The following is a 57,671-nucleotide window of genomic DNA, read 5'->3' as shown; positions in this document are numbered from 1 at the left end:
AGGGGCTGGTGCGCGGCTTGAACGCTCCGCCGCGCAGCATGGTGGCGCCCGCCTTCTTGACCGCGTGCGCGGTGGAGACGATCTGCTCGTGCGACTCCACCGAACAGGGGCCCGCGATGACGTGGATGCCCGCGCCGCCGATGTTCAGGTTGCCCACGCGCACGATGCTGTCGTCGGGCTTCACCTCGCGGCTGACCAGCTTGAACGGCTGGGAGATGACGACCGCGTCCGCGACGCCGGGCAGCACGCGGAAGGGCTCCGGTTCCACCGCGCCCGGGTTGCCCGTGATGCCGATGGCCGTGCGGGAGCCTCCTGCGATCGCGTGCGGATGCCAGCCACGGCGGCGGATCTCATCGTTCACACGCTCGATGTCCTGGGCCGTTGCGTCTGGACGCATCACGATCAACATGGGGTGCTCCTGCTCTTTCTTCTCCGGAGGCCACACCGGCCCATGCCGGTGCGGGTGTGCTTGGGGAATCGGGCACGCGGGGAACGTTTGCAATAACTGTCGGATGCCCGCAACCGGCCTGGAGTCTCGCTTGCACGTCCTCGTGTTTACAAGCCAGGGTCCGGACGCTCGCTGGATTGGAGGAAGACCGTGGCGAAGCCAGGGGTCATCGTCGTGGGCGCGGGACTCGCGGGGCTGGCATGCGCGAAGGCCCTGCGCGAGTCGCGGGTGGATGTCCACGTGCTCGAAGCAGGGGATGCGCCGGGCGGTCGGGTGCGCACCGACGCGCACGAGGGCTTCCTGCTGGACCGGGGCTTCCAGGTGTTCCTCACCGCCTATCCGGAAGCCCAGCGCGTGCTCGACCTGAAGGCCTTGTCGCTCCGCCGTTTCATTCCAGGCGCGAAGGTATGGCGGGGTGGGCGACTGCACACGCTGGCGGACCCGCTGCGGCACCCGGTGGAAGCGGTGTCGCATCTGTTCACGCCCGTCGGAGGACTGCTGGACAAGCTGCGCGTGCTGGAGCTGCGTCAGCACGCGACGTCGGGAGAATTGGGAGACCTGTGGCAGCGGCCGCAGCAGGACTCGCTGCGCTTCCTGCGCGACCTGGGCTTCTCCGAGGAGATGATCGACGCGTTCCTGCGCCCGTTCTTCGGCGGCATCTTCCTGGAGCGTGAGCTGACGACGTCCAGCCGGATGCTGGAGTTCGTGTTCCGGATGTTCTCCCAGGGGCACACGGTGGTGCCGGAGCGGGGCATGGGCGCCATCCCGGAGCAGCTCGCGGCGAAGCTGCCGTCAGGGGCGCTGCGGATGAAGGTGCGCGTGGCCGAGGTCTGGGGCCACCGCGTGCGGCTGGCGGACGGTGAGATGGTGCACGCGGACGCGGTGGTGGTGGCGACCGACCCTGGCACGGCGGCGTCGTTGCTGGTGGGCATGCCGGCGCCGAGGATGAACCGGGTGACGTGCCTCTACTTCGCCGCGCCGGAGCCGCCGGTGGAGGGGCCGTGGCTCCTGCTCGACGGCGAGGGCCGGGGGCCCGTGAACAACGTGGCGGTGATGAGCGAGGTGTCCCCCGCGTACGCACCGAAGGGACAGGCGCTGGTGTCCGTGTCGGTGGTGGACGACGGGGGTGACGGGGAAGGGCTGGAGGCGCGCGTGCGCGAGCAGCTCACGGAGTGGTTCGGCGCGGCGGTGTCCGCGTGGCGCCACCTGCGCACGTATGTGCTTCCGGACGCGCTGCCCGTGCAGACCCCCTCCGCGCTGGTGGAGCCGCACCGGCCCGTGCGGCTGGCCGCGGGGCTCTACGTGTGCGGTGACCACCGCGAGAACGCCTCCATCGACGGGGCGCTCACGTCGGGACGCCGCGCGGCGGAGGCGGTGTTGCTGGACCTGGGACGTTAGGGCCCGTTCTTCCCCCGGGCGCCGGGTTCCATGCCCCGGAATGAGCAGCCGGGCAGGCGAATGGCGGCTGGACGCACTGCCCGCAGGGGACCTAGGGTCGGACACACACTCCTAGTCCAAGGACCCGTTCATGTTCCGCCGTCTTGCCCTGATGGGGATGCTAGGTCTCGTGGCCTGTAATGGCACCGATGACGATGACGACGTCGATGCCACGAAGGGAACTGTCGAAGGGACCCTGCAGCCGTTCCAGGCAGGCTCCTCCGCGGTGGGCAGCCGGTCGTCGCTGGATGCGTTCTTCTCCCTGCCCAACGCGAAGAACCTCTCCACGATGGTCTCCCGTGCGCTCGCCGCGAAGGGCGTGTGGCGCACGGGCATCCCGTCGAAGCCGATGACGCATGAGTCGTCCCTGCTGCCGGGACAGCTCATCGTCCGCTTCGACACGCCCGGCCTGTCCGCGGAAGAAGCCGTCGCGCAGGCGCGGGTGGAGGGCTATCACGTCGAGCATCAGGCCTACCTGAGCGACACCCTGCACCTCTTGCGCTTCGAGGTCCGCCAGCCGCAGGCGATGGCCAGTGGCGCCTCCAACGTGCGCGCCCTCACCGAGGCCGAGCACGTGCGCGTGCTGAACAAGGTCCAGTCCGTGCCGGGCGTGAAGTATGCGGAGAGCAACGTGCGGGTGCGGGCCCTCGCCGTTCCCAACGACCCGCTCTATTCGCGGCAGTGGCATTACTCGAAGATGAACCTGCCCGCCGCGTGGGACCTGACCAAGGGCAGCGCGTCCATCTTCGTCGCCGTGCTGGACACCGGCATCACGGACCACCCGGACCTGAACTCGCGGATGCTCCCGGGCATCGACCTCATCTCCGAAATCCCCAACGCGGGGGATGGCAACGGCGTGGATTCCAACCCGAAGGACGAGGGCAAGGACCTGCCCAACGGGGGCTCGTCGTTCCATGGCACGCACGTGGCCGGCACCATTGGCGCATCGTCCAACAACGGCGTGGGCGCGGCGGGTGTCACCTGGGAGGGCCGGAACATCATCCCGGTGCGTGTGCTGGGCACGAAGGGCGGCTCGCTGGCGGACATCGTCGCGGGCATGAACTGGGCGAGCGGTGGCGGCGTCCCCGGCGTGACGCCCAACGCCAACCGGGCGCGGGTCATCAACATGAGCCTGGGCGGCAACGGCGCCCCGTCGCAGGCGCTGCAGGACACGGTGAACCTCGCGGTGAGCCGCGGCTCCATCTTCGTGGTCGCCGCCGGCAACGAGAACACGAGCACCGCCAACAGCTTCCCCTGCAACCTGCAGAACGTCATCTGCGTGGGCGCGGTGCGCTTCAACGGCAAGCGTGCCAGCTACTCCAACTACGGCCCCCAGGTGGACGTGATGGCCGCTGGCGGCCAGACGAGCGAGGACCGCAACGGCGACGGCTTCCCGGACGGCGTGCTGTCCACCCTGCCCGACAGCACCGGCAAGGCTTCGTACGACTGGTACCAGGGCACCAGCATGGCCACCCCGCATGTCGCGGGCATCGTCGCGCTGATGCTGGCGGTGGCTCCAACCCTCAAGGCCCAGGAGGTGGAAGCCATCCTGAAGGACACGGCGGACGCGACGAGCAAGTGCGCCGAAGGCTGCGGCGCGGGGCTCGTGGATGCCTACGCGGCGGTCCTGCGCGCGTCGGGCGGTGGTGACACCTCCCTGCCCCCGAAGCTGGCCATCAGCAGCACTCAGCTCTCCCTCACCGGGGCGGAATCGCAGAGCCTGTCGGTGCGCAACAACGGCGGTGGCACGCTGCAGGTGAGCGTCGCCGTCTCCGGGGCCAACGCCTCCGCGGTGTCCGTCTCCGCTTCCACGCTGTCCATCGCCGCCTACCGGTCCGCGGAGCTGAACGTGACCGTCAACCCGGGCTCGCTGGCGGCGGGCAGCTACGTGGCGCAGATCGACCTGACCGGTGCTTCGGGCGCGGGCTCCGCGCAGGTGCTGGTGAAGTTCCGCGTGGGCGCCACCAGCGGCAAGGACGCGGTCATCGCCTTCGCCTACCTGGATGCCGCGGGTGAGGTGCAGATCGACGACGACGGCATCGGCACGGTGTCCGGGTCGGGTGGCTATGAGTACACCACGAAGCTCACCCCCCACGAGTACCTGGTGCTGGCGTCCATCGACGACACCGGCGAAGGCGAATACTTCGACGACGGCGACCGCGTGGGCTTCTGGCGCGACACCACCCAGGTGGAGACGGTGGAGGTCCTCAAGGGGAAGAAGAACACGGACATCAGCTTCACCCTGGTGCCCTACCAGTCGGAAGAGGACGACCAGCCCAACACGACCATCGGGCAGCCCTGCACCAGCAGCAGCCAGTGTGGCACCAGCGGCCTGTGCGCCAACGGCAGCTCCTTTCCGGAGGGCTACTGCACCCAGGACTGCATCTCGTTGAGCTGCCCGTCGGGTTCGGCCTGCTATTCGAGCACCGATGGCGCCAGCGCCTTCTGCTTCGTCTCGTGCACGCCGTCGGGCTCCGGGACCAGCCAGGGGTCGTGCCGCACCGGCTACGTGTGCTCCAACGACGGCTCGGGCCGCGGCGCGTGCGTTCCTCCCTGAGGTGGGCACCGGTCTCGTGTCGGCGGGGCACGCGCCCGCCGACGTGAGGCCTGCGGGTGACGCATCGCTCCGGGGTACGCTGCCGGAGCGATGACGGCTCCTCCCGCTGTTTCCCCGCTGCCCGGTGACGCGTCCCCGCTTTTCTGGCGGGCCGCGGCCACGGGCGGGGTGCTGGCCTGGACGGCGCTGGTGCACGCGCACCCGCCGTCCTTCTTCGCCGTCGCCTCCGCCTTCTGCGCCGGCTGGCTCGCGGTGACGTGGCGGGCGATGGGGCCCTGGCGAAGGTCTCCGCCCGGCCTGTCGCTTCCGGATGCCGCGTGGAGCGTGGTCCAGGCGGTGGTGCTGTACGTCGGCGCGCGCGCGTTCCTGTGGGCCTTCTGTGGCGGCTTCACCGACGCGCTCCGCGAACCCCTGCAAGCGGTCTACGCCACGTTCGGCACGGGCTCCTGGAGCACGGCGCTGGCGCTGGTGCTGGTGCTCGTGCCCGCGGAGGAGTTGTTCTGGCGCGGGCTGGTGCAGGGCGCGCTGCGTCCGCGCCTGGGGCGGTGGGGCGCGGTGGCCGGGTCGGCGGTGCTGTCCAGCCTCGTGCTGCTCGTCTTCGGGGAGCCGCTGCTGGCCCTGGCCGCGCTGCCCACGTCGCTCGCCTGGGGCGCCCTGGCCGAGTGGCGCCGCACGCCCGTGGCGTCATGGTTGAGCCATGCACTGTGGGACGTGCTCATCGTCGTGCTGTTGCCCGCGACGTGAGCCCGCGTGACAGACTTCGTGCCCATGGCCTCGTCCCCTGAAATCTGCGTCTTCGGCGCGGGCAGCATCGGCTGCTACGTCGGTGGTCGGCTCGCGTCGCATGGAGCTCCGGTGCGCTTCATCGGTCGCGAGCGCGTGGTGGCGGAGGTCCGCGCCCACGGCCTGCACCTGACGGACTGGCGCGGCGCCGACCTGAAGGTGCCCGCGTCGCAGGTGCGCATCGACACGGGGCAGGAGGCGCTGGGCACGGCGGACCTGGTGCTCGTCACGGTGAAGTCCGCGGCGACGGAGGAGGCGGGGCGCGCGCTCGCGTCACGGCTCAAGGCCGGCGCCAGTGTCATCAGCTTCCAGAACGGTCTGCACAATGCACAGGTGCTGCGCGGCCTGCTGCCCGGTCGCACGGTGCTCACCGGCATGGTTCCGTTCAACGTCGCGGCGCAGGGGAAGGGGGCCTTCCACGCGGGCTCCGAGGGCACGCTGGAGGTGGAACAGCACGCGCTGCTCGCGCCGTACCTGGACGCCTTCGCCCGTGCGGGGCTGCCGCTGAAACAGCACGCGGACATCGGCGCGGTGCAGTGGGCGAAGCTCCTGCTCAACCTCAACAACGCCATCAACGCCCTGGCCAACCTGCCGTTGAAGGAGGAGTTGTCCCAGCGCGCTTGGCGGCGCTGCGTGGCGCTCGCGCAGCGCGAGGCGCTGGCCGTGCTGGACGTGGCCCGGGTGAAGCCGGCGAAGCTCACGCCGCTGCCGCCGCACTGGATTCCTGGCCTGCTGGGGATGCCGGACGCGGTGTTCGCCGTGCTCGCGAAGAAGATGCTGGCCATTGATCCGAAGGCGCGCTCGTCCATGTGGGACGACCTGCACGCGGGCCGCAAGACGGAGGTGGACTACCTCAACGGCGAGGTCGTCCGACTGGCCCATCAGCACCGTGTGGCCGCTCCGGTGAACTCACGCCTCGTGGAGCTCGTCCATGAGGCGGAGGCCGGGCCCCGCCGCGCGTGGACTGGCGATGCCCTGCTCGCGGAGCTGAAGCAGGTGGGACTCTCTAACGGGTCCTGACTGTCATGCCGCACGGGCCACCGCCGGGAGGGTGTCTCCCGGCGATGACCTCGACCTGCGACGGCCTCAGCTCGACTGCGTCGTCGCGGCGGTGGTGGCGGCGGGAGGCGGCACCTGCGACGCGTCCGGGATGCCGTTGCCCGCGCCGGACGTGGCCAACTGCGTGAGCAGCGCCGTCATCCGCCGGGCGAAGCGGTTCGGATCGCTCAGCGGGCTGCCTTCGGTGAGCAGCGCCTGGTCGTGCAGCAGCTCAATCCACTCGCTCACCTGCGGCAGCGACGGATCCCTGGCGATGAGGCCGCGCAGGTGCTCGATGACCGGGTGCTTGGGGTTGATCTCCAGGATGCGCTTGACGCGCGGCATCCCCTTGCCGCGCTCCTTCAGCAGGCGCTCCAGGTAGGCCGGCGAGCCGCCCTCGGACACCACCAGGCACACCGGTGAGTCCGTGAGGCGGTCCGACACGCGCACCTCGCGCACGTCCTCGCGCAGCACGTCCTTCATCCGGTCCGTGAGGCCCTTGAGCCCTTCGGAGTGCTGCTCCTTCTCCTTCTTCTCCTCCTCCGTGGACTGGAGCTTCAGGTCCGCGTTGAGCGCGGAGACCAGCGGCTTGCCCTGGAAGTCGCGCAGGCCCTGCGCGGCCCACTCGTCCACCGGGTCCGTCATGAAGAGCACCTCGTAGCCGCGCTTCTTCAGCGACTCCAGGTGGGGGCTGTCCGCCACCGCCCGCCGGCTCTCGCCGTAGACGTAGTAGATGGCCTCCTGGCCCTCCTTCATGCGCGTGACGTAGTCCGCCAGCGACGTGAGGCCCTCTTCGCGGGAGGACTCGTAGCGCACGAGCGCGCCCAGCTTCTCGCGGTACTCCGTCTCCAGCGTCAGGCCTTCCTTCACCACCGTGCCGAAGGACTCCCAGAACGTGCGGTAGTCGTCCGGCTTGTCCTTGGCCATCTTCTCCAGCAGGTCCAGGGACTTCTTCACCACGTGCTTGCGGATGGAGCGCACCACCGCCGAGTCCTGCAACATCTCACGCGACACGTTGAGCGGCAGGTCATCCGAGTCGATGACGCCGCGCACGAAGCGCAGCCACTGCGGCACCAGGTCCTCGCAGCGGTCCATGATGAACACGCGCTTGACGAACAGCCGCACGCCGCGCTGCTGCTGCGAGTTCAGGTCGAATGGCGGGTGCTTGGGGACAAAGAGCAGGCCGGTGAACTGCTGCGTGCCGTCCGCCTTGAAGTGCGTCCACGCCAGGGGCTGGTCGTAGTCGTGCGTCAGGTGCTTGTAGAACTCCTGGTACTGCTCGTCGGTGATCTCCGACTTCGCGCGCTGCCAGAGGGCGCTCGCCTTGTTCACCACCTCCAGCGCGGTCTCCGTGGCCTGGGTCTCCCCGCTGCCCACCTGCTTGGTCACCTGGAGCTTGATGGGGTGGCCGACGTAGTCCGAGTACTGGGTGATGAGCTGGCGCAGCTTCCACTCGTCCAGGAACTCCTTCTGGTCCGCCTTCAGGTGCAGCGTGATGGCGGTGCCGCGCGTGGCCTTCTCCGCGGGCTCCACGGTGAACGTGCCGTGCGCCTCCGACGCCCAACGCCACGCGGTGCTCTCACCCGCGGCGCGGCTCACCACGTCCACGCGGTCCGCGACCAGGTACGCGCTGTAGAAGCCCACGCCAAACTGGCCGATGAGCTGCATGTCCTTCTGGCCCTTCTGCGCCAGGGCCTGGAGGAACTCGCGCGAACCGGAGTGCGCGATGGTGCCCAGGTTCTTCACCAGCTCGTCGTGCGTCATGCCGATGCCGGTGTCCTCGATGGTGAGGGTGCCCTTGTCGGCGTCCGGGGTGATGCGCAGCTCCAGCGCCGGCTCGTCCTTGAGCAGCTCCGGCTCCGTGATGGAGCGGAAGCGCAGCTTGTCCAGCGCGTCGGACGCGTTGGAGACCAGCTCGCGCAGGAAGATCTCCTGGTGGCTGTAGAGCGAATTGATGACCAGGCTCAGCAACTGCTGGATCTCCGCCTGGAACGAATGGGTTTCCCGCTGGGGGTGGGTCTCTGCGGACATGAAGGCCTCCGGGCGCTGACGAACCGCGCCAATACCCTTCCCCATAACCATGCCCACCGGCTTGTCGAGAAGAGGGAATCCGCCCACACCCTTCACTGGGAGGCGCGGCCGGGTTGGGGTAGGGAGGAGGAATGGCCAAGTCCAAGTCCCGCACCCTCCTGCCGCTGCTCGGCGCCATGCTCCTGTCGAGCGCCGCCCCCGCCGCGGAAGCGCCCGCCCGCCTGCCCGACGCCCCGACGCTGAAGCGCATGACGGCGCGCTTCGCCCCGGTGGACCTGAAGGTGGACGTCTCCAAGCTCCCGGATGCGGAGAAGCGCGCCCTGGCCAAGGTGGTCCAGGCCGCGAAGCTGATGGACCCCCTCTTCCTGCGTCAGGTCTGGGCGGGCAACGAGGCGCTGCTGCTGGACCTGGTGAAGGACACCACGCCCCTGGGCAAGGAGCGGCTGCACGCGTTCCTGCTCAACAAGGGCCCCTGGTCGCGCCTGGACGAGTCGAAGCCGTTCCTGCCCGGCGTGCCGGCGAAGCCGGACGAGGGGAACTTCTACCCCGCGGGCGCCACCAAGGCGGAGGTGGAGGCCTGGGTGAAGGGCCTGCCGGAGGCGCAGCAGCACGCGGCCACGGGCTTCTTCACCACGCTGCGCAAGGGCCCGGACGGCAAGTTCGTGAGCGTGCCCTACAGCGTCGAATACCAGGGCGAGCTGGCCATGGCCGCGCAGCTCTTGCGCGAGGCGGCGGCGCTCACCCAGCAGCCCACGCTGAAGAGCTTCCTGGAGAAGCGCGCGGCGGCGTTCCTGTCCAACGACTACTACGCGAGCGAGGTCGCGTGGATGGAGCTGGACGCGAGCGTGGAGCCCACCATCGGGCCCTATGAGGTCTACGAGGACGGCTGGTTCAACTACAAGGCCGCGTTCGAGGCGTTCATCGGCGTGCGCGACGACGTGGAGACGCAGAAGCTCTCCAAGTTCAGCTCGGAGCTCCAGGAGCTGGAGAACAACCTTCCCATCGAGCCGGGCCTGCGCAATCCGAAGATTGGCGCGCTGGCCCCCATCCGCGTCATCAACAGCCTGTACTCCTCTGGCGACGGCAACCGGGGCGTGCAGACCGCGGCCTTCAACCTGCCCAACGACGAGCGCGTGGCGGCGGAGAGGGGCACCAAGCGCGTGATGCTCAAGAACGTGCAGGAGGCCAAGTTCCAGCGCGTGCTGCTGCCCATCGCGAAGGTGGCGCTGCCCGCGAAGGACCGCAAGGACGTGGCCTTCGATGCCTTCTTCACGCACATCCTGATGCACGAGCTGATGCACGGCCTGGGGCCCCACAACGTCACCGTGGCCGGGAAGCAGACGACGGTGCGGCAGGCGCTGCAGGCGTCCTCCAGCGCGATTGAAGAGGCCAAGGCGGACATCTCCGGCCTGTGGGCGCTCCAGCGGCTGGTGGACAAGGGCACCCTGGACAAGTCCCTGCAGAAGACCATGTACACGACGTTCCTCGCGTCCGCGTTCCGCTCCATCCGCTTCGGCATCGACGAGGCGCACGGCAAGGGCGTCGCGCTGCAGCTCAACCACTTCCTGGACACCGGCGCGGTGAAGGTGAACGCGGACGGCACGTTCGAGGTGGTGCCCGACAAGATGCAGTCCTCCGTCACGTCGCTGACGAACCAGCTCATGGCCCTGCAGGCCCGGGGCGACCGCGCGGAGGCGGAGGCCCTGCTCGCGAAGCAGGGCGTGGTGCGGCCCTCGGTGCAGAAGGTGCTGGAGCGCCTGAAGAACGTGCCGGTGGACATCGAGCCGCGCTACGTCACCGCCGACTCGCTGGTGCGCGACTTCGGCGCGCCCGCGGCGGCTCCCGCCACCGGGACGAAGTAGCCGCTCCCCATTCCCCGTCCCGCCGCGTTTTCCCGTGCGCGGCGGGCGGGGCGTGGCCAGTAAGGCAATCAGATGGCGTCCGTGTCCTCCCCCCAGCCCGTGCCACCCGACCCGTGGGGCGCCATGCTCGCGCTCACGGTGCTGGGCGCGTGGGGAGGGCACCTGGTGTGGCTCTTGGCCGGCCCCGAGCGGCCGTGGGATTCACCGCTCACCTGGCTGCACGTCCTCTTCCAGATGTGGCTGTCCACCGGCCTCTTCATCACCGGCCATGACGCCATGCACGGCACCGTGTCCCTCGACCGCCGGGTGAACGCGGCGGTGGGCTCGGTGGCCTGTTTCCTCTTCGCGGGCCTGTCCTACCGACGGCTGGTGGTGAACCACCGAGCGCACCACGCGGACCCCACCGGGGAGCACGACCCGGACTTCGCCACCCGCACGCAGTCGTTCTGGCCGTGGTTCGCCACCTTCATGGTGCGCTACACGACGTGGCCGCAGATTCTGGTAATGGCGCTGAAGTTCAACGCGCTGATGTACCTGGGCGTGCCCCAGGCGCGCATCCTGGCCTTCTGGGTGCTGCCGTCGGTGCTGGCCACCGTGCAGCTCTTCTATTTCGGCACCTACCGGCCGCACCGGCGCCCGGACACGGCGGACATGGCGCCCCACCATGCGCGCACCCTGCCGCGCAACCACCTGTGGGCCCTGCTGTCGTGCTTCTTCTTCGGGTACCACTGGGAGCACCACGCGTCCCCCGGCACGCCCTGGTGGCGGCTGTGGCGCGTGAAGGACGCCCGGCGGTAACCGACCGGGGGCCTGGAGCGTTATAGAAGGGCCATGCGCGACAAGCTCCCTCCCGAGCCTCCCGGTTCCGAAGTGACGCCCGAGAAGCTCTACCTGCGCCGCCGCGAGCTCATCAAGAACGCGGGCCTGTTCGCGGGCACCGCCGCCGTGGTGGGGGGCGGGTTGTACCTGTTGGGGACGAAGCGCACCCGGCCCATGGACGGCTTCGTCCCGGACGCGGGTGCGGTCGCGCAGCCGGTGGCGCCCGCCGCGGGGGCCTTCGACACCGACGAGCCGCGCACGCCCTACGAGGACATCACCACCTACAACAACTTCTACGAGTTCGGCCTGGACAAGAACGACCCGGCCCGCCGCGCCCACACCCTCAAGCCCCGGCCGTGGACCGTCGTCATCGACGGTGAGGTGCACAAGCCGCAGACGGTGGACGTGGATCAGCTCATCTCCGGCTTCCCCCTGGAGGAGCGCGTCTACCGGATGCGCTGCGTGGAGGCCTGGTCCATGGTGATTCCGTGGCTGGGCATCCCGCTGGGCAAGCTGCTGGAGCGCGTGCAGCCCACGTCCTTCGCGAAGTACGTGGCCTTCACCACGCTGGAGGACCAGGAGCAGATGCCCGGCCAGAAGAGCCCGGTGCTGGACTGGCCCTACGTGGAGGGCCTGCGTCTGGATGAGGCGCAGCACCCGCTGACGCTGCTGGCCACGGGCCTGTACGGCAAGCAGTTGCCCGCGCAGAACGGCGCGCCGCTGCGGCTGGTGGTGCCGTGGAAGTACGGCTTCAAGGGCATCAAATCCATCGTCCGCATCTCGCTCACGCGGGAGCAGCCACGCACGACGTGGAGCCTGGCCAACGGGCGTGAGTACGGCTTCTACGCCAACGTGAATCCGGCGGTGGACCACCCCCGCTGGAGCCAGGCCAGCGAGCGGCGCATCGGCGACACCGGCCGGCGCCCGACGCTGCCCTTCAACGGCTACGCGGAGCAGGTGGCCGACCTCTACCGTGGCATGGACCTGAAGCGGGACTTCTAGCGCATGGCCTCCAAGCAACCCTGGCTCAACCCCGCCGTCGCACTCGGGGGACTGTCCCCTTTGGCCCTGCTCGCGGTGCAGGGCGCCCAGGGACAACTCGGGGCCAACGGCATCGAGTTCGCCCTCAACCAGACGGGCCTCTTCGCGCTGGCGGTGCTGATTGCGTCGCTGGCGTGCACGCCGCTGCGGCTCATCACCGGCTGGACATGGCCCGCGCGCATCCGCCGAACGCTGGGCCTGCTGGCCTTCACGTACGCCAGCGCGCACTTCCTCACGTACTCCGTGTTGGATCAGGGGCTGGACGTGCGTGCCATGGCGGAGGACGTGCTGACGCGGCCCTTCATCACCGTGGGCTTCACCGCGTTCGTGATGCTGGTACCGCTGGCCGTCACGTCCACGAACCAGTCGGTGCGGCGACTGGGCTTTCCGAAGTGGCAGCGCCTGCACCGGCTGGCCTACGTGGCCGCGATGCTGGGGGTGGTGCACTTCGTGTGGCGGGTGAAGAAGGATGTGACGGAGCCGGTGCTCTACGGCGCCGTGCTGGCCCTGCTGCTGGCGGTGCGGGTGGGAGAGGCCCTGCGAAAGAAGCGGGCCCTGGCGGCGCAGCGCACGGCGTGACGGAACGCGCTGCTACTTGGCGGCGCGGGGCAGCGGCAGGATGGTGTCCACCAGCGTCATCAACTGCGCGCAGCTCACGGGCTTGCGCACGAAGGCGCTGATGCCGGCCTTCTGACCCAGGGCGCGCACTTCCGCCACGTTCGGGTCGCCGGTCATCATCAGGATGGGGACCTTGGACAGCCTGGTATTGGTGCTGGCGCGGATCTGCCCGGCGAAGTCCGCGCCGTTCATCCCATCCATGTGGAAGTCGGTGAGGATGAGATCCACCGGCTCCGCTTCGGCGACCTTGAGGCCTTCCTCGGCGGACTCGGCCTCCAAGAATTCGAAGCTGCGGGCCATCAGGTAGATTTTCAGCAGCGTCCGGATGGAGCGGCTGTCATCCACCAGCAGGACGCGCTGCGGCCCCGTTCCCGAGGCCGGACGGACCGTGGGCGTACTTCCCGTGGGACGGGAGGGCGCGGGTTCGGGGGCGGAGAGGGGGCCGGCCTTCATCGGAATCAAAACCTCGGGAGGGGAAGCGCCTCCGGCAGCACGACCCCATGGTCGCGGATGGGCCCTGCGAAGTCAAAGCAACGCAGGGCCCCTCACCGAGATTTCAGGCGCCCCCTGAAAGCTTCAGCGAACGTCCAACACGAAGGCCTGGGACGGCACGCTTGGCAGCCCTACGGCCTCCGCGAGGGTCGGATCCAACTCATTGGGCACACGCCACGTCTGTCCCGTGGACTGCACCAGGGTGACGCTGTAGCGACCCGCCGGCACGTTCGAAAGCAGGGCAGGCGCGGCGGGGTCGCGCGCGTCCAGGGCGCGGTTCTGGATGGCCACGCGGAGCTGGGGAACGAACACGGGCTGCGGGCGGGGGTTGCCCTGCTCGTCCCTCAGGGCAGCGAGGAGGGGGTCAGCCACCAGGCCGGCCGCAAGCACCGCCACGTCCGGCCTGCCGTCCTTGCCGCCGGAGACGCGCGCGTAGTCCACGCCCTCGTCGTCCACCACGCCGTTGCGGTCCAGGTCGTTCTCATCCACGACACCGGGCACATCCGCCAGCTTGCGCACCACCACGCGCGGCCAGAAGTCGGGGACGCCGTCGCTGTTGGCGTCGTCGGGGATGCCGTCGCGGTTGGCGTCCACGAACTGCACCCAGAAGCCCGGCGGCCGCTGGTCCACCGCGCCGGTGAACTGCTGCGGCGTGAGGGTGAGGACCTTCACGGAGGTCGACGCGGTGTCGAACTCGCGGCCTTCGGCGACCTGGAAGGCGGGCCGGTCGAAGGGCACCGTGGCCGAGTCTGCGAAGGACACGCTGACGCCAGTGAGCGGCACGGGCCAGCCGTCCGCGTCCGTCGTCACCTCCAGGATGCGCGTGGCGCCGGTGGTGGGATCCACGCCGCCGCCGCCCACGTCGCCCGCGTTGGGTTCGGAGGTGACGCCGTACCAGGGATTGAAGTCGGACACGTGGCAGGGCTGCGGCACGAAGCGGCAGGTGTCCGCGTCGATGAAGCCTCGCAGCACGTAGCTGCCCGGCTGCACGAGGCTCAGCGCGAACGGCGCGGTGAACGGACCCGGGGAGTTGTCGCCCAGGGCCGTGCCGAACAGCTCCGAGGCCGGGATGACGGTGAAGGCCAGGGGACGGCCAGAGCCCTGCGGCGGGGGCGGGCTGTCCGCGCGGTAGAGGAACACCACCGCGTTGCCCCGGGCGCGCGACTGGACGACGAGGCTGCCCTCGATGCGCGCGGCGCGCGTGTTCTGCCTGCCGTCCGCGGTGGGCTTCACCTCCGGGCCCTCACAGCCCAGGGCGAGGAGCGACGTCAGGGCGACCGCGAAGAGTCCGCGGGTGAAGGGGGAAGAAGGGGCGCGCTTCATGGGGTCACCGTGAGGTTGGCGAACACGCGCCGCTCGATGCGGTTGCCGAAGGGGTGCTCCGCGTGCGTGCCGCCCAACTGGCTGCCCATGAGCGACACGGAGGCGAAGTCCTTCACCACCTCGTAGCCCACGCGGGCGTTGACCACGGCGTACGCGGGCAGGTTGTTGGACAAGAGCTCCACGCGCGTCGGGTCGGACGCGGCGGGCTCGCGCTCCACCCAGGTGGAGGAGGACGTGAAGGCCGCGTCGATGCTGAACTCCAGGTCCGCGCGGGTGCGGTACGTGATGCCGCCAAACACCTTGAAGCCCGGCGCCTGGCTGCACGGGCCGCACTGGCCCTCCTCCGGAAGGTCGGAGGTGACGCTCTGGAGCGCGGCGCTCGCCTTGATGCCCAGACCGTCGATGGGGGAGAGGCTCAGGCCCGCCTCCGCGCCGCGCGCGGTGTAGATGGCGTTCTCGTTGGTGAACATCGAACGGCCCACCAGGTAGCTGCCGCTGCCGCTGTCGTAGGACTCGCCCGCGGGCAGCCGCTGCACGGAGGACAGGCCGATGAGGTCCTTCACCGTGTTCTGGTAGAGCGCCACGTCCCAGTCCAGGCCCAGCCGGGGGGACTCACCGCGCCAGCCCAGCTCCAGTGCGTTGAGGCGCTCGGGCCGCAGTTGCCGGTTGCCGGTGGTCAGCACGCTGACGCCGTTGACGCCCGGCACGGGCACGGGCAGCCGCGTGTAGCTCTCCAGGAACGTGGGCTCGCGGAAGGCGGTGGCCACCGACGCGCGGAAGGCGTGGCCTTCAATGGGCTGGAAGACAGCGGACAGGCGCGGCGACTGCGCGATGCCCGGGTTGCCCTTGTTGAGCAGCGGGTGGCGGTCCACGCGGTAGCTGACGACGAGGCGCAGGGGCTGCACGATGCGCCATTCATCCTGGATGAAGGCCGCCGCGTGGAACTCCTCGCGCAGGCCATCCAGGTAGCCGAAGGCCACGCGCTTCAGGCGGCCCTCCACGCCGATGTTCACCTGGTGCTCGCCCGCGAGCTCGAAGCCCCGGGCGTACAGCGCTTCGCCGTTGAAGACGTTGGAGGCGACGTTGGTGACCAGCGACCGCTGGCCGATGGCCTCGTACTGCGGCCCGGCGTCACCGGACAGGTGGTTCCAGAAGGCCTTGAGCTTCACCGAGCCCAGCTCCACATCCGCCTTGGCGTACGCGCCCAGGGCGTCGATGTAGTAGTTGCGCAAGAGGCCCAGCGGATAGGCCTCCGTGGTGTAGCGGTGCACGCCGCCGGACAGGCCGATCGCGCGCCCCTCATCGAAGGAGTAGACCGTGGAGAGGTTGCCGCGCGCGCCGCGCAGGCCCACCTCCGGGTCCGGCCCGGTGAGGGCGAAGTCAGGACGGCCGCTGCCGTAGTCCAGCGTCCACTTGTCCTCCTGACGGTAGGCGGCGGACGCGCGGTAGCGCAGGGCGCCGTTCTGACCGTGGCTGACGAAGGAGCCCTGCACGGTGTTGCCGCCACCCGCCAGGGCGCTGAAGCGCGCGCGCCGACCGGTGCCGGGGGCCTGGGTGATGATGTTGATGACGCCCAGCATCGCGTTGGCGCCGTACAGCGCGCTGCCCGGACCGCGGATGACCTCGATGCGGTCGATTTCTTCCAGACCCACGGGCAGGCCCGCCCACAGCGTGAGGCCGAGGAAGTCCTGGTACTCCGTGCGGCCGTCCACCAGCACCAGCACCTTGTTGGCCAGGCGCTGGTTGAAGCCGCGCAGGCTGACGTTGGAGCTGCCCACGCCCATGGCCATCACGTCCGCGCCAGGCACGCGGCGCAAGAGCTCCGGCAGCGTGGTTGCGCCGGACAGGCGGATGTCCTCCGCCGTGATGACGGTGGTGGCGTTGGGCGCTTCCAGCGAGGACTGCGCGCGGCGGCTGGCCGTCACGACGCGCTCCTCGTACGGCACGAGGCCCTGGTCGGACGTGTCACCCGACTCGGCGCCGCCGCTGGGGGCCTTGGGGCCGGACGCGGTGACGGAGGACTGCGGCTGCTGGGGCTGGCCGGACGCGAGCGACTCCGCGCGGTTGACGGCCTTCTCCAGCCGCTCCATGAGCGTGGCCAGTTGCTGCTGGGCCTGGATGCTCGTGGGGGGCGGCGGGGGCATGGGCAGGCTCGAGTCCTGCGAGCCGGGCGTGCTGCCAGGGGCGGGGGCTGCCGCGGAGGCGGCCTGCTGCGTGGCCTCCAGCCGCGTCACCTGCGCCTGCACGTTGGCGGCGTCCGGCGGATTCGAGGCGAGGTAGCGCTTGAAGGCGTCCAGCGCCTCCTCCAGCCGTCCCGCGTCCTGGTAGGCGCGCGCGATGTTGTAGAGGACGCTGGCGTGCGGCTTGATCTTGTAGGCCTCTTCCAGCTCGGAGATGCCTTCATCGAACTGCTTCTGCTCGATGAGGTTCATGCCGTTGCGGAAGTGGCGGCGCGCTTCCAGGCGTGCGTCCGCCAGGGCCTCGGTCGCGCACAGGCACAGCGCGAGGAGCGCTCCACGTCGAAAGGCTGTCGGGATGGTCACTGGTACGGATCGTCCTTGTACGCGGAACCGGGAGCCTTCGGCTTCGGTCCCTGCTTCTTGATGCGCGTCAACTTCATGGAGACCTCGACGGTCTTCCCTGAGTTGCCCGCGTAGTTCTTGCTGACCGGCTGAAAGCCGTCGAGCGCGAGTGACACCACCACGGAGGCCAGCCCCGAGCTGTCCGCGGGCTGCTGGAGCTCCATGGGCGTGGTGCCGCGCACCGTCCCATTGACGGTGATCTCCGCGCCGGGGGGCTCGCTCTCCACCTTGAAGCGCACGGGCTCCACCACGGCCGGGGGCGGCGTCGCGGGCGCGGTGGCGGGCTCTCGCTCCGGAGGCGGTTCGGCGACGGGCGCGCGGGCCACGGGGACCGGCTGCTGCGAGGGCTGTGTGGCCGGAGGCTGCGTGGCGCGCAACACGAACACCGCCGCCGCGGCGATGCCCAGCAGCACGGAGCCGCCGAACAGCGCGATGCCGAGCCCCTTGCCGGACTTCTTCTCCGTCGCGGACGCCTGCTCGTCCACGGAGATGTCCAGCGCGACAGTGTTGGGGCCGGAGCCCACCAGCGCGTGCGCCCCCGTATGAGGACCGCTGTGCGGGCCGGAGCCCACGGAGGAGAGGCCGGTGCGCGGGCTGGAGAAGACGCCGCTGACGCCGGACGCGGAGGCCGCGGCGCGCATGCCCTGGAGCACCGCGTCCATGGACGCATAGCGGTCCACCGGGCGCTTGGCCAGGCACTTCATCACCAGCGTCTCCACCTCCGGCGGGACGCCGTGGTCGGGCCAGATGGTGTGGAAGGAGGGCGGCGGGTCGTTGATGTGCTTGACGATGACGTCGATGCTCTGCGCCGCCTGGAAGGGCGGGCGGCCCATCAGGACCTGATAGAGCACGACGCCCAGGCTGTACACGTCGCTGCGCGGATCCGCGATGTTGCGCGCCTGCTCCGGCGCCATGTACTGCGGCGAGCCCAGGATGACGCCCGCCTGCGTGAGCGTGGTGTCCTCCTTCATGTTGGCGTCGCCGAGGAAGGACTTCACCAGGCCGAAGTCCAGCACCTTCACCACGTCGTGGTCGGTCTCCTGGTTGAGGACCATGACGTTGGCGGGCTTCAAGTCGCGGTGGATGAGGCCGACCTTATGGGCCTCGCGCAGCGAGCGGGCCACCTGCTGCGCGATGCTCAGCGCGCGGTCCCACGGCAGCGGGCCTTCCTGGATGAGCAGCTGCGACAGCGTGAGCCCCTCCAGGTACTCCATGGCGATGTAGTAGATGCCGTCTTCCGTCTTCCCGTAGTCGATGACGGTGACGGTGTTCGGGTGGCGCAGCTTCGCCGTGACGCTGGCCTCCAGGAAGAAGCGCTTCTGGAAGCCGGGGTCCTTGCCCTCGCCGCTGTACTGCGGGTTGAGGACCTTGAGGGCCACGAGCCGGTCCAACGGCGCCTGCATGGCCTTGTAGACGCGGCCCATGCCGCCGGCCCCGAGCGTCTCCAGGATGCGGAAACGTTCGTTGAGGATCCTCCCGAGCAGAGGATCCGTCACGTCGGTAGGCGCGCCCTTTCGGGGGGCGTCGCTTTCGATCATGTGTTCCCCCAGCAAACGAGAAGGACCGCGCACGTCGGTACGAACGCGCAGGATGCTAGCACCGCCTTGGAAAACCGCCCAAGAGACGTCCCTCGCCATCCGGGACGTCACGGGACGCCGAGTTTCCGGCCCCGGCCACGTGCCTGCACTCCCGCACCTGCCGTGTTGGTGTCCCCCGGAGCGGTTCGGAAATCAGGAAAATCAGCGTCCGCTGGCGCACAGAGGGAGGCCACTGGTGCGATGCGTCATCCCGGGTGGAGGGCGTGAGGGCGCGTTAGGTTCCCCGGGATGAACGCCCATCTGTCCTCGCTGTTGTCGTCGGCGCCGCGCTACCCGCGGCGGGTGGTGTGCATGACGGAGGAGACGACGGAGGTGCTCTATCGCATCGGGGCGGGGGAGCTGGTCGTCGGCGTGTCGGGGTTCACGGTGCGGCCTCCGGAGGCGCGCAAGAAGCCCCGGGTGAGCTCGTTCCTGGACGCGAACTTCGAGCGCATCCTGGAGCTGAAGCCGGATCTGGTGCTGGGCTTCTCCGACCTGCAGGCGGACATCGGGCGGGAGCTGTGCAAGCGCGGCGTGCCCGTGTACCTGTTCAACCAGCGCTCGCTCGCGGAGATTCTTCAGACGGTGCGGCTCACCGGGGCGTTGGTGGGGCGCGCGGAGGCGGCGGAGGCGTTGGCGGGGGAGCTGGAGAAGAACCTGGAGCGTCACTCGGACGCGGCGCAGTCGCTGCCCAGGCGGCCGCGCATCTTCTTCGAGGAGTGGCACGAGCCGCTCATCTCCGGCATCCGCTGGTGTTCGGAGCTGGTGGAGGTGGTGGGAGGGGAGGACGTGTGCCAGGAGTCGCGCGCGTCGCAGGGGGCGAAGGGCCGCATCTTCGAACCGGAGGAGGTGGCGCGCAGGAACCCGGAGGGCGTCATCGCGAGCTGGTGCGGGCGCAAGGCGAAGCGCGACAAGATTGCTTCGCGGCCGGGCTGGGACCGGGTGCAGGCGGTGGTGGATGACCAGCTCTACGAGGTGCGCAGCTCGTACATCCTCCAGCCGGGGCCGGCGGCGCTGACGGACGGGGTGGATCAGCTGGCGCGCATCGTGGGGGCCATCGCTCGGGGGGAGAAGCTGCCCATGCACCGTCCGGGAGATCTTCGCACCGCGCTGGAGTGAGGGGAGGCTGGCGGAGGGCGCGGCGCATGACAGGATGCGCGCGTGCCGCTTCCGCTGCTCGTCCTGGTGTCCACCGTGCTCGCCGCGACGGGCGGGACTTCCGCGCCGTGGGAGCGCGATGCCGTGGTCCTTGCTCAAGCCGAAGGATTGAAGGATCCGTGGGCGCGGCAGTCCGAGCGCGAAAGTCCGGACAGCGCACAAGCGTCTCCAGCGCAGCAGCCCGAAGGGGCGGGTTCCGGCTGGCCCCAGGATGCGGCCTCTCCCGATGCTCCCGTTCTGACTCCGGAGGGTAAGCCGTCCGGCGTGTCGAACGCGGAGGTGCCCGCGCCGCCGCGTTCAGAGCAGGTGCCCGTGGGCCCGGAAGGCACGGACGCGCCCGCGCCTCCCACGGTGGACGCGAACAAGAACTACGAGGACGCGCTCATCGCCTGGGGCCTGAAGCAGAGTGAGCGCCAGGTGGAGTCCGCGCCCGAGGGCAAGGTGCTGGAGGAGGTGGTCGTCAGCGCGGAGGAGGTCGTCGCGCCGATGGACCCCTATCCCTCGCTGCTAAACATCTTCCACATCCGCACCCGCGACCAGATCGTCCGGCAGGAAGTGCTGCTGACGCCGGGTCAGCCGTACTCGCCAGCGCTCGTCGCGGAGTCGGTGCGCAACCTGCGCAAGCTGGGCCTCTTCTCCGTCGTGCGCGCCGTTCCCATCAAGGGCAGCGCCCCCGACAAGGTCGCGCTGCTGGTCGTCACCAAGGACCTGTGGTCGCTGCGGCTCAACAACGAGTTCTCCGCCGTGGGCTCGCTGTTGCTCTACCTGCGCCTCCAGGGCACGGAGCAGAACTTCCTGGGGCGCGGCAAGAAGGTGGCGGTGGACTTCATCCTCCGCCTGGACACCTTCAGCTTCGGGCAGAGCTACACGGACCAACGCGTGCTCGGCAGCCGCTGGTCGCTCTCCGAATCCGCCGCGGTGCTGATCAACCGCGACACGGGCCGAGCGGAAGGCTCGCGCGGAAGCCTCTCCGTCAGCCGGCCGCTGTATTCGCTCTCCACGCCGTGGAGCCTGAGTTCGTCCGTCGCATGGAACGTGGAGACCGCGCGCCAGTTCCGGGGCGCGGACATCTGGCAGTTGCCGTTCCCGGACGGCGACCCGGTGCCGTACATCTACAACACGCGTGAGGTGGCTGTGGGCTCTACGTACACGCGCTCCTACGGCCAGCGCTACAAGTGGAACTTGGGCCTGGGCGCGGGCGCCTACCACTACGCCTACGCCCCGCCGGTGGCGTCCAATCTCAGCGACGCGCAGACGGACTGGTTCCGGAGCAACTACCTGCCGCGCCAGGAGGACGCGGGGTACGCGAACATCTCCCTCAGTGCCTTCGAGGCCCGCTACGACGTGCTCCGCAACGTGGACTCGTACACGCTGTCGGAGGACTTCCAGCTCGGGCATTCGGTGGTGGCCAAGCTGCGCTACGCACCGCCCGTGTTCCCCTCCGCCGCGCACTTCGCCGAAGGCGGCCTGTCCCTGCGCTACCGCGTGCACTGGGGCGATGCGCTCACCACCGCGTCCGCCGCCGCGTCCATCCGCCGGCAATTCAGCGGCCAGGAGGACACCGTCCAGGAAGGGTGGACCAACCGGCGGTGGGCAGCGGAGCTGGTGCAGGTGTCGCCGCGCGTGCTCGGTGGGCGCTTCGTGGTGCGGGGTCTGCTGGACGTGAACATCGACGACCTGTCCGAACGCGTGAGCCTGCTGGGCGGCAGCAACGGCCTGCGCGGCGCGGCGGTGGATGCATACTCCGGCAAGCGGCTGTTGCTCGTGAACCTGGAGTACCGCACCACGCCGCTCGTCGTGCGCACGGTGCATCTGGGCGGGGTGTTCTTCCTCGACTCGGGCAGCGCCTTCAATAAGCGGCCCGAGATGGTGACCACCGTGGGCGTGGGCCTGCGCATCCTGTTCCCCCAGTTCAACGTGTTCCCGTTCCGCATCGACTTCGGCTACGTGCTCAACGGGGACCGGCCGCCCGTGGGCAGCCGCCTGTCGCTCAGCAGCGGACAGGTGACCGAGTACCGCCCGTCGTTCCTCGACTCGCCCTGAACCACGCGCTCAGGGAGGCTCCACGTGGAGCAGCTCCCGGAAGAGCACCTCCGCCGCGTCGCGGAACAACTCCCCGGACGCGAGCAATCCGCCGCAGTGGTGGGGTTCGCGCGCCAGCGTCAGCGCGACGGCCTTGCCCAGCACCGCGTCCCAGAAGGGCTCTGACTCGGAGGGCAGCAGGAACTCCCGGATGATGGCCTTGGGCCACGGGAGCACCGTGGTCGGATCCGCGTCGCTCAAGGTGGTGAAGCAGTCCAGGTCCACGTCCAGCAGCACGCTCGACGCATCCTCCAGCACGTCGCGCACGAGGTCGGTGGGGCCGGGGTTCCGGTACGCCTCCGCCGCGCGGTCCACCGTCGTCACCGTCACCAGCCGGTGCGAACGGCCCCGCGTGTCCACGTAGGTGTCCCCGGCGAAGGCGCCCCGGGGCCGCGTGCGCGCGATGATCAGCGCGTCCCCCACGAGGTTCGCCTCCATCGCCGCGAGGATGTGGTCGTAGTTGCGCACGTTCAGGTGCCAGCGCGCATGTTCATCCAGCGCACGCAGGCCCGCGGAGCGGTCCGGCATCTCCGCCGGCTTCGCGGGCACCACCACATCCAGGTGCCGATCCAACGTCACCAGCAGGGCAGGGGGGCCTACATCGCCCAGGGCACAAGCCCACGCTGGCAGTGCGAGCCGGTGCGGGTCGAACACGTAGGCGTCCGTGGGGCCCCGGCCTCCGCCCAGGCCCAGGCGCACCACGCCCGCAAGGCGCAGATGCCGCAAGGCGTTGTCATCTTCCGACTGCATGGCGGTGGGAATCCTCTCGGGGGCCGGACGTTGGGAGGGCCGCGCGGCGGCCGGAGTGTAGGCTTGCGCGCATCTTCCCGCGAAAGGAGCCCCGCCCCGCGCGGGGATTCAACTACGCATGCGTCAAGCCCTCACCGCCGCGCTCCTCCTCATGAGCGCCCCCGCCCTCGCACAGGAGCTGAAGCCCCTCGCCATGGCCCCTTCGCAAAAGCAGCCGGACCTCTTCCTGCGCCAGTACGCCGAAACGCGCCGCTTCCAGAGCGGCCGTCCCACGGGAGTGCGCATCACCCCGGATGAGCAGTCCGTGCTCTTCCTGCGCACCTCCCCCACGTCCAACGTGCAGATGCTCTACGCGTTCGACGTGGCCAACGGGCAGGCGCGCGAGCTGCTCACTCCCGAAGCCCTGCTCAAGGGCACCGAGGAGACGCTGACCTCCGAGGAGAAGGCCCGCCGCGAGCGCATGCGCGTGAGCGCCCGGGGCTTCACCTCCTACAGCCTGTCCGAGGACGGCACCCGCCTGCTCGTGCCCCTGTCCGGCCGCCTCTACGTGGTGGACCGCGCCACCGGCAAGTCCACGGAGGTGAAGACGGGCCCCGGCGTCATCGACCCGCGCCTGTCCCCGGACGGCAAGCAGGTGGCCTACGTCCGAGGCAACGACGTGTACCGGGTGGACCTGGCCTCCAACCAGGAGAAGGTCGTCACCAAGGGCGGCACCGCCGAGAAGACGCACGGCCTGGCGGAGTTCGTCGCGCAGGAGGAGATGAGCCGCTTCTCCGGCTACTGGTGGAGCCCGGACGCGAAGTCCATCGCGTACACGGAGTCCGACACGGCCGACGTGGAGAAGCTCACCATCGTGGACGTGATGCACCCGGAGAAGGGCGGGGAGGTGTTCCCCTATCCGCGCCCCGGCAAGCCCAACGCCAAGGTGCGCCTGGGCATCACCCCCGTCACCGGCGGCAAGACGGTGTGGGCGCAGTGGGACGCGCAGAAGTACCCGTACCTGGCCACCGTGAAGTGGGACAAGGGCGGGCCGCTCACGCTGCTCGTGCAGAACCGCCTCCAGACGGAGGAGCAGGTGCTGGCGGTGGACCCCGCCACCGGCAAGACGCGCGTGCTCCTCACGGAGAAGGACGCCGCGTGGGTGGAGCTCAACCAGGACTTCCCCCTGTGGCTGGAGGATGGCTCCGGCTTCCTCTGGTACACCGAGCGCAACGGCGGCCCCGAGGTGGAGCTGCGCCGCGCGAACGGTGAGTTGGAGCGCTCCGTGGTGAAGCCGGACGCGGGCTTCCGCAACCTCGCCCGCTTCGTGCAGTCGGACAAGACGCTCTTCTTCTCCGGCGACCCGAACCCCACCGAGAGCCACATGTGGCGCGTGAAGGACGGCGGCGCCCCGGTGAAGGTGGCCACCGGCAACACCGGCCCGGGCCTGGAGATGGGCATGGTCTCCAAGAACGGCAGCCTGTTCGTCCTGAGCACCCAGGGCCCCAAGGCCATGCCGCGCACGCTGGTGATGAAGGGCGACGGCACGAGGCTGGGCGAGCTGCCGGAGGTGGCGCAGGAGCCGCCCTTCACGCCGAACTTCGAGGTGCGGCAGGTGGGGTCGAAGAAGTTCTGGACCTCGCTGGTGAAGCCGCGTGACTTCAAGCCCGGCACCAAGCTGCCCGTCATCGTGGAGGTCTACGCGGGCCCCTCCACCACCGTGGTGCACCAGTCCATGGCCGCGCACCTGCTCAGCCAGTGGATGGCGGACAAGGGCTTCCTCGTCGTCAAGGTGGACGGCCGCGGCACGCCCCTGCGCACCGCCGAGTGGAACCGCGTGGTGAAGCACGACTTCGCCACCGTCACCCTGGATGATCAGATTGAAGCGGTGCAGGCGCTGGCGAAGGAAGTGCCGGAGATGGACCTCAAGCGCGTGGGCATCACCGGCTGGAGCTTCGGCGGGTACATGGCCGCGCTGGCCGTGCTGAAGCGCCCGGACTTCTTCAAGGCCGCCGTGTCCGGCGCCCCGGTGGTGGACTGGCGTGACTACGACACGCACTACACCGAGCGCTACCTGGGCCTGCCGGAAGAGACGCCCCAGGCGTATGAGGTCAGCAGCCTGCTCACGTACGCGAAGAAGGACGCCCCCATCGGCGCGCTGCTGCTGTTGCACGGCACCGCGGACGACAACGTCTACTTCTTCCACACGCTGAAGCTGTCGGACGCGCTCTTCCGCGCCGGCAAGCCGCACCAATTGCTGCCTTTGAGTGGCCTGACGCACATGGTGCCGGATCCGCTCGTCACGGAACGCCAGTACGAGCGCGTGATGGCGCACTTCCAGCAGAACCTGAAGTAGCGCCTGAAGACAGACACAGCCTCCGAAAAATGGAGAGGCCCGGATCCCCTACCGTGGGGTTCCGGGCCTCTTCAGTTCAACCAGTCCGTGAGGATTGGCTGACGACGACGCATCACTTCACGCCGCGCGGACGTTCTGCGCCTGCAGGCCCTTGGGGCCCTTGGTGACTTCGAACTCCACCTTCTGGCCTTCGGCCAGCGTGCGGAACCCATCCATGTTGATGGCGCTGTGGTGGCAGAACACGTCTTCGCCGCCGCCGTCCTGGGTGATGAAGCCGAAGCCCTTCGCGTCGTTGAACCACTTCACGGAGCCAGTTGCCATTGCGCTTCCTTGCGTTTGCAGGGCCGCCATGGGGAGGGCTGCCCGTTCTGCCCGACGACCGGGGAGACGGACCTATTTGTAGTCAAAGGGCCGACTGGAAGTCCAGCCGGCCCCCGGGGAATGCCCGTCTTCCCGCTCCGCACAACCCTGTGCGGAGGAGTGGGTCAGATGTCCAGGAGCAGGCGCTCCGGGTCCTCGATGCATTCCTTCACACGCACCAGGAACTGCACCGCTTCGCGGCCGTCCACCAGACGGTGGTCGTACGTGAGCGCGATGAACATGATGGGCCGGATGACGACCTGACCATCACGCGCCACCGGGCGGTCCACGATGTTGTGCATGCCCAGGATGCCCGTCTGCGGCGGGTTCAGGATGGGCGTGGACAGCATGGAACCGAAGATGCCGCCGTTGGTGATGGTGAACGTGCCGCCCTGCAAGTCCGGCAGGGTCAGCTTGTCATTGCGAGCGCGACCGCCGTAGTCACCGACCGTCTTCTCCAACTCCGCGAGCGACAGCTTGTTCGCGTCGCGCACCACCGGCACCACGAGACCGCGGCTGCCGCTCACGGCGACGCCGATGTCGTAGTAGTGCTTGAAGATGACGTCCTCGCCGTCGATCTCCGCGTTGATCTGCGGGAACGCCTTGAGGGCCTCCACCGACGCGCGGATGAAGAAGCTCATGAACCCGAGCTTCACGCCGTGCTTCGCCTGGAACTTGTCGTTGTACTTCTTGCGAAGCGCCATCACCTCGCCCATGTCCACCTCGTTGAAGGTGGTGAGCAGGGCGGCGTTGGACTGGGCCTGGAGCAGGCGCTCGGCGACGCGCTTGCGCAGCGGCGTCATGCGCACGCGCTCTTCCCGCGCGGCGTTGGGACGCGGGCCGGACGGCGCGGCGGGGGCGGGGGCCTGGGTGGGCGCGGCCGGGCGGTTGATCTGCCCCAGCACGTCCTCCTTCACGATGCGGCCACCGGTGCCGGAGCCCTTCAACTGGCCCACGTCCACCTGGTTCTCCTCCGCCATCTTCTTCGCGGTGGGGGTGATGCGCGCGTCGCTGGCGGCGGCCGGCGCGGACTGCACCGGGGCTGCGGCCTGGGCGGGCGCGGGCGTGGCGGCGGCGACGGCGGGAGACGCGGCGGCGGCACCGGCGCCTCCGGCCTCGATGGTGCCCAGCACCTCACCCACGCGGACCTTGTCGCCCTCCTTGAAGGCGATGGACGCGATGCTGCCGGCGGCGGGAGACGGCACGTCGATGGTGACCTTGTCGGTCTCCAGCACGACGAGCGGCTCATCCGCGGCGACGGTGTCGCCCTGCTTCTTGTTCCACTTGCCGACGACGGCCTCGGTGATGGACTCACCGAGGGGCGGGACTTTCAGTTCAACGGCCATTCTGGGTTCCTCGGAGGATGGCTTCTTCGATGATGAGCTGCTGCTCGTAATCGTGCGTCTTGGGGAAGCCGGTGGCGGGGCTCGCGGCCTCGGCACGGCCGATGTAACCCAACTTCACCGGCTGCTGCTGCGCGCGGCCGGAAACCAGGTCGTGCAGGCGCGGGAACATGAAGTGCCAGGCGCCCGCGTTGCGGGGCTCTTCCTGCACCCAGTACAGCTCCTGCAACTGGGGCAGCTTCGCCACCAGGTTGGACAGCTCGTCGTGCGGGAACGGGTAGAGCTGCTCCACCCGCACGATGGCGATGGTGTCGTCCTTGCGCTCGTCCCGGGCCTTGGCCAGGTCGTAGTAGACCTTGCCGCTGCACAGGAGCAGCCGCTTCACCTTCGCCGGATCCGCCTTCGCATCCAGGATGATCTCCTGGAACGCGCCCGTCGCCAGGTCGTCCATGCGGCTGGTCGCCTCAGGGCGGCGCAGCAGGCTCTTGGGCGACATGATGACCAGCGGCTTGCGCACCGGGCGCAGCACCTGGCGGCGCAGCAGGTGGAAGATCTGCGCGGGCGTGGTGGGGTAGCAGACCTGGAGGTTGTCCTCGGCGCACAGGTCCAGGAAGCGCTCCAGGCGCGCGCTGGAGTGCTCCGGGCCCTGGCCTTCGTAGCCGTGCGGCAGGAGCAGCGTGATGCCGCTCAGACGGCGCCACTTGCTCTCCGCCGCCGCGATGAACTGGTCGATGATGATCTGCGCGCCGTTGGCGAAGTCACCGAACTGGGCTTCCCAGATGGTGAGGCCGTCCGGCACGTCCAGGCTGTAGCCGTAGTCGAAGCCCAGCACGCCCATCTCCGACAGCGGGCTGTTGTAGACGTTGAACGCCGCCTTGCCGGTGGCGAACTGCCGCAGCGGGGTGAACTCCCCGCCCGTCTGCACGTCGTGCAGCACCGCGTGGCGGTGGCTGAAGGTGCCGCGCTCGCTGTCCTGGCCAGACAGGCGGATGACGTAGCCCTCCGACAGCAGCGTGGCGTAGGCCAGGGATTCGCCCTCGCTCCACTGCAGCTCTTCGGTCTCCAGCATGCCCTGGCGCTTCTTGAGGACGGTGCGCTCCACGTCGCGGTGCACCTGGAAGCCCTCGGGCGCGGTGGCCAGCTTCTGGAGCGCGTCGCGCAGCGTCGCCTTCTCCACCGCGGTGGGCACCTGGGGCGCGTTCTTCAGCAGGCCGCCCTTGTACTTCGTCCACAAGCCCTCCAGCGCGTTGGGCTCCTTGAACTGGCTCTCCTGGCGGGCGCGGGTGAGCGCCGCGTCGAAGTCCTGGTAGCAGCGCTGCTTGAGCGCGTCGGACTCCTCCGCGGGGATGCGGCCCTGCTCCGCCAGCGCCTTCGCGTACAGCGCGCGCACGGGCGGGTGCTTGCGGATGATCTCGTACATCGACGGCTGGGTGAAGGACGGGTCGTCGCCCTCGTTGTGGCCGTAGCGGCGGTAGCAGATGAGGTCGATGACCACGTCGCTCTTGAAGGTCTGGCGGTACTCCGCCGCGAGCTTCGCCGCGTGGACGCACGCCTCCGGGTCATCCCCGTTCACGTGGAACACCGGGATGTCCAACATCTGTGCGATGGCGGTGGCGTAGATGCTGGAGCGCGAGTCCGACGGGTCGGTGGTGAAGCCGACCTGGTTGTTGATGATGACGTGGACCGTGCCGCCCGTCGTGTAGCCCTTGAGGCCCGCGAAGTTGAGCGTCTCCGCGACGACGCCCTGCCCGATGAAGGCCGCGTCGCCGTGGATGAGCAGGGGCATCACGCCCGTGCGCTCCGCGTCGCCGCCCCGGTCCTGCTTGGCGCGCACGCGGCCCTCCACCACGGGGCCCACGCATTCCAGGTGGCTGGGATTGAAGGCCAGCGACAGGTGCACGTTCTTGCCCGAGCGCGTGGCGTGGTCCGACGAGAAGCCCATGTGGTACTTCACGTCGCCCCGGCCCAGGTACGCCTTGGGGTCCTTGGGACCGTCGAACTCGCTGAAGATCTGATCCGGCTTCTTGCCCAGGATGTTCGTCAGCACGTTGAGGCGGCCGCGGTGGGCCATGCCGATGACCAGCTCCTTGAGCCCCATGGCGCTGCCGACTTCCAGCAGGGCGTCCAGCATGGGGATGAGGGACTCGCCGCCATCCAGGCTGAAGCGCTTGGCGCCCACGTACTTCGTGTGCAGGAAGTGCTCGAAGCCCTCCGCGTACGACAGCTTTGTGAGGATGTGCCGCTGCTCCTCCACGGAGAACGGCGTGCGGTTGTCGCTGTGCTCCATGCGCTGCATGAGCCAGCGGCGACGCTCGCTGTCGAGCATCTGCATGAACTCCACGCCGATGTGGCCGGAGTACGTGCGGCGCAGCCGCGTCACCAGGTCCGACAGGCGCACGCGCTGCTGCGGGAAGACGTTGTTGCACTCCACCGCCTGCTCCAACTCCTTGGCGTTGAAGTGATTCTCATCCATCAGCGCCACGTCCGCGATGTGCCCCAGGGGCGGGCGCGGGCGCTCGAGCGGGTCAAGCGTCGCGCGCAGGTGGCCGCGCAGCCGGAAGGCGGTGATGGCCTGGTCCACCTTCGACTGCAACCCGATGTCCTGCGCGGGCGCGACCGGGGCCGCGGGCGCGACGGCGGCGGCCGGGGCCTGCACGGCTCCGTTCGCCTTGCCCTTGCCCTTGCCCTCGGGGACGACGGGCGCGGGGGCCTCCAGCTGCTTCGCGTTGAAGATGGGGCGGCCCGTGCCGTTGTTGCGCTCGAATACCTCGCGCCAACTCGGGTCCACGCTGCCGGGATCATCAAGGAAGCGCGCGTAGAGCCCCTCGATGAAGTCGATGTTGGCACCAGAGAGGAAGCTGTCCTGGAAATTCGCCATGGCGGGGGGTCTTTTACTGGAAGGGCGCCGCGTTGGGGGGTTTTCGCCTCAGGTTTGTTGAAGCCCCCCGCGCCCGGCCGCCTGTCTTCGTCCGGGGGAGCAGATGGAGTCATGCCCCACGTGAGCCCAGCTTCAATGAAGACCGGATTCCCTCGGCTGGAAGGAGCTCAAAAGAAGGCCGGGGCGGCCGGCATGCCGAACGGACCTACACCCACGGCATGCCTCGCGCGGGCCATCCGGACTTGGACCGGAATCGGGTCCGGGGGCCCCTGCCGGAGGCCAAGGAGTGGTAAGCACGCGCCCCCTCCTTTCCTCTTCTCTTGCGAGAACGTACCGACATGCTCCTCCAGGGCAAGAAGCTGCTCATCACCGGCGTGCTCACCCCGCAGTCGCTGGCCTTCGGCATCGCCGAACACGCGCTGGCGCAGGGTGCGGAAATCATCCTCACCGGCTTTGGCCGGGCGAAGTCGCTCACGGAGCGCAGCGCGAAGCGGCTCAAGCCCGGCACGGAGGTGCTGGAGCTGGATGTGACGAACCCGGAGCACTTCCCGGCCCTGACGCAGACGCTGCGAGAGAAGTGGGGCCGCGTGGACGGTGTGCTGCACGCCATCGCGTACGCGCCGGAGGACGCGCTGGGCGGCAATTTCCTCAACACCCCGTGGGAGAGCGTGCAGACCGCGTTCCGCATTTCCGCCTTCTCCGTGAAGGAGTTGGCCATGGCGTGCGCGCCGCTGATGCCGCCGGGCAGCGCCATCGTCGCGCTGGACTTCGACAACCGGCAGGCGTGGCCCATCTACGACTGGATGGGCGTGTGCAAGGCGGCCATGGAGGCCACGGTGCGCTACCTGGCGCGCGACCTGGGCCCCAAGGGCATTCGCGTCAACGCGCTGGCCGCCGGCCCCCTGGCCACCATCGCCGCGAAGGGGATTCCGGGGTTCAAGGCTCTGGCGCAGTACTGGGGCAAGCAGGCGCCGCTGGGCTGGAGCGACAAGGACAGCCACGATCATGTGGCCAGGACGGCGTGCGCCATGCTGTCGGACTGGATGCCCAGCACGACGGGTGAAATGGTTCACGTGGACGGTGGTTATCACTCGGTGGGCGCGCCTCCGGTGGACACGGTGGAGGGGGCCGAAGGGGTCCTGGCGACCCCTACGCCCAAGGAGGGCTGATTCCTCCCAACCTTCCCGGAAAGACCCAACATTTGCCTGCCCGGCTTCCCGGCGGTCGGGGGCCCCCCGCTTCCGCCCATCGAAGCGCTCACGGTAGGATCACCCATGCAGCGCAGACCTCTCCGCACTTCGCGGAGCCTGTGCGAGGAGCCGTGGCACAGTGAGTACCAACGTCTTGCTGGTGGACGACAGCCCGACCGTCCGCAACATCCTCAAGATCTACCTGATGAACCTCAAGATCAGCATCGTGGAGGCGGAGGACGCGGCGCGCGCTCTCCAACTGCTGCGACTGGTGCCGGTGAGTCTGGTGATCGCCGACATCAACATGCCGAACATGGACGGCATCACCTTCGTGAAGGAGGTGCGCGCCAGTGCCCAGGCACAGGTGAAGAGCGTGCCCGTCATCCTGCTGACGGCGGAGAAGGGCGAGGACCTGCGCCAGCGCGGCACGGAGGCCGGGGCCAACGCGTTCATCAAGAAACCCGTTTCGCACGACGAGCTGACCAAGACGGTGTGTCAGTTCCTGAACAAGGTGTGATGCCGTGAGCCTGCCGTCCCTCCTGCTGGTCGACGACAGCGACGCCATCCTGGCGCTGGAGCGGGCCATCCTCTCCGGGCACTACACCATCCACACGGCCAGCAACGGGCGTGAGGCGCTGGAGAAGGTGGGCCGGCTGCGCCCGGCGGCGGTGCTGCTGGACCTGTCCATGCCGGAGATGGACGGCGACGAGGTGCTCCAGCGGATGAAGTCGGATGTCGCGACGACGGACATCCCGGTCATCATCATCTCGTCGGAGAAGCAGCGCGCGGAGGCGTGCCTGGGCCTGGGCGCGGAGGCGTTCCTGCCCAAGCCCTTCCGCGCGGATGAGCTGCTCAACCTCGTGGGCGAGGCCCTGGAGTCCGCGCGTCGCCGCTCGCGTTCGGGCGCCATGCTCGTCCTGCGCTTGTCGGTGGGCGAGCGCGAGTTCGCCGTGCCGCTGGACTCCGTGAAGGAGGTCCTGTTGCAGCCGGCGACGCGGCCGCTGCCCACGGGGCCGTCCTACCTGCGCGAATACGTGGAGCTGCGCGGCCATGCGGTGTGCGTGCTGGATGTGGCGCTGCGGCTGGGCGTGAAGCACCAGGTGGCCATCGCGGAGCGGATGCTGGTGGTCATCGAAGCCGAAGGGGTGTCGCTGGCGCTCACCGTGGACACCGTGCGGGATCCGGAGGAGTTCCAGGCCACGGAGATCGACCGGCGCGAGAAGGTGGGCGGCGCGGAGCACGGCCTGCTGCAAGAGGGACTGCTGGGCATGTTGCGCGTCGGTGGGCGCGCGCTGCCCATCCTGGATCCGAAGGTGTTCATCGCGCGGGGACTCCTGCGCGACCTGCCCGCGCTGCTCGCGCCGGTGGAGGAAGAGCGGAGCGCATGAGTGCAGGGCTCGACCCTCGGCTGCTGGCCCGCGCCCGGGAAGTGGTGGCGGACACCACTGGCTTTCGTGATGACGCCATCGCCCAGGAGGCGGTGGAACGCGTGCTGCGCGCGGAGCTGGCCCGGGGTCGCGTGCCCACGGAGGTCCTGAGCGAATTGCAGCAACTGGGCTCTCCCCTGGCCTACACGCTGGTGCGCGCGGTGCTGGTGGGGGAGACGTACTTCTTCCGCCAGCCGGAGCACTTCCGCTTCATCGCCACGGAGGGCGTGCCGTCCGCGCTGCGCCACGGCGCCATGCACCTGCGCGGCTGGAGCGCGGGCTGCGCCACCGGCGAGGAGGCGTACTCGCTGGCCGCGTGCCTGCTGGCGTGCGCGCCCCCGGGGATGCCGGTGGAGGTGGTGGGCACCGACCTGCACGAGGCCAGCCTGGAGGCCGCCCGGCGCGGCACCTACGGCGCGTGGTCCCGCCGCGAGTCCGCGCCCGCGCTGCACAGCGTCTACGAGCCCCACGGCGGGCGTCAGGTGTCCATCGTCCCGGAGGTGCGCAAGGTCACCCGCTTCGCGCCCGCGAACCTGCTGGCGCCGCTGCCGGAGCGCTTTGGCCTGTTCGACTTCATCCTCTGCCGCAACGTGCTCACGTACTTCTCGCCGTCCGCGCGCGACGCGGCCATCGGGCATCTGGCGCGCAGCCTGACGCCGGGGGGGCTGTTGTTCCTGGGCACGGTGGAGGTGGACCGCGGTCCGACAGGGCTGACGCGCGAAGGGCCTCCGGAGCTGCAGGCGTTCCGCAAACCCCGCGTTGAAGAGCGCACCTTCATGACGCTGCCCCCGCCGCAGCCGGCGGTCACCTCCCGCGTCACCCCGCCGCCGCGCCGGCTGTCAGCGCCGCTGCCGACCCCGCCCGCGCCGCCGCCGTCCCCGCCGCCGCCTCCCGCGCGACTGCACCTGCAGGCGCTGGAGCGCATAGAGGAAGGCAACGTGTCCGGAGCGACCGCGGTGCTGGAGCTGCTCGTGAAGCAGGCGCCGGACTACCTGCCGGGCCTGCTGGAGCTGGCGCTGTTGCGCGAGCGCGCCGGGGCCCGGGACGCGGCCTTCCCGTTGATGCGCGCCCTGCGCTCGCGGGCGGGACAACTGCCGCCGGACGAATTGGTGGATGGACCGGAGGCGCTGCCTGCGCGCTTCTATCTGGCGTCCGCTGACGCCTACCTGAATCTGGGGGCGCTGGAATGAAGGGGACGCCGCGGATGGTGGACGAGGCCCTGGAGGAGGAGACGCGCGATCTGCTCGCGCGCCGGGCCGCACGCCTGCGCGAGCAGGGCGAGTCGTCCGTGGAGGAGGCGGTCCACTGGATCGCCGAGTTCCCGCTGGGCGAGGAGCGCTACGCGCTGCCCCTGGAGTCGCTGCGGGCCGCGCTGCCCCTGCGCATGGTGACGCCCGTGCCGCTGTCGGAGCCCGCCGTCATCGGGGTGCTGAGATTCCAGGGCCAGGTGCTTTCCGCGCTGAGCCTCGCGTCGCTGCTGGGCGGTCACGGGTGGCGGCAGGACCCCGCCGTGCTGCTGGTGGTGGACCGGGGCGACGGCGAACTGTGCGCGCTGGACTGCGAGGCGATTCCGCGACCCACCACGTTGTCGCTCGCATCGGTGGAGGCCGCGCGGGTCCGGGCCGAGGGGCCGGTGATGGAGGTCTTCACCCACGACCGGTAGCTCATCCACCTCATCGACCCGAAGCGCCTCTTCTCCGTGCCGGATGCGGGGGTGCGCCATGGCCGTTGATCCGATGCTGCAGCCGTTGGTGGCGGGCTTCGCCATCGAGGCGCAGGAGGTCATCCAGAAGGTCACCATGGACCTGCTGGAGTTGGAGCGCGAGGGCCTGGAGAACGACGCGCTCGCGAAGATCTACATCCGGCTGGGCCGGCACCTGCACACGCTGAAGGGCAGCGCCGCGTCGCTGGGCCTCCAGGACCTGGGCGACATCGCCCACAAGCTGGAAGACGCGCTGGCGCCGCTGAAGGCCACCACGCAGAAGATGCCGCGCACGGTGGTGGACATCCTGCTGCACGGGCTGGACCTGTTCATGCTGCGCGCGCAGGCGCACGCGGATGGCCGGGGTGAATTGCTGCCGGACCCCGCCGCCGCGCTGGCCCAACTGGTCGCGGCCGCGCCGCCGCCGGAGGCCGCCGCCGCGCTGCCGGGTGGGGCCTTCGCGCAGGTGGTGCCCGTGCCTCAGACGTCCGTGGATACCGGCATGCAGGGCCTGTCGCAGGGCTCCGCGGGCGGGCCACCGACGCCGGACCACCAGGGCGAGTCGACGGACGCCGGCTGGCGCGTGAGCGCGCGGCAGGTGACGTCGCTGATGCGCGAGGTGGAGCGCCTCCGGGAAGTGCGCCTGCGGGTGGAGGAGCGCAGCCGCGAGCTGGAGCGGGTGTCCACGCTGCTCGCCAAGCAGGGCCTGCTGGCGGAGACGGCGGAGGCGCGCACGCTCCTGTCTGGCACGGGCCGTTCGCTGCGCACCGACGGCGAGGAGACAAGCGACATCGTGGACGCGCTGGAGGACGGCCTCAAGGCCATCACCACGCGCCCCACGCGCACCATCCTGGAGCCCCTGCAGCGCATGGTGCGCGACCTGTCGCGCCAGTTGGGCAAGGAGGCGCGGCTGTCGGTGGTGGGCGCGGAGGTGTCGTTGGACCGGCGCCTCCTGGAGAAGCTCCAGGGCGCGCTCGTGCACCTCTTGCGCAACGCGGTGGACCACGGCCTGGAGATGCCCTCCGAGCGCGAGAAGGCCGGCAAGCACCACGAGGGCGCGCTCACGCTGCGCGTGGAGCAGCAGGGCAACCTGCTCTACCTGGAGGCGTCCGACGACGGGCGCGGCATCGACCTGCAGGCGGTGCGCCGGGTGGCGGAGAAGCGCGGACTGGCGACGGCGGATGATCTCGTGCGCTTCAACGACAACCAGGTGCGCGACCTCATCTTCAGCGAGGGCTTCAGCACCCGCTCGGACGTGACGGACACCTCCGGGCGCGGCGTGGGCCTGGACGCGGTGCGCGCCACGGTGGAGTCCCTCCAGGGCCGCATCGAGGTGGCCAGCACTCGCGGGCAGGGCACGCGCTTCGTGCTCACGCTGCCGGTGGACCTGGGCAGCTCTCCGGTGCTGATGGTTCGCGTGTTGGAGCAGTTCGTGGGCCTGCCCATGTTGGCGGTGGAGTCCACGCAGTTGGCGCGCGCGGATTCGCTGCGCCTGGGCAAGCGCCGGGCGCACCTGGAGCACCTGGGCCAGTTGTTGCCGGTGGTGGACCTGGGCGCGCGGCTGGGCCTGCGCGCGTCGACGCCTCCCGCCGAAGGCCAGCCGCTGCTCATCGTCCAGAGCGGTGGCAAGCGCGTGGCCCTGGTGGTGGACGCGGTGGTGGGGGACCGGGACCTGGTCATCCGCCCGCTGCCCTCGGAGGTGCGCGACGTGGCGGCCTGGCAGGGCGCTGCGACGCTCAGCCGCGGCGAGCTGCTGCTCATCCTCCGGCCGGACTGGGTGGTGTCGGATTCGGAGAAGGTGACCGTGTCGGCGGGCAGCCGGCGGGCGCTGGTGGTGGACGACTCGCTCACCGCGAGAGCGCTGCACCGGGCCAGCCTGGAGGCCGGCGGCTTCCAGGTGCACCTGGCGGCCAGCGGACCCCGGGCGCTGGAGCGGCTGGCCGCGGACACCTATGACGTCGTCATCTGCGACCTGGACATGGAAGAGATGGACGGCACGGAGCTCATCGCGCGGCTGCGCGAGAAGAAGGAGACGCGCACGTTGCCGGTCATCCTGGTGTCCGCGCACGACAGCCCGTCCGCGCGCGAGCGGGGGCTGGAGTCCGGCGCGGATGGCTTCTTGAGCAAGCGCGAATGCGCCGCGGGCCGCCTGCTCGCTGAAGTGCTGGACGTGATGAGCCGCCGCGGGAGCCGCGCTTGAGCATGAAGAAGATTCGCGTGCTCGTGGTGGACGACTCGCCCACCATGGCCAGCACGCTCACCGCCCTCCTCACGGAGGAGCCTCGCATCGAAGTCGTGGGCCGCGCGGCGGACGGCAACCGCGCCGTGCAGCTCGCGCGCCTGTTGCGTCCGGACGTCATCACCATGGACCTGCTCCTGCCCGGCCTGGACGGCCCGGCGGCCATCGGCCACATCATGTCCCAGGCGCCCGCGCGCATCCTGGTCGTGAGCGCCGTGGCGGAGCAGCGGGGCGTGGACCTGGGCTTTCAAGCGATGAGCGCCGGGGCGCTGGAGCTCATCGGCAAGCCCAACGTCACCAACGCGGACGAGCTGCGCAAGTGGGGCCGGGAGCTGGCCCACTCGGTGTGCCTGATGGCGGAGGTGCCCGTCATCTCCCGCCGTCCGCGCGCCGCGCCGCCCCTGCCCATGCCCACCGGGGCGCGGGTGGATGTCTTCGGCCTGGTGGCCTCCACGGGCGGTCCTCCCGCGCTGGCGGAGGTGCTCTCCAAGCTGCCCAAGGACCTGCCGGTGCCGGTGCTCATCGCCCAGCACATCACGGTGGGCTTCACGCAGGGCATGGTGCGCTGGCTGTCGCAGGTGTGCTCGCTCAACGTCACCATGGCGCGCGACGGTGAGCAGCTACAGCCGGGCCGGGTGTACTTCCCGCTGGATGGCCATGACCTGCTGGTGGACAGCGCGGGGCTGGCCCGGCTGCAGCGCACCCAGGGCGGACCGTGCCCCAACGGGGACGTGCTCCTGCACTCGCTGGCGGCGGCGTATGGCCGGCGCTGTGGCGGCGGCGTCCTCACCGGCATGGGCGAGGACGGCGCGCGGGGCCTGCTGGCCATCCGCACCGCCGGGGGCGTCACCTTCGCGCAGGACGAGGCGTCGAGCGTCGTCTACGGCATGCCGCGCGCCGCGCTGGAGCTGAAGGCCACCGACGGTGGGGTGCCCCTGACGGCGGTGGCGGACCTCATCCTCCAGAGCTGCCAGCGGCCGACGTTCCGGCCTGGCCGCCCGCCGGATGGCGGCTTGCGATGATTCCCCCGCGCCCGTCGCCAGGAATCCGCGGGCCCGTGCGTTGTCCCTGTCGGCTGTCGCCCGACGGCCGGCCGTCTGAACGCGTTGTCCAGGGAGTGCTCCCGTGAAGCCGACCCCTTCGCTCGACGTCTCCTTCCTGCGGGGGCTCGGGCTCGCGCCGAAGTTCGTGCTCGTCACGGCGGTCATCAGCGCCACCGTGGCCGTGCTCCTCACCTTCATCGCGACCAGCCAGTTGGAATCCAACCTGGAGGAGCGCCACATCATCGAAGGGGAGGCCGTGGCGCTGGGCCTGTCCATCGCCGCGGAGCAGGGCATGGCCGCGCGCATGCCGTCGCTCCAGCCCCTGCTGCAGCCGTTCATGGGGCGCGAGGACCTGGCGTACCTCTTCATCCAGGAGCCGGGCGGCAAGGTGGTGGTGCACACCTTCAATGGCGCCTTCCCGGAGGCGCTGAAGGTCGCCACCGAGGCCCCGGCCGTGGTGGGCAAGGATGGCCTGCGCGTCATCCCCGAGGTGCGCTTGCAGCGGGGCGGCCGGACCCTGGTGGGCCTGGACGTGGCGGCGCCGGTGGCGCAGGGGCGGCTGGGCACCGTGCACGTGGGCATGGCGCGCGAATACATCGACGCGAAGGTGGAGGTGCTGCGCTGGCGGATGCTGCTGTTCGCGCTGCTGCTGGAGCTGTGCGGCGTCGTGGTGGCGGCGCTGTTCGGCCGGAGCATCGTGCGGCCCCTGGCGGAGCTCACGTCGGTGGCGGGCCACATCGTGGAGTCCGGAGACCTCACCCGGCCCATCACCATCCGGGGCAAGGACGAGGTGGGACGGCTGTCCAATTCCTTCTCGCAGATGGTGGGCAAGCTGCGCGAGGTGACCATCAACCTCCAGCACGCGGCCACCGCGCTCACGCAGTCCACCGAGCACCTCAACGCGTCCTCCACGGAGCAGGCGCAGACCATCTCGCGCCAGGCCGCCGCGCTGCAGGAAACGCAGGTGACGGCGCAGGAAATCAAGCAGACCTCCACGCTGGCCGCGCAGAAGGCGGAGAGCGTGCTCAGCGTGGCCGAGCGCGCCGACACCCTGGCCAAGGCGGGCGAGGCCTCCATCGAGCAGACGATGGCGGGCCTCAACGACATCCGCGCGCAGGTGGGGGAGATCGCGGAGAAGATCCTCGAACTGGGCGAGCGCACGCGTCAGATTGGCGGCATCACCCAGACGGTGAAGGACCTGGCGGACCAGTCCAACATGCTCGCGCTCAACGCGGCCATTGAGGCGGTGCGCTCAGGTGAGCACGGCAAGGGCTTCAGCGTCGTGGCCCGTGAAATCCGCGCGCTGGCGGACCAGTCCATCCAGGCCACCACGCGGGTGCGGGAGCTGCTGGACGACATCGCCAACTCCGTCACCGCCGCGGTGCGCATCACCGAGCGCGGCGCGGAGCGCATGGAGGCAGGCCTGGAGCAGGTGCGCACCAGCGGGCAGAACCTGCGTGAGCTGTCCTCCATCGTCCAGGACAACGCCGCCGCCGTCCGGCAGATCGCCGCCGCGGTGAACCAGCAGAACGTGGGCATCAATCAAATCACCCTCGCGGTGAATGATTTGTCCCGGATGATGGACGACACCGTGGCCCGCATCGGATCCACCGGGGAGGCGGCCACCACGCTTCAAATCATCTCCGAACAGCTCTCCAACGCCGTGGGCGCGTACAAGGTGGAGTCGAAGAAGGGGTAGCCGTCCCGACTTCCGGAAACACGAAGGCCCCGAGTTCCTTTTCGCAAGGGAGCCCGGGGCCTCGGTGTTTCCAACGGTCAGCGCGCTTAAGCGGGGACGGCCACGGCGGACTCGGTGACGAGCTTCAGCGCGTCGTCCACCACGTCGAAGCGGGCGATGCCGCCGCCCTTGAGGGCGCCGAACAGCAGGGCCTCCGCGAGCTGCTTCTTGATGGTGTTGTCCACCAGCCGGGCCATGGGGCGCGCGCCGAAGGCCGGGTCGTAGCCGTGTTCCGCCAGCCACGCATAAGCCGCCTGCGTGAGCTCCAGCTTGACCTTCTTCTCGTCGAGCACCTTCTGGAGCAGCCGCACTTCCTTGTGCACCACCTTGAGGATGATGTCCGCGGGCAGGCCGGAGAAGAGAATCCATCCGTCCAGCCGGTTGCGGAACTCCGGCGTGAAGGTGCGCTCGATGGCCTTCTTCGCCCGCGAGCCGTCCACCACCACCTGGCTGTCACCGAAGCCCATGGCCTTGGTGCTCATCTCCTGCGCGCCTGCGTTCGTGGTCAGGATGAGGATGATGTTGCGGAAGTCCGCCTTGCGACCGTTGTTGTCGGTGAGCGTCGCGTGGTCCATCACCTGGAGCAGGATGTTGAAGAGGTCCGGGTGGGCCTTCTCGATTTCATCCAGCACGAGCACCGCGTACGGGTGCTTGCGCACGGAGTCCGTGAGCAGGCCACCCTGGTCGAAGCCCACGTAGCCCGGGGGCGCTCCGATGAGCCGGCTCACCGTGTGCTTCTCCGAGTACTCGCTCATGTCGAAGCGCAGGAACTCCACGCCCAGGCTTACCGCCAGCTGCTTCGCCAGCTCCGTCTTGCCCACGCCCGTGGGGCCGGAGAAGAGGAAGCTGCCAATGGGCTTCTCCGGCGCACGCAGGCCGGAGCGCGACAGCTTGATGGCGCTGACCATCTCTTCAATGGCCTTGTCCTGGCCGAAGATGACGCCCTTGAGCTCCTTGTCGAGGTTCTGGATCTGCACGCCCTCGCTGGCGGACACGCTCTTGGCCGGAATCTTCGCCATCTTGGAGACGACCTGCTCCACGTCGTGCGCGCTGACGATGCCGGTGCGCACGCCGTCCGGCTTCAGCCGCTCGGCCGCGCCCGACTCGTCAATGACGTCGATGGCCTTGTCCGGCAGGAACCGGTCGTTGATGTGCTTGGCCGCCAGCTCCGCCGCCGCCTGGAGCGCACCCTCGCCGTACTTCACGTGGTGGTGCTCCTCGTAGCGGCTGCGCAGGCCCTCCAGGACCTTGATGGTGTCCTCCACGCTGGGCTCGTCCACTTCAATCTTCTGGAAGCGGCGGGACAGCGCGCGGTCGCGCTCGAAGGACGCCTTGAACTCCTGGAACGTCGTGGACCCGATGCAGCGCAACCGGCCTGACGCCAGCGCGGGCTTGAGCAGGTTGGACGCGTCCATGGACCCGCCGCTCGTGGCGCCGGCACCGACGATGGTGTGGATCTCGTCGATGAAGAGGATGGCGTCCGGCAGCTCCTGCAACGCCTTGAGCACGCCCTTGAGGCGCTCCTCGAACTGGCCGCGGAACTTGGTGCCCGCGAGCAGCGCGCCCATGTCCAGCGAGTAGACGACCGCATCCTTCAGCGCGGCCGGCACGCGGCCTTCGGTGATGTGGAGCGCCAGGCCCTCCGCGATGGCCGTCTTGCCCACGCCGGCCTCACCCACGTAGAGCGGGTTGTTCTTGCGGCGGCGGCAGAGCACCTGGATGGTGCGCTCCAGCTCCTTGTCGCGGCCGATGAGCGGATCGATGCGGCCCGCCTTCGCCTCCACGTTGAGCTGCACGGCGTACGCTTCCAGCGGACTCTTGCGCGAGGACTCGCCGTCCTCGTCATCCCCGGCGGGCGCGGCGCGGCTGTCGGTGGCCCCGTCGGACTCGCCGTCCTTGCTGATGCCGTGGGAGATGAAGTTGAGCAGGTCCAGGCGGGTGACGCCCTCCTGCTGGAGCAGGAAGAGCGCCTGGCTCTCCTCCTCGCGGAACATGGCGACCAGCACGTCGCCCCCGTCGATGTACTTCTGTTCGGCGGACAGGGCGTGCATGGCGGCGCGGTGGAGCACGCGCTCCACGCCGATGGTCTGCTGGGGCTCGGCGTCCACGTCGTCGGGCAGCCGTTCGACCGTCTCCTCCAGGAAGGAGGTCAGGTTCTCCTGCAGGCGCTTGACGTTGGCGCCACAGGCCTTGAGCACCTCGCGGGTGCGCGAGTCACGGGTGAGGGCCAGGAGCAGGTGCTCCAGCGTCAGGTATTCGTGGCGCATCTTCCGCGCCTCGTCGAGCGCGGTGCGGAAGCTGGCCTGCAACTCTTTGGCAATCGATGGTCCTGCCACGGTTCAGCCTTCCTCGGGTTCCATGGACAGCCGCAGGGGGAACCCGTTGTCCCGCGCCGCGGCCTCCACTGTCTTGAGCTTCGTATCGGCGACGTCGTAGGTATAAACGCCCGCCACTCCGATGCCGTTGAAATGAACGTGCATCATGATCTGCACGGCATCCGTCTCCGACTTGTGGAAGATCTCCTTGAGCACGGCCACCACGAACTCCCGCGTGGTGTAGTTGTCGTTGTGCAGGAGGACCTTGTAGAGCGTCGGCCTCTTCAGCTTCTGCTTGGGGACGGCCTCCGTGACGACCTGGCCGTCATCATGTTGGTGCTTCTGCGCCATGGGCTTGCGGACTCCCTTGCCTTCGCTTCGCGAACCTGTGGCGGGCCTTTGAGATGACTCAGATGAGAAACCTCAGACCCGCTCCTTGAATCCCGTCTCCGCCCACCAGAGCGGCAGGCCGCTTTCGACGGCCGCCCGCTCGTGCGCCAGGAAGCCGCGCACCGCCCGGTCCATCCCGGGGTGGAGGAAGAGATGCGCACTGTACGTGAGGTGCGGCTCGAATCCCCGGGTGAGCTTGTGCTCTCCCCCGGCCCCTGGCTCGAAGCGCTCCAGCCCCCGCGCGATGCACGCCGCCACCGGTTGGTAGAGGCAGACGTTGAAGTGCAGGAACGGGTGCTCCTCGAGCGCTCCCCAATAACGACCGAACAGCGTGCGCGGCCCGATGAAATTGAACGCGCCCGCCACCCGCCGGCCTTCCCGCCACGCCTCCACGAACTCACACCGGTGCCGGAAGCGTCCGAGCAGCCGGGCGAAGAAGTCCGGGGTCAGCGACCGCACACCCCACGGGTAGCGGTCCACCGTCGTCACATAGAGCCGGTACGCGCTCGCCGGGTCCAGCTCCTCCAGCGCCTCGCCCCGCAGGGTGCGGAAGGTGATGCCCTGGGCCTCCGGGGCAGCCACCTCGCGCTTGAGCTGGTGGCGCCGCTTGGAGTGGAAGCGGGCAAGGAAGTCGTCGAACGTCCGGTAGCCCGCGTTGGTCCACTGGTACTGCACCCCCAGGCGCACGACGTAGCCCTGGGCCTCCAGCACCGGCAGCTCCTCCGGGGTGGGGAAGAGGACGTGGATGCTGGAGAGCCCCTCGGCGCGGGCGTACTCCAGGGCGGCGTCGTACAGCTCCGCCTCGCGCGACGGGCGGTCCTCACCGGGGGCTACCAGCACGCGGCGGCCGGTGGCGGGGGTGAAGGGCACGGCGAGCACCAGCTTGGGGTAGTAGCGCAGGCCGGCGCGTTCGGCGGCGGTGGCCCAGGCGGCGTCGAAGACGAACTCCCCGTGGCTGTCGTCCTTCAGGTACGCGGGCGCGGCGGCCACCAGCCGGGAGCCCCTCCAAAGGGTGAAGTGGCGGGGGTGCCAGCCGCGCTCGGGCACCACGGTGCCGCTCTCCTCCAGGGCGGCCAGGAAGGCCCACTCGAGGAAGGGCATGGAGCCTGGGTCCACCAGCGCGTCCCAGGCCGTCTGGGGGACGTCGGTGATGGACGTGAGCAGGCGCAGCGTGGTGGGAAGCGTGGCGGACATGGCGGGCCGAGCCCCAGCCTATAACGTCGGGTGCCGCCTGCCGCCACGCCTGCCCGGCAGGGTCTATTTGCCGCGCGTCAGCTCCGTGGCGAGGAAGCCCGCGACCTCCGCGAGCCCCGCGGCGGCGCGCTTGCGGCCCTCGTCGGATTCCATCACCCGGCGCGCGGCGTCGCTGGCGGTGCCGGCCTCCAGGTCCACCATCACCAGGAAGGCGCTCCAGCCGGGCGTCGCGGGCGCGACCTTGCCCGGGCGCTGGGGCCGGTCGCCCAGGGTGGCGGCCACCTTCTCCAGCAGCCCATCCTCGGTGAGACGTTTTGTCTTGCCGAGCATCTGGGTCCACGTGGCTTCCAGCAGGGCCGTCAGCAGGCGTCCGGAGAGCGCGGTGGAGAGGCGCTGGGCGGATTCCTCGGCGTCCAGGCGGTGGGCCTCGGCGTAGGTGGGGCCCAGCTTGGCCACCACCACGGCCCGGGTGGCGAGGTGGGCAAGGCGCGGCGGGAAGGCGGACATGGGGGGAGACCTCGCCAGCGGGGAAGGGTAGGGAAGGACGGTCCCGGCTTTTTTTTTAGACCCGAAGCAGGGGACCCGGTGTCTTACATCGGAAAGAAGCTCCGGGCCGCATCCGGAGTGAATGGAACGCGCGGCGCGTTTGCCTGACAGCCGGACAGGTTGCTATGGGGCCCGGCGCGCCTTAGAGGAAGCAGACTTTCGTAGGGAGAACAGAATGTCCGTGAACATCCAGCTCGAGTGGACCCCCAACCCCAGCACGTTGAAGTACGTGGTGGACCGCAAGTTGCTGGCCGGTGGCGCCGTGAACTTCACCAACCGGGGTGAGGCGGAGGCCAAGTCGCCCCTGGCGCTGCGGCTGATGGACATCCAGGGCGTCACCGCGGTGATGCTCGGCACCAACTTCGTCACCGTGACGAAGGGCGACTCCGGTGAGTGGGACGAACTCAACGACTCCGTGATGTCCACGCTGGACACGCACCTCACCGAAGGCCTGCCCGTGGTGGACGAGGCCGCGCTCGCGGCGTCGCGTCAGACGTCTTCGCAGGAAGGCTCCGTGGAGCAGCGCATCCAGACCATCCTGGACGATGAGATCCGTCCCGCGGTGGCCCAGGACGGCGGCGACATCACGTTGGATCGCTTCGAGGACGGCATCGTCTACCTGCACATGAAGGGCTCGTGCGCGGGCTGCCCGTCGTCCACCGCGACGCTGAAGATGGGCATCGAAGGCCGCCTGCGTGAGGCCATCCCGGAAGTGATGGAAGTGGTGTCCGTCTGAGACGCAACGTCAAGGCGCCGCAGGTCCGCAAGGAGCTGCTGCCGGACCAGTCCCAGGCCCTGCTGCGAGAGCTGCACCTGCTCACGCGCGAAGGCCACCTCAACGCGGACGCGCTGCGCAAGCTCAAGCAGGTCAACCACCTGGTGGGCCTGTTGCGCCCCGCGATGGACGACGTGCAGGCCCGCCACCCGAGCCCGCTCGTGGTGGACGCCGGCAGCGGCAACGCCTACCTGGGCTTCGTCGTCTACGAGCTGTTCCTCAAGGACGCGCAGGCCGGGGAGCTGCTCTCCATCGAAGGTCGCCCGGAGCTGACCGAACGGGCGAAGGGCCGCGCGGAGCGGCTGCACTTCGACCGGATGCGCTTCCAGACGGCGCACATCGACGCGGCCGAGTACCCCGAGCGCATCCACGTGCTGATGGCGCTGCACGCGTGCGACACCGCCACGGATGACGCGCTGGTGGCCGCCATCAAGCACGGCGCGGACCACGTGGCGGTGGTGCCGTGCTGTCAGGCGGAGGTGGCCGCGCAGTTGAAGGAGAAGCGCGCGAAGGGGCCCGGCTCCATGTCGCTGCTCTTCCACCACCCGATGCACCGGCGCGAGTTCGGCTCGCACCTGACGAACGTCATCCGCGCGCTGACGCTGGAGTCGTTCGGCTATCAGGTGACGGTGACGGAGCTGACGGGCTGGGAGCACTCGCTGAAGAACGAGCTCATCCTCGGGCGGCGCGTGCACGGGGACAACCGGCGCGCGAAGCTCCAGCTCCAGGCGCTGCTGGCGGAGACGGGCGTGCAGCCCCGGCTGACGCGCCTGCTGGGCATCACCCCCGCGACGACGGGGACGGTGCCGGCGGAGCTGTCAGAAGGTCCAGAAGTGGAACCCGTGGTGGATCCAGGGCCGGAGTCGGGTGAACGTCAGGCGTGAGGCTTTCCCGCCGTGAATGAGGCGGGAGCTTCTGTCGGGAAGGGGCATGGCCTTGGAGCTGGACGACTGGGGCGGCACGGGACCGCTCTTGCACTTCGCCTGTGCGAACGGCTTTCCCCCGGAGACGTACCGGAAGCTCTTCGCGCGGCTGGCGACGCGCTACCACGTGGTGTCGCTGCGCACGCGGCCGCTGATTCCGGACGAGGATCCGAAGCGGCTCACGACCTGGCGCGAGCTGGGCGACGACCTCGCGCGCGAGCTCAAGGTGCGGGGCCGCTCGGGCGTGCTGGGTGTGGGCCACAGCGTGGGCGGGGCGAGCACGCTGATGGCGTCCGCCGCGAACCCCGGCCTGTTCCGCGCGGTGGTGGCGTTGGATCCGGTGCTCATCACCGGGCCCCGCGCGTGGGCGGTGCGCCTGATGAAGCTGTTGGGCCGCATGGACCGCGCCGCCATCGTGCAGGGCGCGCTGCGCAGGCGGGACCGGTGGCCGTCGCGCCAGGAGGCCGCCGACGCGTACCGTGAGCGAAAGCTGTTTCGTGATTGGGACGCGGACTGCTTCAACGACTACATCACCCATGGCCTGGTGCCGACGCCGGAGGGTGACTTCAAGCTGCGCATCCCACGCGAGTGGGAGGCCCGCATCTTCGAGACCTTCCCCGCGGACCCCTGGAAGCTCATCCGCGCCAACGCCGCGCCGACGCTGGTGCTGCGCGGGGAAAAATCGGACGCGCTCCTGCCCGCGGCGCTGGCCAGGGTGGAGCGCGAACTGCCGCTGGCGAAGTGCGACGTGCTGCCGCTCGCGGCCCACCTGTTCCCGCTGGAGCAGCCACGCGAGACGGCCGAGCGCATCCTCGCGTTCCTGGAGAACCTGCCCCCGGAGAAATGAACAGCGGGCGGTCCTCCGCGAAGAGAGACCGCCCGCCGTGTTGCTGCTGCTGTGTCGCGTGAGGACTACCGCGACAGGGCGATGTCGCCGGGCAGGCCCCACTGCACGCCGCCGAACTGGGCGTTGTACCAGGTGCCCACCACCGGCCTCCAGACGATGTACTCGTCGGTGCCGTCCAGGTTGGTGTCACCGAAGCGCGGGATGTCGCCGGGCAGGCCCCACTGCGCGGTGGCCGTGCCGCCGCCGTGGATGTTCTTCGTGGTGAAGATGCCCGTGGTCGGGTTCCACACCGCCAGGTTCCACTGGTTGGACGCCTTGTAGGGCACGGGCACGTCGCTCCAGGTGCCCAGGGTGTGGACGGCGGAGGTGCCGCTGAAGAAGCGGATGATCCACTGGCCGGTGGACGGCCGGTACACCGTGAGGTCCTCGTAGCCGTCGCCGTCGAAGTCGCGCGCGATGGGCACATCCCCCGACGCGCCCCAGTTGAAGACGGAGTACGTGCCGTTGGCGTAGCGGATGATCCACTGGCCCTCGGTGGTGCCACCGACGTACGGGGGACGGTAGACGGCGAACTCCGCCTTCTTGTCGCCCGTGAAGTCCAGGGGCACCGGGATGTCACCCAGCATGCCCCACTGCGTGGACTGCGTGGTGCCGTCCCACTTGCGGACCAGCCACGTGCCGGTGCTCGGCCGCCACACGATGAGCTCCGCGCGGGCGTCCGCCGTCACGTCCGCGGGCACCGGGATGTCACCCTGCTGGCCCCACTGGATGGACTGGGTCAGGCCGGTGGAGGAGAAGCGGATGTTCCACACGCCGGTGCTCGGCCGCCACACCGCGTAGTCGCTGCGGCCGTCGCCGTCGAAGTCCGTGGAGTGCATGGCCGGGTAGCGGTTCTGCATGTGGGAGATCTGCTTGCGCAGGTCCGGGCGCGGTCCAATCTTCCCGCCGGTCGCCTGGGGCGTGCCGTCGCGGCGCAAGAGGTCGCGCATCTCCTTCGGGTGGTAGTGGCCGCCGTAGCGCAGGTACATCACGCCGGACAGCGCCACCGTGGCGCTGGTGACGATGGGCGACGCGCCGGACGTGCCGGAGAAGGTGGCCGTGTAGAAGAGGTTTTCGCCCTCGGCGGAGTACTTGTCGCCGTAGCCGGTGGTGACGATCTTGAAGTCGCCTTCGGCCTGCGTGTCCACGCGGCTGCCGTAGGTGGAGAAGAACGCCTTGTTGCGCGTGAGCTTCTCACCCGCGCCCACGATGATGGCGCCCGAGTCCTTCGTCGCGTCGGTGGCGCTGAAGTAGCCACCGAAGGCCGCGAGGTCCAGGTTGCAGTTTCCGTTGCCACCAGCCGCCACGACGATGCGCCCGTTGGCGGTGGCGACCTTGACGGCGTCGCGCACGGCGGGGACGTACTCGGCGGGGACATAGTCCGCGTTGGCGCCGGAGGCACTGACGAGGCCGTCGCCGTTGCAGTCGATGTTGGAGGCCGCCTGCATCTCCAGCAGGATGACGGCGCCCGCCCAGAACTGGTTGGACGCCGCGTAGATGGCGGAGGCGCGGTTGTAGCCGGTGGTGGGCCACTCGGTGGACAGCCGCACGGCGGAGCCGTTCACCAGGCCCGTGGTGCCGAAGGCGTTGGTGTCACTGCTGAGCACGCCAATCACGGACGTGCCGTGGTTGCGGTTGTCGAGCACCGCCGCGCTGGCGTGGGGCTGGCCGTTGACGAGCACCGCCCCCGTCAACTGGGTGAGGTCCTGGTGCCAGTAGTTCCACGAGTACTCGGCGTCGGTGTAGCCCCAGCCGTTGCCGTAGGCGTTGTAGAAGTTGCCCCGCAGCCAGTCCGTGTCGATGCCGATGGGCGCGGCCTCGCCGTAGTCCTGGTCCGCCACATAGCTGACGGCCAGCATGCCGGAGGGGCCGAGCGCGGGTGTGGCCACCGCCTTGGGCGGGGGCGGCGCTTCGTTCAGCAGCGTCCGGGCGCCCTCACCACGCTCCCAGGACAGCAGGTGCTCCGGCGTGGGCCAGTCCATGCGCGCGTGCTCACGCCAGTAGGCCTCGAAGTCCTCCGCGCTCCGGGAGTCCATGTCCGCGGAGCGCACGGGCAGGGGTGACGGATAGGCCACCTCCACCACGTCCAGCGCGTTGAGCGCGTTGATGACGTCCGCGACCGCCTGGTCCGAACCCGCGTCCACGTACACGTAGAACCAGAGGTTCGGATCCGGCAGCTCCGTGCCCGAGCCGCGCTCGCCCTGGGCCTTGAGCAGGGCGGCGGTGTCCTCGGTGAAGGGGTGCATCTTCATCGCCGCGGAGCGACGGGCGCCGCGCAGCGTGGCGCGCACCCGGTCCAGCTCCGCGATGGCCGCCGCGCCACGGGCCTGGGTGGCGTCCAGCGCCAGCTCACCACCGCGCGAACGCATGCCGCTGCCTTCGCGGAACTTCACCTCGATGCGGTTGCGGAACGCGGTCTGGAGGTCCTCCGCGCGCACCGTGCGCTTGAGCGATGCATGCGAGCCGCGCGGCTTGAGCGTCGCGGAGGCCAGCGACGCCGGGGCACCCTGGGGGTGTCCACCCCGGTCCACGTTCGCTGCGGCCGCGTTCGTCGCGGCGGTACACGTCATCACGACCAGCGCCAGCTTCAGGGGCTGGGCCTTCGCCTTCTTCATGGGGGTGTGCTCCTGGGGGCCGCGCTCCTGCCGAGCCGGCTACTCCCAGGACGTCATGGCCCGGAGATATTCACGGGAAATCGGTTATACGGACATTTCCTGGATGCTACGGACGCGGAGCATCACCCGTAGGCTTCGCGCTTGATGCGCTTGTCCGGGATGTCCAGCCCGTGCAGGTGGCCCAGGACGGCCTCCATGAAGCGCGGCGTCGCGGGGGTGCGCGTCTCCAACGCCTTGCGTCGATCCCACGGGGTGATAGCGGGGCCGCACACGTAGACGAGGCAGGTGTCGCGGTCAGGCAGCAGCTCGTGCAGCAGCGCTTCGTTGACGCGGCCCTTGCGCACGTGGGGGCCGTACTTCGCTTCGTCCGTCTCACGCGTGAGGGTGTGCACCACGCGCACGCGATCGGGCGCGGAGCGCTCCAGGGCGGCCAGCTCCTCGCGGTAGAGGATGTCGCCCCAGGTCTTGTTGGACGCGAGGAAGGTGTGGCGCAGCTTCAGCCCCCGGTGCAGCGCGTCCTTCACCATGGCGAAGTTGGGCACCGCGCCAGAGCCCGCGACCAGGTGCAGCACGTGGTCCGTCTTCTCCGTCACGTCGTCGGGCAGGACGTACGGGCCCATGAAGCCCGTGACCTTGATGCGCGCGCCGGTGAGGCGGCCGTGCACGAGCAGCGGCGACAAGAGGGGCGGGTAGCGGGTGACGCCGGAGATGAACTCCTCGTCCTTCACCGTGATGGCCACGTGGGGCTCATGCGGCGCGGAGGCGAGCGAGTACGAGCGCGCCGGCTCCTTGCGCCCCTTCTGCTCCTGGAGGTACGCGCACTGGTGGGCGATGGCCGGGAACTGGTGCGGGTCGATGTTGAGGAACTGGCCCGCCTTGTAGTCGAGTTGTCCCGGCCCCAGGTCGAGGAGCAGGGTCGCCGTGTCGTGCGTCTCCATGCGCACGGCGGTGATGGTGGCCTCGTACTCGACGGGCTTCCTGGCGCGAGAGGGCGTGGCTTCGACGCTCATGGGGCTTCCCATAACACGCGGGGTGCGGCCCGCGCGGCGGTGGGGACCACGCCCGCACTCCATTTTTCCTCCCGCCCGGAACAAGGGGGAGGGGTGGGCGTTGGCTGGAGGACGGATGGGCGGGCGGGCAGGGGTAGGCTTCAGGAAGGGCGCTGACCGACCCTGGCGGGCAGGACTACATCTTCAGATGGACGTGCATCCGTTCCGCCCCGTGTCGCGTGGGGGGAATCCGGAAAGGAAGTGGGCCGGCGCGTGCTTCGAGTTCTCTTCTTCCTGATGTCGCTCCTGCCGCGCACGCCGCGTCGGCACGTCGTGCGCGGGCTGATGCACGCGGTGTGGGGCACGCTGTCCCACGCGAAGGTGTACGGCCTGAAGGACGTGCCGCCGGGGCCCTGCCTCTTCATCTCCAACCACCTGTCCAACGCGGACGGCTTCACGCTCTACCGCGCCTTCCGCCCCCGGCAGGTCGTCTTCCTGGCCGGCGTGAAGCTGCACGGCACGGTGATGACGCGGCTGGCGGCGGAGACGATGGACACCATCGACATCACGCCGAACTCGCCGGACATCGAAGCGCTGCGCCGCTGCGTGGAGCTGCTCAAGGGCGGCCAGTCGGTGCTCATCTTCCCGGAAGGGGGGCGCAGCCGCTCCGCGGGCCTGTTGCAGGCGAAGAAGGGCGTGGGCCTCATCGCCAAGCGCGCCGGGGTGCCCATCGTGCCGGTGGCGCTGACGGGGACCCAGAAGCTGATGCCCATCAACGACTCCGACATGGGTGGCGAGCGGCTCTTTCACGCCAACGTCACCGTGACGTTCGGTCCCGCCTTCCTCATGGCGGACCTGGAGCCGGAGGTCGCCGGGGCGTCGGACGCGCGCCAGGCGCTGGTGGACGCGATGATGCGTCGGGTGGCCGCGCTGCTGCCGCCGGAGTACCAGGGCGTCTACGCCGCTCACCCGGAGCCGGTGGAAGCCCCCGCGTCGCCGCCCGCCTCCGCGCCGCCGTCCGCGTAGGCGGCCCCGAAACGAAGACGGCCACGCGGGCGACAGGTGCCCGCGCGGCCGTGTGCTTCAAGTCCTTCACCCCACGGCTACTGGAGGAACGCCTTCTTCACCTCGGTGAGGAGGGGGTTGGCGCCCGTCGCGCGGTCGATGCAGCCCTGGTTGATGGTCCAGATGATGGTGCCGCCGTAGCCGTTGGCCTTCGCGTACTGGCCCTTGGCCTGGATGGCCTCCGGACCGTCGTACGTAATCCAGCGCACGGTGCCGTCCTCCACGGGCGTGTTGAACGTGACGTAGTTGGCCTGCGCCGCCGCGTCCCACTTGAGGGTGCCCGTCTTGGAGAGTTCGAGGATCTTCTTGTACGTGAAGGAGTTGTCCCCGCCCACGTAGTCGGACCAGTTGGTGAACGACTGGCGCGGGCCGGTGATGTTGCGCCACGCCAGGCCGTAGAACGGGATGCCCATGCCCAGCTTCTCCTTGGGGATGCCCGCGTTCACCCAGGCCTTGAGGCTGGACTCCACCGACGTGGGATGGGTGCCGGACTCGCCCTTCAGCGCGGACGTGAACCACGACTCCCACCCGTCCCAGACGCCAATCATCTCGTAGGACATGATGTTGACCTGATCCATGTAGGCCGCCAGCTGCGGGTACCACTTGAGCTCCGCGTCGGCGCTGAAGTTGTTGTTGATCCACCCGATGGGGAACGTCATCAGCATGTTGGGCCGCAGTTGACGCAGCCGCTGCACGAGCGCGAGCAGGTTGGGCTTGTCCGCCTCCTCCACCGGCTCCCAGTCGATGTCGAGCCCGTCGTAGCCGTGGTCGTCCATCACCTTGAGCAGGTTCGCGACGAACTTCTCCCGGTTCGCCGGGGTGGCCGCGCCCACCCAGCCAGCGTGCTCGCCCGCGCCGCCCACCATGATGATGGCCTTGCGTCCCGCCGCGTGCGCGCGCGTGGACAGGGTCTTCGCCATGGCGGAGCCGTTGGAGTTGTCGAAGATGGCGTTGACGGTGCCGTTCGCGTTCGGCGTCACGCGCCCGACGATGATGTGCGTGAGCGCGCTGAAGTCCACCTTCTCCGGCGGGTAGTCATCCGCGTTCCAGCCCGTGTAGTAGCCGGACACCCACTTGTTGGTGGTGCCCACGGGGCCCGTGACGGTGATGTCCGCGATGGCCTTCTTCGTCGGGTCCGCGCTGCTCGTCGCGACGACGTGGTAGCCGCCCCCCGTCTGCGGCGCGGTGTACGTGCCGCTGGAGGTGACGCTGCCGCCCGTGGAGCCCTCCTGCACGGCCCAGGTGACGGCCGTGTTGGTGGCCCCCGTCACCTTCGCGGTGAAGGTCTGCACGCCGCCGCGCGCCAGCGTGACGCTCGCGGGCGTGACGGTGATGCTCACGCCGGTGGGCGCCGTGCGTGTGCCGGACACCGCGGACGAACGGGCGCTCTCGCCGACGGCGTTCAGCGCCGTGACGGCGTACCAGTACGTCGTGCCGCTGACCGCGCCGGTGTCGTTGTACGACGCGGACGTGACGGGGGACGACGTGAGCTTCGTGTACGTGCCCGACTGCGAGGACGCGCGGTGGACGTGGTAGCCCGTGGCGCCCGTCACCGTGCCCCACGTGAGCGCGACGTCGGTGGTGGAGCCCGTGGCCTTCAGGCCGGTGGGCGCGGACGGCGCGGTCGTGCTCGCCGCGAGCCGCACGTTGTCGAAGTACACCGTGGGCAGGCTCCTGCCCGCGTTCTCCATCAGCACGAAGCCGGTGAGGTTCCCGCTCGCCGCGCCCAGCGTGGCCAGGGGCACGCGGCACTGCGTCCACACGTTGGCCTTGATGCTGCCACCCACGCAAGACGGGTTGAGCGTCACGGGCGTCTTCTGCGACGTGCCCACGGTCGCGTAGACCGCGAGGGCGGGGTTGTTCGTCGCGCCCGGGTTCACCTGCAACTCCACGAAGCCGAAGCCCGTGGTGGGGACGCCCGCGTGGTTCAGGTACACGCCCGTCCACGGCTTGAACGTGGCGGAGAGGGAGCGGGTGCCGGCGAACACGGGCCGTGTCGCCGCGAGGCTGTGCGTCGCCCAGGACCAGTCCTGCCAGCCGGAACCCAGTGCGTCGTCGTACAGGGTGGTCGCGCTCGCGAGCGCGTCCTCGGTTGCCACCAGCGAGTCATCATCGCCCGCGGTGGAGGTGAAGTCCGGAGCACCGCCACAGCCGGCGTGCACCGCGCTCAACGCCACGAGGAACCCCATGAGCTGCCTTCTCAAGTCTGCTCCTGCCTCGCCAGGTGAAACAGGCGGTGTCGGAGGAACGGCATCCCTGCTCGCGGCGCGTGGCAGGAAATTCCCCCGGCCGCCTTGGAGTCGCGCCGGAAGTGGCGGACGCACGAAGGGGACCTGGCGATCGAGGCCTAGAGACACCGCGATCGCCGGTCGGCGTTCAAGCCATGGGGTGGGGTGTTTGGGTACGTCGCACGGATGCCAGGCCGGTGCGCGAACGGACTCGCGGGCGGCCGGTGCGCGAATGAAACGCGCCTGGTGTCAGTGCGAAGGGGCGGGCCCTTCCCACTCCTGGAGGCGCTGCATGCGCGCCTCCAGGGGGAGGGACTCCACGCCGCTACACGTGGGAATTCAATCCTGCATCAACGCTGCATTTCACTTCTTCTCGGCCGACGCCATGAACGTCCACGCGCTGCCTTCGCCGGACAGGTACGTGCGGAAGTGGTTCTCCCCGGAGCGGAAGAGCGAGGTCTTCTTGAGCTGCGCGTGCAGTTCGGGCAGGTGGTAGTAGGGCACCGACGGGAACAGGTGATGGGACAGGTGGTAGCCGGCGTTGAAGGGCGCGATGAAGAAGCGCTCGAACCAGGTGGGTGACTCCACGTCCCGCGTCTCGTGCGTCTCATCCGGCGTGGCCGGCGTGAAGGGGTGCTCCACCACCGCGCGGATGCGGAAGGCCACCATCATCAACGTGAGCGACGGCACCGACCACAAGAGCAGGTAGTGCAGCCATCCGCCGGTGAGGGTGAGGAACGCCACCAGTCCCAGCATCCACAGCGTGTAGCGCACCTTCTCCGCGCCCGACGGCGGCGGCCCGCCCTTGCCCATCATCCGGCCCGTGAAGGACCAGGGGATCATGATCTTCAAATGGGAGAGGGTGAAGACGCCCACCATGTCCCCCAGCAGCACGCTCGCGGCGCCCCAGCGTGTTCGAGGGAAGATCCATGCGCTGTCGCGCTGCGCTGTGCGCCAGTAGGGGTCCTTGGGTGTGTTGACGTACCGGTGGTGCTCCGCGTGCTCCTTGCGGTAGCCCGCCGTGGTGATGTTCATGGGAAACGCGCACAGCACGTCCGCCAGGAAGTCGTTCGCGAACCGGTTCGTCAGCAGGTGATGGTGCGACGCCTCGTGCACCAGACTCAGGAGCGCGTGCTGCCGGGTGGAGATGAACACCGCGGCCACCAACCACGCCCACCACTGGTCCACCTGGACCGTGAACGCCACCGACAGCCCGATGATGATCCACTGGCGCGCCACCGCCCACATTCCGCGAGCGTTGGCCACCACCGACAGCTCCCTCACGGCGGCGGTCAGCGACCGGCGCTCGAACGTGCGAGAGGTGACCGCTTCCGAGTCATCCAGGGACAACGGTTCCGGAATGGCAAGCATTGGGGACAGGCCTCCAGCCGGGCGCAAGCGCTCTGGCCGGAGGCAGGAGGGACCTTCCCTCCAACCCAAGGCGACCCCCTGCCGCGCACCCCGGTCCATGTGGGACTACACCGCCTGGGCGGTAATAATCTCATACCACAGTAATGGTGAGGTCGGAAATACCCGCCCAATCTTACAGTCAGGACGGACGGGAAAAGGTAGCGGACCCCGGTGCCAGGCAAGTGTTGGGTGGTGCCTGGTCGGAAGCCCTCCAGGGGGCCTTGCGCCCGGGAAGCCCGTGGGTGTCGGCCTTTTGGACGGTGCGCAGGGAGTGTTGTCCGTACACTGGGTTCGAACGCCCTTTCCGCGTCCCGCGGCCCCAGGAAAGGACGGGAGGACCTGGTCCTCCCGGTGAATGGATGCAGGCACCCTTCGACTTCCAGAAGCTCTTCGAGCTCTCCCCCAACCCGTACATGCTGCTGGACCGCGACCTGCGGTACGTGACGGCGAACGCGGCCTACCTGCGGGTGACGGCCAGCCGGCTGGAGGACCTGGTCGGGCGCAACGTCTTCGAGGCGTTCCCCAACGACCCGGAGGACCCGGCCAACGCCAGCCTGCGGATGCTGCGCGACTCGTTCTTCCGGGTGCTGAGTGACCGGGTGCTGGACACCCTGGCGCTCATCCCCTACCGCGTCCCCCGGCTGACGGACGCGGGCGCCACCGTGGTGGAGGACCGCTTCTGGAGCGCCACGCACACGCCCCTGCTGGATGCCGCGGGCGAGGTGGCCTTCATCCTCCAGCACACGATGGACGTGACGGAGCTGCAGCAGCTCAAGCAGGCCGTGCGCGGGGCGGAGAGCGTCCCCGCGAAGGCGCCGGGCCCGCAGCTGGAGGGCGGGGTGTTCCTGCGCGCCAAGGCCGTGCAGGAAGCCAACCTGACGCTGGATGGCGAGCGCAGGCACCTGAGGCGGCTGTTCGAGGTCGCCCCGGGCTTCATGTGCTCCCTGAAGGGGCCCGAGCACGTGTTCGAGTTGGTGAACCACGCCTATCTCCAACTCGTGGGCCACCGGGATCTGCTGAACAAGCCCGTCCGGGAGGCCCTGCCGGAGGTGGCGGGGCAGGGCTTCTTCGAGCTGCTGGACGGGGTGATCACGTCCGGGGAGCCCTTCGTCGGACACGGCATGCGCGTGATGTTGCAGCGCGTGCCGGGCGGGCCGCTGGAGGAGGCCTTCGTGGACCTGGTGTACCAGCCCATCGTGGAGGCCGATGGGCGCGTCTCCGGCATCTTCGTCCAGGGGCATGACATGACGGCGCAGAAGCGCGCCGAAGACGAACTGGCGCGCCACCGCGACCACCTGGAGGAGCTGGTGCGCGAGCGCACGCGCGAGCTGGAGGTGAGCGAGGCGGAGCGCCGCCAGACGGAGGCCGCGCTGCGCCAGGCGCAGAAGATGGAGGCGGTGGGCAAGCTGACGGGCGGCGTGGCGCACGACTTCAACAACCTGCTCCAGGTGGTGAGCGGCAACCTGCAACTGCTCCAGCGCGACACCGCGGGGGACCCGAAGGCTCAGCGGCGGTTGGAGACGGCGCTGGGCGCGGTGGAGCGCGGGGCGCGGCTGGCCTCGCAACTGCTGGCCTTCGCCCGGCGTCAGCCGCTGGAGCCCACGTCGCTCAACCTGGGCCGGCTGGTGCGCGACATGGATGACCTGTTGCGGCGCGCGCTGGGCGAGGACGTGGAGGTGGAGACGGTCATCGCGGGCGGGCTGTGGAACACGGCGGTGGACCGCAACCAGTTGGAGAACGTCATCCTCAACCTGGCCATCAACGCGCGCGACGCGATGGACGGGCGGGGCAAGCTGACCCTCGAAGCGGGCAACGCGATGCTGGATGACCACTACGCGCTGCTGCACCCGGAGGTCACCGCGGGTCAGTACGTGCTGCTGGCCATCTCCGACACGGGCACCGGCATGACGCAGGAGGTGATGGAGCGGGCGTTCGAACCGTTCTTCACCACCAAGCCGGAAGGGCGCGGCACGGGCCTGGGGCTGAGCATGGTGTATGGCTTCGTGAAGCAGTCCGGCGGCCACGTGAAGATCTACAGCGAGGTGGGGCACGGCACGTCGCTGAAGCTCTACCTGCCGCGCAGCTTCCAGGCGGCGGTGCAGCCGACGGAGGTTCCCATGGGACAGGTGGAGGGCGGCACGGAGACCATCCTGGTGGTGGAGGATGATCCGGCGGTGCGCGGCACGGTGGTGGAGGTGCTCACGGAGCTGGGCTACCGGGTGCTCAAGGCGTCCGACGGACAGAGCGCGCTCGCGGTCATCCAGAGCGGCCTGCCGGTGGACCTGCTCTTCACGGACGTGGTGATGCCGGGTCCTGTCCGCAGTCCGGAGCTGGCGCGTCAGGCCAAGGCGCTCCTGCCGGACCTGGAGGTGCTCTTCACGTCGGGCTACACGGAGAACGCCATCGTGCACGGCGGCCGGTTGGATCCGGGCGTGAGCCTGTTGAGCAAGCCGTACCGGCGCGAGGACCTGGCGCGCAAGCTCCGCGCGATGCTGCGCCAGCGCGAGCAGCGGATGGCGGCGAAGGGGTTGAAGGCGCCCGCGCCCACGCCCACGCCCGCCGTGCCGCGCGGGTCGGACGGTGAATTGAAGGGGCCGCTGCGCATCCTGCTGGTGGAGGACGACCCGGACATCCGCGAATCCGCGTGCGAATTGCTCACGGACATGGGACATGGCGTGCAAGCGGTGGGAAGCGCGGAAGCCGCGCGCACGGTGCTGGGGAAGGACCCCATCGACGTGCTCTTCACGGATGTGACGCTGCCGGGGATGTCCGGCGTGGCACTGGCGCGTGAGGCCGTGCGGCAGAACCCGTCGCTGCGCGTCGTCATCGCCTCCGGCGATTCGCGCGCGGTGACCTCGGAATCCGGACCCGAACTGGAGCGCGCGGTGCTGTTGCCCAAGCCGTATGACCTGGATCAGATGGAGCGCGCGTTGGTGCAGGCCTCCGCCGCGCTGACCGGCGCCGCGTCGCGGAGGCGTTCGCCGTGACGGACGCGCGCGCCCGAGCGGGCGAAGAAGTCATCTACGTGTCCACGCTGCCCGGGCTGGAGCCCGCGCTGGAGGCGGAGGCCCGCGAGTGCGGCCTGGGTCCCCGCCGCGTGGAGGGCGGCGCCGAATTCGTGGGCCCGCCCGGCCTGTACCAGACGGCGAACCTGCACCTGCGCACCGCGAGCCGGGTGCTCCTGCGCCTGGGCACGTTCAAGGCCCCCACGGCGGACGGGCTGGTGCGCGAGTTGGCCGCGCTGCCCATGAAGGACCTCTGGGATGGGAAGACGCCGCCCCGGGTGTCGGTGACGCTGCACCGCTCCGCGGCGCCGGGGCCGAACGTGGTGTTGGAGTCCGCCGCGATGGCCTGGGGCCTGAAGGAGGTCCAACGCGCGGGGCCGCACCTGGACGAGGAGGGTGGGGCTCCGGGTCTCACGCTGCTCGTGCGCGGGGAAGGAGACCGCTGGACGGTGAGCGTGGACACCTCCGGGGAACCGC

43 protein-coding genes (2 of these 43 cut by a window edge) are annotated in these 57,671 nt (G+C 69.6%); 25 read left to right on the top strand and 18 right to left on the bottom strand.

The window, feature by feature from the left end; all coding sequences use genetic code 11:
• Positions 1–409, bottom strand: partial view of a 3-deoxy-7-phosphoheptulonate synthase gene (gene aroF / locus OV208_RS19610; RefSeq protein WP_267575366.1) — the 5' portion only. The gene continues 617 nt to the left of window position 1, outside the view; the window shows 409 of its 1,026 coding nt (coding positions 1–409); its start codon is at positions 407–409; its stop codon lies off the left edge, out of view.
• A gap of 189 nt (positions 410–598) precedes the next feature.
• On the opposite strand from aroF, the gene OV208_RS19605 reads away from it, so the two are divergent.
• From OV208_RS19605 to OV208_RS19590, 4 genes are all read left to right on the top strand, one after another.
• Positions 599–1,846 (top strand): NAD(P)/FAD-dependent oxidoreductase, encoded by a 1,248-nt coding sequence (locus OV208_RS19605; RefSeq protein WP_267575365.1) that lies wholly within the window; start codon positions 599–601, stop codon positions 1,844–1,846.
• Between the two features lie 130 nt (positions 1,847–1,976).
• Positions 1,977–4,442, top strand: a complete 2,466-nt coding sequence (locus OV208_RS19600; protein WP_267575364.1) for a S8 family peptidase — start codon at positions 1,977–1,979, stop codon at positions 4,440–4,442.
• Between the two features lie 90 nt (positions 4,443–4,532).
• Positions 4,533–5,186 carry a CPBP family intramembrane glutamic endopeptidase gene (locus tag OV208_RS19595; RefSeq protein WP_267575363.1) on the top strand — a complete coding sequence of 218 codons (654 nt, stop codon included), beginning with the start codon at positions 4,533–4,535 and terminating at the stop codon, positions 5,184–5,186.
• Positions 5,187–5,210: 24 nt separating this feature from the next.
• Complete coding sequence (locus OV208_RS19590; protein WP_267575362.1) at positions 5,211–6,245, top strand: 2-dehydropantoate 2-reductase; 1,035 nt, start codon at positions 5,211–5,213, stop codon at positions 6,243–6,245.
• 66 nt (positions 6,246–6,311) lie between these two features.
• On the opposite strand, the gene htpG is transcribed toward OV208_RS19590, so the two are convergent.
• Complete coding sequence (htpG, locus tag OV208_RS19585) at positions 6,312–8,294, bottom strand: molecular chaperone HtpG (RefSeq protein WP_267575361.1); 1,983 nt, start codon at positions 8,292–8,294, stop codon at positions 6,312–6,314.
• 131 nt (positions 8,295–8,425) lie between these two features.
• Here htpG and OV208_RS19580 point away from each other — a divergent pair, with 131 nt between their 5' ends.
• The 4 genes from OV208_RS19580 (at position 8,426) to OV208_RS19565 (ending at position 12,595) form a co-directional block, all read left to right on the top strand.
• Complete coding sequence (locus tag OV208_RS19580) at positions 8,426–10,156, top strand: dipeptidyl-peptidase 3 family protein (protein ID WP_267575360.1); 1,731 nt, start codon at positions 8,426–8,428, stop codon at positions 10,154–10,156.
• A gap of 123 nt (positions 10,157–10,279) precedes the next feature.
• Positions 10,280–10,954: a fatty acid desaturase gene (locus OV208_RS19575; RefSeq protein WP_420715035.1), complete on the top strand. Its 675-nt coding sequence runs from the start codon at positions 10,280–10,282 to the stop codon at positions 10,952–10,954.
• Positions 10,955–10,987: 33 nt separating this feature from the next.
• The gene (gene msrP, locus OV208_RS19570) at positions 10,988–11,977 is read left to right on the top strand and encodes a protein-methionine-sulfoxide reductase catalytic subunit MsrP (RefSeq protein ID WP_267575358.1); all 990 of its coding nucleotides are present in this window, start codon (positions 10,988–10,990) and stop codon (positions 11,975–11,977) included.
• Positions 11,978–11,980: 3 nt separating this feature from the next.
• On the top strand, positions 11,981–12,595 hold the full coding sequence (locus tag OV208_RS19565; RefSeq protein WP_267575357.1) for a sulfite oxidase heme-binding subunit YedZ: 615 nt from the start codon (positions 11,981–11,983) through the stop codon (positions 12,593–12,595).
• Positions 12,596–12,607: 12 nt separating this feature from the next.
• On the opposite strand, the gene OV208_RS19560 is transcribed toward OV208_RS19565, so the two are convergent.
• From OV208_RS19560 to OV208_RS19545, 4 genes are all read right to left on the bottom strand, one after another.
• A complete protein-coding gene (locus OV208_RS19560; RefSeq protein ID WP_267575356.1) occupies positions 12,608–13,087 on the bottom strand; it encodes a response regulator in 480 nt (159 codons plus the stop codon).
• A gap of 123 nt (positions 13,088–13,210) precedes the next feature.
• On the bottom strand, positions 13,211–14,449 hold the full coding sequence (locus OV208_RS19555; RefSeq protein ID WP_267575355.1) for a hypothetical protein: 1,239 nt from the start codon (positions 14,447–14,449) through the stop codon (positions 13,211–13,213).
• Positions 14,446–16,992, bottom strand: coding sequence for a TonB-dependent receptor domain-containing protein (locus OV208_RS19550; RefSeq protein ID WP_267575354.1), 2,547 nt, complete (start codon positions 16,990–16,992; stop codon positions 14,446–14,448). Before OV208_RS19550 ends, OV208_RS19555 begins: the two co-directional genes overlap by 4 nt.
• Positions 16,989–18,569, bottom strand: a complete 1,581-nt coding sequence (locus OV208_RS19545) for a serine/threonine protein kinase (RefSeq protein ID WP_267575353.1) — start codon at positions 18,567–18,569, stop codon at positions 16,989–16,991. Before OV208_RS19545 ends, OV208_RS19550 begins: the two co-directional genes overlap by 4 nt.
• Before the next feature lie 288 nt (positions 18,570–18,857).
• Between OV208_RS19545 and OV208_RS19540 the strand changes: the two genes are divergently transcribed.
• The gene (locus OV208_RS19540; protein ID WP_267575352.1) at positions 18,858–19,727 is read left to right on the top strand and encodes an ABC transporter substrate-binding protein; all 870 of its coding nucleotides are present in this window, start codon (positions 18,858–18,860) and stop codon (positions 19,725–19,727) included.
• A 318-nt stretch (positions 19,728–20,045) separates the two neighbouring features.
• On the top strand, positions 20,046–21,809 hold the full coding sequence (locus OV208_RS19535; RefSeq protein WP_420715034.1) for a BamA/TamA family outer membrane protein: 1,764 nt from the start codon (positions 20,046–20,048) through the stop codon (positions 21,807–21,809).
• Between the two features lie 9 nt (positions 21,810–21,818).
• On the opposite strand, the gene OV208_RS19530 is transcribed toward OV208_RS19535, so the two are convergent.
• Positions 21,819–22,598: a hypothetical protein gene (locus tag OV208_RS19530; RefSeq protein WP_267575351.1), complete on the bottom strand. Its 780-nt coding sequence runs from the start codon at positions 22,596–22,598 to the stop codon at positions 21,819–21,821.
• A gap of 118 nt (positions 22,599–22,716) precedes the next feature.
• Between OV208_RS19530 and OV208_RS19525 the strand changes: the two genes are divergently transcribed.
• A complete protein-coding gene (locus OV208_RS19525) occupies positions 22,717–24,933 on the top strand; it encodes a S9 family peptidase (RefSeq protein WP_267575350.1) in 2,217 nt (738 codons plus the stop codon).
• 117 nt (positions 24,934–25,050) lie between these two features.
• Here the strand turns inward: OV208_RS19525 and OV208_RS19520 are convergent, their stop codons facing one another.
• From OV208_RS19520 to OV208_RS19510, 3 genes are all read right to left on the bottom strand, one after another.
• The gene (locus OV208_RS19520; protein WP_267575349.1) at positions 25,051–25,254 is read right to left on the bottom strand and encodes a cold-shock protein; all 204 of its coding nucleotides are present in this window, start codon (positions 25,252–25,254) and stop codon (positions 25,051–25,053) included.
• A gap of 164 nt (positions 25,255–25,418) precedes the next feature.
• On the bottom strand, positions 25,419–26,639 hold the full coding sequence (odhB, locus tag OV208_RS19515; RefSeq protein WP_267575348.1) for a 2-oxoglutarate dehydrogenase complex dihydrolipoyllysine-residue succinyltransferase: 1,221 nt from the start codon (positions 26,637–26,639) through the stop codon (positions 25,419–25,421).
• Positions 26,629–29,514 carry a 2-oxoglutarate dehydrogenase E1 component gene (locus tag OV208_RS19510; protein ID WP_267575347.1) on the bottom strand — a complete coding sequence of 962 codons (2,886 nt, stop codon included), beginning with the start codon at positions 29,512–29,514 and terminating at the stop codon, positions 26,629–26,631. Before OV208_RS19510 ends, odhB begins: the two co-directional genes overlap by 11 nt.
• Before the next feature lie 338 nt (positions 29,515–29,852).
• Here OV208_RS19510 and fabI point away from each other — a divergent pair, with 338 nt between their 5' ends.
• The 8 genes from fabI (at position 29,853) to OV208_RS19470 (ending at position 38,814) form a co-directional block, all read left to right on the top strand.
• Positions 29,853–30,683 (top strand): enoyl-ACP reductase FabI, encoded by an 831-nt coding sequence (fabI, locus tag OV208_RS19505; RefSeq protein WP_267575346.1) that lies wholly within the window; start codon positions 29,853–29,855, stop codon positions 30,681–30,683.
• A 160-nt stretch (positions 30,684–30,843) separates the two neighbouring features.
• Positions 30,844–31,221, top strand: coding sequence for a response regulator (locus tag OV208_RS19500; RefSeq protein WP_267575345.1), 378 nt, complete (start codon positions 30,844–30,846; stop codon positions 31,219–31,221).
• Between the two features lie 4 nt (positions 31,222–31,225).
• On the top strand, positions 31,226–32,092 hold the full coding sequence (locus tag OV208_RS19495; RefSeq protein WP_120545334.1) for a response regulator: 867 nt from the start codon (positions 31,226–31,228) through the stop codon (positions 32,090–32,092).
• Positions 32,089–33,321, top strand: a complete 1,233-nt coding sequence (locus tag OV208_RS19490; protein WP_267575344.1) for a CheR family methyltransferase — start codon at positions 32,089–32,091, stop codon at positions 33,319–33,321. Before OV208_RS19495 ends, OV208_RS19490 begins: the two co-directional genes overlap by 4 nt.
• Positions 33,318–33,794, top strand: coding sequence for a chemotaxis protein CheW (locus OV208_RS19485; RefSeq protein ID WP_267575343.1), 477 nt, complete (start codon positions 33,318–33,320; stop codon positions 33,792–33,794). The genes OV208_RS19490 and OV208_RS19485 overlap by 4 nt, the downstream gene beginning before the upstream one ends.
• Positions 33,795–33,852: 58 nt before the next feature.
• Positions 33,853–36,033, top strand: a complete 2,181-nt coding sequence (locus OV208_RS19480) for a hybrid sensor histidine kinase/response regulator (RefSeq protein ID WP_267575342.1) — start codon at positions 33,853–33,855, stop codon at positions 36,031–36,033.
• A 2-nt stretch (positions 36,034–36,035) separates the two neighbouring features.
• Positions 36,036–37,094 (top strand): chemotaxis protein CheB, encoded by a 1,059-nt coding sequence (locus OV208_RS19475; protein ID WP_420715030.1) that lies wholly within the window; start codon positions 36,036–36,038, stop codon positions 37,092–37,094.
• Positions 37,095–37,197: 103 nt separating this feature from the next.
• Positions 37,198–38,814: a methyl-accepting chemotaxis protein gene (locus OV208_RS19470; RefSeq protein WP_267575340.1), complete on the top strand. Its 1,617-nt coding sequence runs from the start codon at positions 37,198–37,200 to the stop codon at positions 38,812–38,814.
• Between the two features lie 86 nt (positions 38,815–38,900).
• Here the strand turns inward: OV208_RS19470 and clpA are convergent, their stop codons facing one another.
• The 4 genes from clpA to OV208_RS19450 form a co-directional block, all read right to left on the bottom strand.
• Positions 38,901–41,189, bottom strand: coding sequence for an ATP-dependent Clp protease ATP-binding subunit ClpA (gene clpA / locus OV208_RS19465; RefSeq protein WP_267575339.1), 2,289 nt, complete (start codon positions 41,187–41,189; stop codon positions 38,901–38,903).
• Between the two features lie 3 nt (positions 41,190–41,192).
• Positions 41,193–41,519, bottom strand: a complete 327-nt coding sequence (locus OV208_RS19460) for an ATP-dependent Clp protease adaptor ClpS (protein WP_267575338.1) — start codon at positions 41,517–41,519, stop codon at positions 41,193–41,195.
• Between the two features lie 72 nt (positions 41,520–41,591).
• Complete coding sequence (locus OV208_RS19455; RefSeq protein ID WP_267575337.1) at positions 41,592–42,752, bottom strand: GNAT family N-acetyltransferase; 1,161 nt, start codon at positions 42,750–42,752, stop codon at positions 41,592–41,594.
• A gap of 63 nt (positions 42,753–42,815) precedes the next feature.
• The gene (locus tag OV208_RS19450) at positions 42,816–43,259 is read right to left on the bottom strand and encodes a hypothetical protein (RefSeq protein ID WP_267575336.1); all 444 of its coding nucleotides are present in this window, start codon (positions 43,257–43,259) and stop codon (positions 42,816–42,818) included.
• A 214-nt stretch (positions 43,260–43,473) separates the two neighbouring features.
• Between OV208_RS19450 and OV208_RS19445 the strand changes: the two genes are divergently transcribed.
• From OV208_RS19445 to OV208_RS19435, 3 genes are read left to right on the top strand one after another with little or no spacing between them, the layout of a single operon-like run.
• Entirely contained in the window at positions 43,474–44,034 is a 561-nt protein-coding gene (locus OV208_RS19445) for a NifU family protein (RefSeq protein ID WP_267575335.1), read from the top strand.
• Positions 44,031–44,957, top strand: coding sequence for a class I SAM-dependent methyltransferase (locus OV208_RS19440; RefSeq protein ID WP_420715033.1), 927 nt, complete (start codon positions 44,031–44,033; stop codon positions 44,955–44,957). The genes OV208_RS19445 and OV208_RS19440 overlap by 4 nt, the downstream gene beginning before the upstream one ends.
• 46 nt (positions 44,958–45,003) lie before the next feature.
• Positions 45,004–45,843: an alpha/beta fold hydrolase gene (locus tag OV208_RS19435; RefSeq protein WP_267575334.1), complete on the top strand. Its 840-nt coding sequence runs from the start codon at positions 45,004–45,006 to the stop codon at positions 45,841–45,843.
• A 65-nt stretch (positions 45,844–45,908) separates the two neighbouring features.
• Here the strand turns inward: OV208_RS19435 and OV208_RS19430 are convergent, their stop codons facing one another.
• Together OV208_RS19430 and OV208_RS19425 are read right to left on the bottom strand one after the other, a co-directional pair.
• Positions 45,909–48,497, bottom strand: coding sequence for a S8 family serine peptidase (locus tag OV208_RS19430; RefSeq protein ID WP_267575333.1), 2,589 nt, complete (start codon positions 48,495–48,497; stop codon positions 45,909–45,911).
• 122 nt (positions 48,498–48,619) lie between these two features.
• A complete protein-coding gene (locus OV208_RS19425) occupies positions 48,620–49,507 on the bottom strand; it encodes an oxidoreductase (RefSeq protein ID WP_267575332.1) in 888 nt (295 codons plus the stop codon).
• A 252-nt stretch (positions 49,508–49,759) separates the two neighbouring features.
• Here OV208_RS19425 and OV208_RS19420 point away from each other — a divergent pair, with 252 nt between their 5' ends.
• Entirely contained in the window at positions 49,760–50,512 is a 753-nt protein-coding gene (locus OV208_RS19420) for a lysophospholipid acyltransferase family protein (RefSeq protein WP_267575331.1), read from the top strand.
• 77 nt (positions 50,513–50,589) lie between these two features.
• Here the strand turns inward: OV208_RS19420 and OV208_RS19415 are convergent, their stop codons facing one another.
• Both OV208_RS19415 and OV208_RS19410 read right to left on the bottom strand, forming a co-directional pair.
• On the bottom strand, positions 50,590–52,755 hold the full coding sequence (locus OV208_RS19415; protein ID WP_267575330.1) for a glycosyl hydrolase family 18 protein: 2,166 nt from the start codon (positions 52,753–52,755) through the stop codon (positions 50,590–50,592).
• Positions 52,756–53,142: 387 nt separating this feature from the next.
• A complete protein-coding gene (locus tag OV208_RS19410; protein ID WP_267575329.1) occupies positions 53,143–54,150 on the bottom strand; it encodes a fatty acid desaturase family protein in 1,008 nt (335 codons plus the stop codon).
• Positions 54,151–54,548: 398 nt separating this feature from the next.
• Here OV208_RS19410 and OV208_RS19405 point away from each other — a divergent pair, with 398 nt between their 5' ends.
• Together OV208_RS19405 and OV208_RS19400 are read left to right on the top strand one after the other, a co-directional pair.
• The gene (locus OV208_RS19405) at positions 54,549–57,176 is read left to right on the top strand and encodes a response regulator (protein WP_267575328.1); all 2,628 of its coding nucleotides are present in this window, start codon (positions 54,549–54,551) and stop codon (positions 57,174–57,176) included.
• Positions 57,173–57,671: the 5' end (the start) of a THUMP domain-containing class I SAM-dependent RNA methyltransferase gene (locus OV208_RS19400; protein WP_267575327.1), read on the top strand. Its footprint extends 644 nt past the window's final position; only the first 499 of its 1,143 coding nucleotides appear in the window; its start codon is at positions 57,173–57,175; its stop codon lies off the right edge, out of view. Before OV208_RS19405 ends, OV208_RS19400 begins: the two co-directional genes overlap by 4 nt.

It is taken from the genome of Corallococcus sp. bb12-1, from assembly GCF_026626765.1.
GTDB classification, from domain to species: domain Bacteria; phylum Myxococcota; class Myxococcia; order Myxococcales; family Myxococcaceae; genus Corallococcus; species Corallococcus terminator.
The sequence above is the reverse complement of the archived record's forward strand: the minus strand, read 5'-3'. Positions and strand labels throughout refer to the sequence as shown.

Excerpts from the sequence above, each read along its gene's own strand:
- OV208_RS19600 (WP_267575364.1), top strand. The coding sequence starts at position 1,977 with ATGTTCCGCCGTCTTGCCCTGATGGGGATGCTAGGTCTCGTGGCCTGT.
- OV208_RS19595 (WP_267575363.1), top strand. The coding sequence starts at position 4,533 with ATGACGGCTCCTCCCGCTGTTTCCCCGCTGCCCGGTGACGCGTCCCCG.
- OV208_RS19590 (WP_267575362.1), top strand. The coding sequence starts at position 5,211 with ATGGCCTCGTCCCCTGAAATCTGCGTCTTCGGCGCGGGCAGCATCGGC.
- htpG (WP_267575361.1), bottom strand. The coding sequence starts at position 8,294 with ATGTCCGCAGAGACCCACCCCCAGCGGGAAACCCATTCGTTCCAGGCG.
- OV208_RS19580 (WP_267575360.1), top strand. The coding sequence starts at position 8,426 with ATGGCCAAGTCCAAGTCCCGCACCCTCCTGCCGCTGCTCGGCGCCATG.
- OV208_RS19575 (WP_420715035.1), top strand. The coding sequence starts at position 10,280 with ATGCTCGCGCTCACGGTGCTGGGCGCGTGGGGAGGGCACCTGGTGTGG.
- msrP (WP_267575358.1), top strand. The coding sequence starts at position 10,988 with ATGCGCGACAAGCTCCCTCCCGAGCCTCCCGGTTCCGAAGTGACGCCC.
- OV208_RS19565 (WP_267575357.1), top strand. The coding sequence starts at position 11,981 with ATGGCCTCCAAGCAACCCTGGCTCAACCCCGCCGTCGCACTCGGGGGA.
- OV208_RS19560 (WP_267575356.1), bottom strand. The coding sequence starts at position 13,087 with ATGAAGGCCGGCCCCCTCTCCGCCCCCGAACCCGCGCCCTCCCGTCCC.
- OV208_RS19555 (WP_267575355.1), bottom strand. The coding sequence starts at position 14,449 with ATGAAGCGCGCCCCTTCTTCCCCCTTCACCCGCGGACTCTTCGCGGTC.
- OV208_RS19545 (WP_267575353.1), bottom strand. The coding sequence starts at position 18,569 with ATGATCGAAAGCGACGCCCCCCGAAAGGGCGCGCCTACCGACGTGACG.
- OV208_RS19540 (WP_267575352.1), top strand. The coding sequence starts at position 18,858 with ATGAACGCCCATCTGTCCTCGCTGTTGTCGTCGGCGCCGCGCTACCCG.
- OV208_RS19530 (WP_267575351.1), bottom strand. The coding sequence starts at position 22,598 with ATGCAGTCGGAAGATGACAACGCCTTGCGGCATCTGCGCCTTGCGGGC.
- OV208_RS19525 (WP_267575350.1), top strand. The coding sequence starts at position 22,717 with ATGCGTCAAGCCCTCACCGCCGCGCTCCTCCTCATGAGCGCCCCCGCC.
- OV208_RS19520 (WP_267575349.1), bottom strand. The coding sequence starts at position 25,254 with ATGGCAACTGGCTCCGTGAAGTGGTTCAACGACGCGAAGGGCTTCGGC.
- odhB (WP_267575348.1), bottom strand. The coding sequence starts at position 26,639 with ATGGCCGTTGAACTGAAAGTCCCGCCCCTCGGTGAGTCCATCACCGAG.
- OV208_RS19510 (WP_267575347.1), bottom strand. The coding sequence starts at position 29,514 with ATGGCGAATTTCCAGGACAGCTTCCTCTCTGGTGCCAACATCGACTTC.
- fabI (WP_267575346.1), top strand. The coding sequence starts at position 29,853 with ATGCTCCTCCAGGGCAAGAAGCTGCTCATCACCGGCGTGCTCACCCCG.
- OV208_RS19490 (WP_267575344.1), top strand. The coding sequence starts at position 32,089 with ATGAGTGCAGGGCTCGACCCTCGGCTGCTGGCCCGCGCCCGGGAAGTG.
- OV208_RS19485 (WP_267575343.1), top strand. The coding sequence starts at position 33,318 with ATGAAGGGGACGCCGCGGATGGTGGACGAGGCCCTGGAGGAGGAGACG.
- OV208_RS19480 (WP_267575342.1), top strand. The coding sequence starts at position 33,853 with ATGGCCGTTGATCCGATGCTGCAGCCGTTGGTGGCGGGCTTCGCCATC.
- OV208_RS19475 (WP_420715030.1), top strand. The coding sequence starts at position 36,036 with ATGAAGAAGATTCGCGTGCTCGTGGTGGACGACTCGCCCACCATGGCC.
- OV208_RS19460 (WP_267575338.1), bottom strand. The coding sequence starts at position 41,519 with ATGGCGCAGAAGCACCAACATGATGACGGCCAGGTCGTCACGGAGGCC.
- OV208_RS19455 (WP_267575337.1), bottom strand. The coding sequence starts at position 42,752 with ATGTCCGCCACGCTTCCCACCACGCTGCGCCTGCTCACGTCCATCACC.
- OV208_RS19450 (WP_267575336.1), bottom strand. The coding sequence starts at position 43,259 with ATGTCCGCCTTCCCGCCGCGCCTTGCCCACCTCGCCACCCGGGCCGTG.
- OV208_RS19445 (WP_267575335.1), top strand. The coding sequence starts at position 43,474 with ATGTCCGTGAACATCCAGCTCGAGTGGACCCCCAACCCCAGCACGTTG.
- OV208_RS19435 (WP_267575334.1), top strand. The coding sequence starts at position 45,004 with ATGGCCTTGGAGCTGGACGACTGGGGCGGCACGGGACCGCTCTTGCAC.
- OV208_RS19430 (WP_267575333.1), bottom strand. The coding sequence starts at position 48,497 with ATGAAGAAGGCGAAGGCCCAGCCCCTGAAGCTGGCGCTGGTCGTGATG.
- OV208_RS19425 (WP_267575332.1), bottom strand. The coding sequence starts at position 49,507 with ATGAGCGTCGAAGCCACGCCCTCTCGCGCCAGGAAGCCCGTCGAGTAC.
- OV208_RS19410 (WP_267575329.1), bottom strand. The coding sequence starts at position 54,150 with ATGCTTGCCATTCCGGAACCGTTGTCCCTGGATGACTCGGAAGCGGTC.
- OV208_RS19405 (WP_267575328.1), top strand. The coding sequence starts at position 54,549 with ATGCAGGCACCCTTCGACTTCCAGAAGCTCTTCGAGCTCTCCCCCAAC.